39 protein-coding genes, 8 tRNA genes and 1 other RNA gene (1 of these 48 only partly in view) are annotated in these 46,083 nt (G+C 72.8%); 20 read left to right on the top strand and 28 right to left on the bottom strand.

Translation table 11 applies throughout. The annotated features are described in order from the left end of the window. From ACZ514_RS12760 to ACZ514_RS12745, 4 genes are all read right to left on the bottom strand, one after another. Window positions 1-1,798, bottom strand: a 1,798-nt coding sequence (locus ACZ514_RS12760; protein WP_469124679.1) for a DEAD/DEAH box helicase, incomplete at its 3' end; no start/stop codon positions are given. A 1,050-nt stretch (window positions 1,799-2,848) separates the two neighbouring features. Beyond that, window positions 2,849-3,223 carry a fluoride efflux transporter CrcB gene (gene crcB, locus ACZ514_RS12755; RefSeq protein WP_469124678.1) on the bottom strand — a complete coding sequence of 125 codons (375 nt, stop codon included), beginning with the start codon at window positions 3,221-3,223 and terminating at the stop codon, window positions 2,849-2,851. Next, entirely contained in the window at window positions 3,220-3,696 is a 477-nt protein-coding gene (locus ACZ514_RS12750; RefSeq protein ID WP_468164312.1) for a FluC/FEX family fluoride channel, read from the bottom strand. Before ACZ514_RS12750 ends, crcB begins: the two co-directional genes overlap by 4 nt. Further along, window positions 3,693-4,043 carry a metallopeptidase family protein gene (locus tag ACZ514_RS12745; protein ID WP_469124677.1) on the bottom strand — a complete coding sequence of 117 codons (351 nt, stop codon included), beginning with the start codon at window positions 4,041-4,043 and terminating at the stop codon, window positions 3,693-3,695. The genes ACZ514_RS12750 and ACZ514_RS12745 overlap by 4 nt, the downstream gene beginning before the upstream one ends. Before the next feature lie 125 nt (window positions 4,044-4,168). On the opposite strand from ACZ514_RS12745, the gene ACZ514_RS12740 reads away from it, so the two are divergent. The 3 genes from ACZ514_RS12740 to ACZ514_RS12730 all read left to right on the top strand — a co-directional run bounded on the left by ACZ514_RS12740 (window position 4,169) and on the right by ACZ514_RS12730 (window position 4,449). Then, window positions 4,169-4,241 (top strand) — tRNA-Glu (locus ACZ514_RS12740). 38 nt (window positions 4,242-4,279) lie between these two features. Then, window positions 4,280-4,353: transfer RNA gene (locus ACZ514_RS12735), tRNA-Asp, on the top strand. Window positions 4,354-4,375: 22 nt separating this feature from the next. Further along, window positions 4,376-4,449 (top strand) — tRNA-Phe (locus ACZ514_RS12730). 42 nt (window positions 4,450-4,491) lie between these two features. On the opposite strand, the gene ACZ514_RS12725 is transcribed toward ACZ514_RS12730, so the two are convergent. From ACZ514_RS12725 to ACZ514_RS12715, 3 genes are read right to left on the bottom strand one after another with little or no spacing between them, the layout of a single operon-like run. Beyond that, complete coding sequence (locus ACZ514_RS12725; RefSeq protein WP_469124676.1) at window positions 4,492-5,328, bottom strand: cytochrome c biogenesis CcdA family protein; 837 nt, start codon at window positions 5,326-5,328, stop codon at window positions 4,492-4,494. Beyond that, on the bottom strand, window positions 5,325-6,032 hold the full coding sequence (locus tag ACZ514_RS12720; RefSeq protein WP_469124675.1) for a DsbA family protein: 708 nt from the start codon (window positions 6,030-6,032) through the stop codon (window positions 5,325-5,327). The genes ACZ514_RS12725 and ACZ514_RS12720 overlap by 4 nt, the downstream gene beginning before the upstream one ends. 52 nt (window positions 6,033-6,084) lie before the next feature. Next, a complete protein-coding gene (locus ACZ514_RS12715; protein ID WP_469124674.1) occupies window positions 6,085-6,561 on the bottom strand; it encodes a hypothetical protein in 477 nt (158 codons plus the stop codon). 111 nt (window positions 6,562-6,672) lie between these two features. On the opposite strand from ACZ514_RS12715, the gene hrpA reads away from it, so the two are divergent. Both hrpA and ACZ514_RS12705 read left to right on the top strand, forming a co-directional pair. Then, a complete protein-coding gene (gene hrpA / locus ACZ514_RS12710; RefSeq protein ID WP_469124673.1) occupies window positions 6,673-10,596 on the top strand; it encodes an ATP-dependent RNA helicase HrpA in 3,924 nt (1,307 codons plus the stop codon). Between the two features lie 71 nt (window positions 10,597-10,667). Beyond that, a tRNA-Asp gene (locus ACZ514_RS12705) sits at window positions 10,668-10,741 on the top strand. A 634-nt stretch (window positions 10,742-11,375) separates the two neighbouring features. Here the strand turns inward: ACZ514_RS12705 and bldC are convergent. Both bldC and ACZ514_RS12695 read right to left on the bottom strand, forming a co-directional pair. Then, window positions 11,376-11,582 carry a developmental transcriptional regulator BldC gene (gene bldC / locus ACZ514_RS12700; protein ID WP_003949541.1) on the bottom strand — a complete coding sequence of 69 codons (207 nt, stop codon included), beginning with the start codon at window positions 11,580-11,582 and terminating at the stop codon, window positions 11,376-11,378. 620 nt (window positions 11,583-12,202) lie between these two features. Then, window positions 12,203-13,042 (bottom strand): DUF8083 family protein, encoded by an 840-nt coding sequence (locus ACZ514_RS12695; protein WP_469124672.1) that lies wholly within the window; start codon window positions 13,040-13,042, stop codon window positions 12,203-12,205. A gap of 184 nt (window positions 13,043-13,226) precedes the next feature. Between ACZ514_RS12695 and ACZ514_RS12690 the strand changes: the two genes are divergently transcribed. Beyond that, window positions 13,227-14,336 (top strand): Leu/Phe/Val dehydrogenase, encoded by a 1,110-nt coding sequence (locus ACZ514_RS12690; RefSeq protein ID WP_468164300.1) that lies wholly within the window; start codon window positions 13,227-13,229, stop codon window positions 14,334-14,336. A 277-nt stretch (window positions 14,337-14,613) separates the two neighbouring features. After that, window positions 14,614-14,874 (top strand): DUF3073 domain-containing protein, encoded by a 261-nt coding sequence (locus ACZ514_RS12685; RefSeq protein WP_125602468.1) that lies wholly within the window; start codon window positions 14,614-14,616, stop codon window positions 14,872-14,874. A 117-nt stretch (window positions 14,875-14,991) separates the two neighbouring features. Here the strand turns inward: ACZ514_RS12685 and purM are convergent, their stop codons facing one another. The 7 genes from purM to purS all read right to left on the bottom strand — a co-directional run bounded on the left by purM (window position 14,992) and on the right by purS (window position 22,769). Then, window positions 14,992-16,062 carry a phosphoribosylformylglycinamidine cyclo-ligase gene (gene purM / locus ACZ514_RS12680; protein WP_468164298.1) on the bottom strand — a complete coding sequence of 357 codons (1,071 nt, stop codon included), beginning with the start codon at window positions 16,060-16,062 and terminating at the stop codon, window positions 14,992-14,994. Window positions 16,063-16,171: 109 nt separating this feature from the next. Next, window positions 16,172-17,689, bottom strand: a complete 1,518-nt coding sequence (gene purF, locus ACZ514_RS12675) for an amidophosphoribosyltransferase (protein WP_362582099.1) — start codon at window positions 17,687-17,689, stop codon at window positions 16,172-16,174. 409 nt (window positions 17,690-18,098) lie between these two features. Beyond that, the gene (locus ACZ514_RS12670) at window positions 18,099-18,593 is read right to left on the bottom strand and encodes an META domain-containing protein (RefSeq protein ID WP_469124671.1); all 495 of its coding nucleotides are present in this window, start codon (window positions 18,591-18,593) and stop codon (window positions 18,099-18,101) included. A 38-nt stretch (window positions 18,594-18,631) separates the two neighbouring features. After that, window positions 18,632-19,423, bottom strand: a complete 792-nt coding sequence (locus tag ACZ514_RS12665; protein ID WP_468164293.1) for a maleylpyruvate isomerase family mycothiol-dependent enzyme — start codon at window positions 19,421-19,423, stop codon at window positions 18,632-18,634. Window positions 19,424-19,594: 171 nt separating this feature from the next. Then, window positions 19,595-21,844: a phosphoribosylformylglycinamidine synthase subunit PurL gene (gene purL / locus ACZ514_RS12660; protein WP_468164291.1), complete on the bottom strand. Its 2,250-nt coding sequence runs from the start codon at window positions 21,842-21,844 to the stop codon at window positions 19,595-19,597. After that, window positions 21,841-22,521: a phosphoribosylformylglycinamidine synthase subunit PurQ gene (gene purQ, locus ACZ514_RS12655; protein WP_468164289.1), complete on the bottom strand. Its 681-nt coding sequence runs from the start codon at window positions 22,519-22,521 to the stop codon at window positions 21,841-21,843. The genes purL and purQ overlap by 4 nt, the downstream gene beginning before the upstream one ends. A gap of 2 nt (window positions 22,522-22,523) precedes the next feature. Then, window positions 22,524-22,769: a phosphoribosylformylglycinamidine synthase subunit PurS gene (gene purS / locus ACZ514_RS12650; protein ID WP_042801325.1), complete on the bottom strand. Its 246-nt coding sequence runs from the start codon at window positions 22,767-22,769 to the stop codon at window positions 22,524-22,526. Window positions 22,770-23,119: 350 nt separating this feature from the next. Here purS and ACZ514_RS12645 point away from each other — a divergent pair, with 350 nt between their 5' ends. The 6 genes from ACZ514_RS12645 (at window position 23,120) to ACZ514_RS12620 (ending at window position 26,078) form a co-directional block, all read left to right on the top strand. Further along, window positions 23,120-23,437, top strand: a complete 318-nt coding sequence (locus tag ACZ514_RS12645; RefSeq protein ID WP_468164287.1) for a histone-like nucleoid-structuring protein Lsr2 — start codon at window positions 23,120-23,122, stop codon at window positions 23,435-23,437. 156 nt (window positions 23,438-23,593) lie between these two features. Then, window positions 23,594-23,665 (top strand) — tRNA-Gly (locus ACZ514_RS12640). A 77-nt stretch (window positions 23,666-23,742) separates the two neighbouring features. Continuing rightward, a tRNA-Gly gene (locus tag ACZ514_RS12635) sits at window positions 23,743-23,815 on the top strand. Between the two features lie 317 nt (window positions 23,816-24,132). Next, window positions 24,133-25,374 (top strand): sensor histidine kinase, encoded by a 1,242-nt coding sequence (locus ACZ514_RS12630; protein ID WP_468700685.1) that lies wholly within the window; start codon window positions 24,133-24,135, stop codon window positions 25,372-25,374. Then, on the top strand, window positions 25,371-25,982 hold the full coding sequence (locus ACZ514_RS12625) for a response regulator (protein ID WP_468164283.1): 612 nt from the start codon (window positions 25,371-25,373) through the stop codon (window positions 25,980-25,982). The genes ACZ514_RS12630 and ACZ514_RS12625 overlap by 4 nt, the downstream gene beginning before the upstream one ends. Before the next feature lie 23 nt (window positions 25,983-26,005). Then, window positions 26,006-26,078, top strand: a tRNA-Gly gene (locus ACZ514_RS12620). Between the two features lie 45 nt (window positions 26,079-26,123). On the opposite strand, the gene ACZ514_RS12615 is transcribed toward ACZ514_RS12620, so the two are convergent. The 6 genes from ACZ514_RS12615 to ffs all read right to left on the bottom strand — a co-directional run bounded on the left by ACZ514_RS12615 (window position 26,124) and on the right by ffs (window position 34,760). Further along, complete coding sequence (locus ACZ514_RS12615) at window positions 26,124-27,041, bottom strand: phosphoribosylaminoimidazolesuccinocarboxamide synthase (protein WP_468164281.1); 918 nt, start codon at window positions 27,039-27,041, stop codon at window positions 26,124-26,126. Window positions 27,042-27,117: 76 nt separating this feature from the next. Continuing rightward, the gene (locus ACZ514_RS12610; RefSeq protein WP_468164279.1) at window positions 27,118-28,587 is read right to left on the bottom strand and encodes a N,N-dimethylformamidase beta subunit family domain-containing protein; all 1,470 of its coding nucleotides are present in this window, start codon (window positions 28,585-28,587) and stop codon (window positions 27,118-27,120) included. Between the two features lie 336 nt (window positions 28,588-28,923). Then, complete coding sequence (locus tag ACZ514_RS12605) at window positions 28,924-30,726, bottom strand: hypothetical protein (RefSeq protein WP_468164277.1); 1,803 nt, start codon at window positions 30,724-30,726, stop codon at window positions 28,924-28,926. Between the two features lie 288 nt (window positions 30,727-31,014). Continuing rightward, window positions 31,015-32,268, bottom strand: a complete 1,254-nt coding sequence (gene purD, locus ACZ514_RS12600; RefSeq protein WP_468700679.1) for a phosphoribosylamine--glycine ligase — start codon at window positions 32,266-32,268, stop codon at window positions 31,015-31,017. A 61-nt stretch (window positions 32,269-32,329) separates the two neighbouring features. After that, on the bottom strand, window positions 32,330-34,594 hold the full coding sequence (locus tag ACZ514_RS12595; RefSeq protein WP_469124670.1) for a DNA polymerase III subunit gamma and tau: 2,265 nt from the start codon (window positions 34,592-34,594) through the stop codon (window positions 32,330-32,332). Between the two features lie 67 nt (window positions 34,595-34,661). Continuing rightward, window positions 34,662-34,760, bottom strand: an RNA gene (gene ffs, locus ACZ514_RS12590) — signal recognition particle sRNA small type. Window positions 34,761-34,879: 119 nt separating this feature from the next. On the opposite strand from ffs, the gene ACZ514_RS12585 reads away from it, so the two are divergent. Next, window positions 34,880-34,964, top strand: a tRNA-Ser gene (locus ACZ514_RS12585). A 497-nt stretch (window positions 34,965-35,461) separates the two neighbouring features. Here the strand turns inward: ACZ514_RS12585 and ACZ514_RS12580 are convergent. From ACZ514_RS12580 to ACZ514_RS12570, 3 genes are all read right to left on the bottom strand, one after another. After that, window positions 35,462-35,890, bottom strand: a complete 429-nt coding sequence (locus ACZ514_RS12580) for a PIN domain-containing protein (RefSeq protein WP_469124669.1) — start codon at window positions 35,888-35,890, stop codon at window positions 35,462-35,464. Next, the gene (locus tag ACZ514_RS12575) at window positions 35,887-36,162 is read right to left on the bottom strand and encodes a hypothetical protein (RefSeq protein ID WP_468164269.1); all 276 of its coding nucleotides are present in this window, start codon (window positions 36,160-36,162) and stop codon (window positions 35,887-35,889) included. The genes ACZ514_RS12580 and ACZ514_RS12575 overlap by 4 nt, the downstream gene beginning before the upstream one ends. 458 nt (window positions 36,163-36,620) lie before the next feature. Continuing rightward, complete coding sequence (locus tag ACZ514_RS12570; protein WP_469124668.1) at window positions 36,621-39,209, bottom strand: AAA family ATPase; 2,589 nt, start codon at window positions 39,207-39,209, stop codon at window positions 36,621-36,623. Between the two features lie 243 nt (window positions 39,210-39,452). Between ACZ514_RS12570 and ACZ514_RS12565 the strand changes: the two genes are divergently transcribed. Then, complete coding sequence (locus ACZ514_RS12565) at window positions 39,453-40,004, top strand: NAD(P)H-dependent oxidoreductase (RefSeq protein WP_468164263.1); 552 nt, start codon at window positions 39,453-39,455, stop codon at window positions 40,002-40,004. A gap of 78 nt (window positions 40,005-40,082) precedes the next feature. Beyond that, window positions 40,083-40,526 (top strand): luciferase domain-containing protein, encoded by a 444-nt coding sequence (locus ACZ514_RS12560; RefSeq protein WP_468164261.1) that lies wholly within the window; start codon window positions 40,083-40,085, stop codon window positions 40,524-40,526. A 166-nt stretch (window positions 40,527-40,692) separates the two neighbouring features. Here ACZ514_RS12560 and ACZ514_RS12555 read toward each other — a convergent pair whose 3' ends face one another. Then, window positions 40,693-41,172: a MarR family winged helix-turn-helix transcriptional regulator gene (locus ACZ514_RS12555; RefSeq protein WP_468164259.1), complete on the bottom strand. Its 480-nt coding sequence runs from the start codon at window positions 41,170-41,172 to the stop codon at window positions 40,693-40,695. 146 nt (window positions 41,173-41,318) lie between these two features. On the opposite strand from ACZ514_RS12555, the gene ACZ514_RS12550 reads away from it, so the two are divergent. The 3 genes from ACZ514_RS12550 (at window position 41,319) to ACZ514_RS12540 (ending at window position 43,928) form a co-directional block, all read left to right on the top strand. Further along, window positions 41,319-42,161: an NAD(P)H-binding protein gene (locus tag ACZ514_RS12550; RefSeq protein ID WP_468700658.1), complete on the top strand. Its 843-nt coding sequence runs from the start codon at window positions 41,319-41,321 to the stop codon at window positions 42,159-42,161. Between the two features lie 109 nt (window positions 42,162-42,270). Next, the gene (locus tag ACZ514_RS12545; protein ID WP_468164255.1) at window positions 42,271-42,570 is read left to right on the top strand and encodes a hypothetical protein; all 300 of its coding nucleotides are present in this window, start codon (window positions 42,271-42,273) and stop codon (window positions 42,568-42,570) included. Window positions 42,571-42,950: 380 nt separating this feature from the next. After that, complete coding sequence (locus ACZ514_RS12540) at window positions 42,951-43,928, top strand: helix-turn-helix domain-containing protein (protein WP_469124667.1); 978 nt, start codon at window positions 42,951-42,953, stop codon at window positions 43,926-43,928. 32 nt (window positions 43,929-43,960) lie between these two features. Here the strand turns inward: ACZ514_RS12540 and ACZ514_RS12535 are convergent, their stop codons facing one another. Continuing rightward, the gene (locus ACZ514_RS12535; RefSeq protein WP_468164251.1) at window positions 43,961-44,773 is read right to left on the bottom strand and encodes a VOC family protein; all 813 of its coding nucleotides are present in this window, start codon (window positions 44,771-44,773) and stop codon (window positions 43,961-43,963) included. Window positions 44,774-44,913: 140 nt separating this feature from the next. On the opposite strand from ACZ514_RS12535, the gene ACZ514_RS12530 reads away from it, so the two are divergent. Further along, window positions 44,914-45,498 (top strand): HhH-GPD-type base excision DNA repair protein, encoded by a 585-nt coding sequence (locus tag ACZ514_RS12530; protein WP_468164249.1) that lies wholly within the window; start codon window positions 44,914-44,916, stop codon window positions 45,496-45,498. A gap of 109 nt (window positions 45,499-45,607) precedes the next feature. Here the strand turns inward: ACZ514_RS12530 and opcA are convergent, their stop codons facing one another. After that, window positions 45,608-46,083, bottom strand: partial view of a glucose-6-phosphate dehydrogenase assembly protein OpcA gene (gene opcA, locus ACZ514_RS12525; RefSeq protein WP_468164247.1) — the 3' portion only. Its footprint extends 457 nt past the window's final position; 476 of the gene's 933 nt are visible here — the last part of the coding sequence; its start codon lies off the right edge, out of view; the stop codon is at window positions 45,608-45,610.

Genomic DNA, 46,083 nt, shown 5'->3' with positions numbered 1-46,083 from the left:
CATCGCGACGGAAACCACCACGGTCACCGCCACCACGGTTGTCATCACGACGGTCGTCCCGGCGGAAGCCACCCGACGGACGGTCATCGCGACGGAAACCACCGCGGTCGCCACCACGGTCGCCACCACGGTTGTCGCGGCGCTCGTAGTTGCCCCGCTCGTCACGGCGCTCGAAGGTGCGCTCCTGGACGACGGGCTCGGCGACGGCGGCCACGGCAGCGGCTACCTCGGCCTCGGCGGCTTCGACGACCTCGGCGACGGCGGCCTCCGGGTCCTCACCGCGCTCGCGGGCGGAGCGGGCGACGAGGCGGTCGGCCTCCTCGCGCAGCTCGGCGGCGCGACGGGTCGCGCGCTCCAGCTGCTTCGTCAGGTCGGCGACCTCGCGCTCGGCCTGCTTGGCGGCGTTGTTCGCGGAGTCGGCCTGGACCTCGGTGAGCGAGCGCGCACCGGTGATCTCGGCGACCTCCGGGTCGAAGGCGCCGGCGCCCTGGACGATGTGGCGCGAGGCGTCGACGCCCGCGTCCTCCATCAGGCGGAAGATCTGGCGGCGCTGGTGCGGCAGGGCCAGGGAGACGACGACACCGGACTTGCCGGCACGGGCGGTGCGGCCCGAGCGGTGCAGGTAGTCCTTGTGGTCACCGGCCGGGTCCACGTTCAGGACCAGGTCGATGCCGTCGACGTGGATGCCGCGGGCGGCGACGTCGGTGGCGACGAGCGCGTTGACGTAGCCGTCCTTGAAGTCGGCGAGGACGCGGGTACGGGCGCCCTGCGTCATGCCGCCGTGCAGCGCGTCGGCCTTCACGCCGGCCTCGATGAGCTGCTCGGCGATGCGGTCGGCGCCCAGCTGGGTGCGGACGAAGATGATGGTGCGGCCCTTGCGGGCGGCGATGGCGGCCGTGACCGGCGCCTTGTCCTTCGGCTTCACGACGAGGACGTGGTGCGTCATGGTCGTGACGTTGCCCTGGGCACTGTCGACCTCGTGCGTGACGGGGTTGGTCAGGTAGCGCTTGACCAGGGTGCCGATCTCGTTCTCCATGGTGGCGGAGAAGAGCATGCGCTGGCCGCCGCCGGGGATCTGGTCGAGCAGCTCGGTGACCTCGGGCAGGAAGCCCAGGTCGGCCATCTGGTCGGCCTCGTCGAGGACGGCGACCTCGACGTTCTCCAGGGAGCAGGCGCCGCGGTTGATGATGTCGCGCAGGCGGCCCGGGGTGGCGACGAGGACGTCGACACCGCGCTCTAGGGCGTAGATCTGGTTGCCCATGGAGGTACCGCCGCAGACGACCTTCATCTTCAGGCCGAGGACGTCGCCGTAGGGCTGGAGGGCGTCCGCGACCTGCATCGCGAGCTCACGCGTCGGCGTGAGGATGATCGCGCGGGGCTTCTTCTTCTCGGTGTGGCCGCCGGCGAGGCGGGCCAGGGTCGGCAGACCGAAGGAGAGGGTCTTGCCGGAGCCGGTGCGGCCACGGCCGAGGATGTCCTTGCCGGCCAGGGCGTCCGGGATGGTCGCGGCCTGGATCGGGAACGGAGAGGTGACGCCGTTCTGGGCGAGCTTGCGCACGACGCCCTCGGGCAGACCGAGGTCCGCGAAGGTGGTGGTGGGCTCGGCGTCGTCGGCGTCGGCCGCGTCCGCCTCGGCGGTCACGTCGGCGACGTCCGCCACGTCGGCCTCGAGGGCCTCGATGATCTCGTCGCGCTCGATGGCGTCCATGGCCTCGGTGACCGCGAGGGTCTCGGCGTCGACGATCTCGGTGGAGTCGTTCTCGGGCATGACGGAACGGTCAGAACTGGAAATGGACATGCGAAATGCGAAACCTTCCGGAGTCTCGGCACGCGCCCAAACTCCGTGAATCGCAAATCGACCGCCTCAATGCGGTCAGCCACGGCTAGGGAGAGTACGCGCCACACGGCGCTCTTCGGATTCGGCGCCGGGCAATGGGATCAAACGATCTATAACCATACGCACCCTCCCGGGGGTCTGGCAAGTCGCCCCCGGGACATCGCCCCTGACCTGCGACGATGCTTCCGGTGCGCGCTACGCGGACCCCGGGAGGGCCACACAGAACCCCGCGGAACGGGGCAGAGCGCCCCTACGCGACGCTCGACCCGGGGCCCGGATCGGACGGCGGCGTGGGTGTGGGTTCCGTCACAGTCGGCGAGGGCTCCGCGGTCGGACCGGTTCCGCCACTGGCTCCTCCGGACCCGCCGGACCCACCCGACCCGGAGCCGCCGGAGCCGGACCCGGACCCGGATCCGGAACCGGACCCCGAGCCTCCCGCCCCCGAACCGGATCCCGAGCCCCCGGCGGCCGACCCCGCGCCGCCGGCCCCCGAACCCGACCCGGAGCCGCCCGCCGCGGACCCCGAGCCGCCGCCGCTCGTCCCGCCCCCGGACGGCACCTGGCCGCCCTGACCGCCCGCGCCGCCGCCCGGCCCGGCCGTCGGCGCGGGCTGCCCGGGCTTCGCGGGAGCCCCCGGGCTGGGCGAGGCCCCGGCCGCGCCGGCGGCCTTCCCGGGCTCGCCCGGCCTGGCCGCCTGGTTCCCCGTACCGTCCTTCACGCCGTGTCCGTTGCCGTGGACCCCGGAACCGTGGCCGCCGCCGGCCGCCCCGGCCGGTCCGCCCGTGTCCTTGCCGCCGACCGAAGCCGCGGGCCCGGGCTTGGCGGCGTCCTCGCCGACGCTCATGCAGCCGGCCGTCGCCGCCACCGCGAGGGCGGAGACGGCGAGTCTGAGGGACGCGGACAGGGAAGCGGTCAAAGGGCGCACGGGGGCACCTCCGGAGCACTGCGGCGGGGTCCGCGATGAGCGGGTCAATGAGCCCAACTCCCTTTACCCCGTAAGAGACACGCCCCTTACGCGAACAGCTGTCGCGCCACCCGGGAGCCGAGCGTCACCGCGCCCAGCCCCACCAGCACCGACGCGGCGACGTTCGCGGCGGCGAGGAACCGCCGGCCGCGCTCGGCCAGCCGCAGGGTCTCGTACGAGAAGGTCGAATAGGTGCTCAGCGCCCCGCACAGCCCCGTACCGAGCAGCAGCCGCACCCGCGGGGAGCCCGCCCCGGCCAGCGCCGCCCCGGCCACCACCCCGAGCAGCAGACACGCGGCGGCGTTGACGACGAGGGTCCCCCACGGGAAGACGGAATCGTGCCGCGCCTGCACCGCCCGGTCGGTCAGGTACCGCAGCGGCGCCCCGACGACCGCGCCCGCCACCACCAGCAGCCAGTTCACCGGCGCCGCCGCGCGAGCACCAGCCGCGTCACCGACGCCGCCGCCCACACCGCCCCCAGGGCCGCCGCCACCGTCAGCCCGGCGTACGCCAGCGCGGTCCCGGCCTCGCCCTCGTCCAGCAGCCCGGAGAAGTCCGCGGCGTAGGCGGAGAAGGTCGTGAACCCGCCGAGCACGCCCACCCCGGCGAACGGCCGCAGCAGCGGATGCCGCGCGCTCCGCCCGCCCTCGCCGATCAGCACCATGAGTACGCCGATCAGCGCGCATCCCGTGGCGTTGGTCCAGAAGGTCGCCCACGGGAAGGCCCCGGGCCCGGCCGGCCACAGCAGGGCCACCCCGTACCGCGCCGAGGCGCCCACGGCGCCGCCCGCCGCGACGGCCGCGAGCACCCGGCCCTGCGGTTCGGCGCGCTGGGCGGGCACGTGGAGGTCGACGTCGGGGTCGATCGCCTCCGCGCCGGGGACGGGCCGGGTCACCCGTAACCCAGGGCGTGCAGCCGCTCGTCGTCGATCCCGAAGTGGTGGGCGATCTCGTGCACGACCGTCACCTCCGTCTCGGCGACCACGCTCTCCCGGTCCTCGCACATCCGCAACGTGGGGTTCCGGTAGAGGGTGATGCGGTCGGGGAGCACTCCGGCGTACCACTCGCCGCGCTCGGTGAGCGGTGTCCCCTCGTACAGGCCGAGCAGCTCGGGGTCGTCGGCCGGGGGCTCGTCCTCGACGAACACCGCGACGTTGTCCATCAGCCGCGTCAGCTCCGGCGGAATGCGGTCCAGGGCCTCTGCGACGAGCTCCTCGAACTCCTCGCGCGTCATCTCCAGCACCCGGCCATTGTCGCTCCGGCGAGGGCCTGCGCCGCCCCCGGGGGAAACCGTTTTGGCGATACCTCCTCCGATCCCATATGCTTCTCACGTCCCCGACGCGCTGAAAAGTGCCCGGCGGGCCTTTAGCCCTCATCGTCTAGTGGCCCAGGACGCCGCCCTTTCAAGGCGGTAGCACGGGTTCGAATCCCGTTGGGGGTACGCAACACCATGTGCGAGACTTGCTCTTGCACAAACCAGGTCCTGTGGAGCAGTTGGTTAGCTCGCCACCCTGTCAAGGTGGAGGTCGCGGGTTCAAGTCCCGTCAGGATCGCTGAGGCTGGAAACAGTCTCGTGGCTGGGTAGCTCAGTTGGTACGAGCGATCGCCTGAAAAGCGATAGGTCGCCGGTTCGACCCCGGCCCCAGCCACAGAAGGAAGGCCCCGTCCCCCGGACGGGGCCTTCCGCGTTCCTACCCCTCCCGTTCCTCCGCGCGGGCCGCCCGCCGCCACCGGACCAGCCCGAGGGCGAGCGCCCCCGCGCCGACCAGGGCGAGCAGCGCCCAGTCCGGTACGGCGTCCGCGAGGGCGCCCACCCGGCGCTCGACGGCGTACGAGTCGTCCACGTCCAGCAGCCCGGGCAGGGCGCTCGTCCCGTCGTAGGCCAGGAACAGCGTGCCCAGGGTGATGAAGAACAGCCCGGACAGCAGCGAGGTCGTGTGCAGTTCGAGGCGGCCCAGCCGGACCGCCCGGCCGCGCAGCCAGCGCCGCCGGCCCAGGTCGAAGCGCTCCCACAGCAGGGCCAGCACGAACAGCGGTACGGCCATGCCCAGCGCGTACACGGCCAGCAGGAGACCGCCGTAGACCGGGCTGCCGCTGACAGCGGCCACGGTCAGGACGCTGCCGAGGATCGGGCCCGCACAGAAGCCGGCCAGCCCGTAGACCGCGCCGAGGGCGTACACCGACAGGGCGGTGGTGGGGCGGATCCGGCCGGACAGCTCCGAGATCCGCCGCGGGGCGAAGCCCAGGCCCAGGATCTGGGCGAGGCCCAGCGCGACGATCAGCCAGCCGCCCGCGAGGACGAGCAGGTCGCGGTTGCCGTGGAAGAAGCGGCCCGCGTAGGAGCCCGCCGCGCCCATCGGTACGAGGGTGCTCGCGAGGCCCGCGTAGAAGATCCCGGTGCGGGCCAGGAGCCGTGAGCGGGAGTCGATCGAGTACGCGAAGAAGGCGGGCAGCAGCAGGGCGCTGCAGGGGCTGAGCAGGGCGAGGAGGCCGCCCAGCAGGGCGGCCAGGTATCCGATGCCGGTCACCGCGCGGCCGCTGCCCGCTCGGCCTCGGTGATGGCGGCCGCGAAGACGTCCAGGGGCTGGGCGCCGGCCAGGGGCCGGCCGTTGACCAGGAAGGAGGGGGTGGAGCGGACGCCGATGCGGTAGCCCTCCTCCTGGTCCCTGCGCAGGGCGGCGGCGGCCTCCTCGCCCGCCATGTCCCGCTTGAAGCGCTCCAGGTCGGGGACTCCGGCCTCGCGGGCCAGCTCGGTCAGGCGCTCCTCGCCGAAGCCCTTGGCCTTGGCGTCCTCGGCGTACGCGGCGGCGTGGAAGGCCTTGAAGCGGTCCTGCCGGCCGGCGGCCCAGGCGGCCTTGGCGGCGGCCTCGGACTCGGCGCCGAAGATCGGGAAGTTGCGCCACTCGATGCGCAGGGTGCCGTCCTCGACGTACTTCTTCACCAGTTCGGGCTCGGTGTCGCGGGCGAACTTGCCGCAGTAGCCGCACTTGAAGTCGGAGTACTCGATCAGGACGACGGGGGCGTCGGCGCGGCCCATCGCGAGCTTGTCGCCGGCGTCGCGGCGGGCCAGGGCCCTGAGCTCGGCGGCCGGGTCGGTGCGGGGCGCGGAGGCGGCGGTGTCGCGGGGCCGCTCCTCGGGGGCGGTGGCCTGCCAGGAGACCAGCCCGAGGGTGACGGTGGCGAGCGCGACCCCGGCGGAGATCAGCAGGGGCTTGCGGGACGAGCGGGACATAGGGGTGCTCCAGAGCTGCGGGTGCGGAAGGGGACCGGTGGCGCGGCTCCTCCTAGACCCGCATCACGGACAGCTCCACCGGCGAGGGCGCGGGCCGGCCGGGCCCGCGTACGGGGACCCGTACGCACTCCCCCCGGTCCGGCCGCTCCCCCTCGGGCGCGGGGCGCGCCGGGGGCATCGGGGCGTGGTCCTGCCCCGCGCGGGGCGGAACGGCGGGGGCGGGGTCGTGGCCGGGGGAGCCGGGGCCGCAGGCGGGCCCCCGGCCCGGGAGCCGCTCGGCCGCCGTCTCCGGCACCGGTCCGGCCGGGTGCGCCGCCGTCTCCCGCACCGGTCCGGCCGCGGCGCCGGCCGGGTGCGCCACCGCGACCGCCGCGCCCGTCTCCTGCCGCACCGCGGCCTCGGCGTCGGCCGCGGACGGCGGCGCGGCCGGGCCGGCGGTCCGCGCGGGGCCCGTGAGGGCGACCGCGAGGAGGCCCAGGACCAGCGCGAACAGGGCGGCGGCCGCAGCGCGGGGAGGACGGCGGGGCAACGGTGGGCTGCCTCTCACTCGCACGGCTGGGGGACTCGTCCCGAAATGGTACGGGGAGGGGCACAAATGCGTTCGCCACCCGCCCGGCCCAGGTGAGATCCTCGATCAGGTATGTCTACTTCCTTCGCCGCCCTGCAGACGCTTCTCGGAGAGATCTCCCTCCGGGACGCGCACCGCCTCGGCCGCCGCCTCGAGGGCGCCCGCCGTATCCGCAAGCCCGAGGCCAGGCAGGCCGTGCTCGACGAGATCGCCGCGGAGGCCGAGAAGGCCGCCGCGCGACTGGCCGGCCGCGCCTCGCGCATGCCGGAGGTCACCTATCCCGAGAACCTGCCCGTCAGCCAGAAGAAGGACGAGATCGCCGAGGCGATACGCGACCACCAGGTCGTGATCGTCGCGGGCGAGACCGGCTCCGGCAAGACCACCCAGATCCCCAAGATCTGCATGGAGCTGGGGCGCGGCGTCCGGGGCATGATCGGGCACACCCAGCCCCGGCGGATCGCGGCCCGTACGGTCGCGGAGCGCATCGCGGAGGAGCTGAAGTCGGAGATCGGCCGGACGGTCGGCTGGAAGGTCCGCTTCACCGACCAGGTGGACCCGGACGCGACCTTCGTGAAGCTGATGACGGACGGCATCCTGCTCGCGGAGATCCAGACGGACAGGGAGCTGCGCGCCTACGACACGATCATCATCGACGAGGCGCACGAGCGGTCCCTGAACATCGACTTCCTGCTGGGCTACCTGGCCACCCTGCTGCCCAAGCGTCCCGACCTCAAGGTGGTCATCACCTCGGCGACCATCGACCCGGAGCGGTTCTCCCGGCACTTCGGGGACGCGCCGATCGTCGAGGTCAGCGGCCGTACCTACCCCGTGGAGGTGCGGTACCGCCCGCTGCTGGAGGAGGACAGCGAGGAGAGCGACCGGGACCAGATCACGGCGATCTGCGACGCGGTGGACGAGCTCCAGGGCGAGGGGCCGGGCGACATCCTGGTCTTCCTCTCCGGTGAGCGGGAGATCCGCGACACCGCCGACGCGCTGGTCAAGAAGCAGCTGCGCTTCACCGAGGTGCTGCCGCTGTACGCCCGGCTCTCGCACGCCGAGCAGCACCGGGTCTTCCAGCCGCACACCGGCCGGCGGATCGTGCTGGCCACGAACGTCGCCGAGACCTCGCTGACCGTCCCGGGCATCAAGTACGTGATCGACCCGGGCACGGCCCGCATCTCCCGCTACAGCCACCGCACGAAGGTCCAGCGGCTGCCGATCGAGCGGATCAGCCAGGCCAGCGCCAACCAGCGCAAGGGCCGCTGCGGCCGTACCAGCGACGGCATCTGCATCCGGCTGTACTCCGAGGACGACTTCAACGCCCGTCCGGAGTTCACGGACGCCGAGATCCTGCGGACGAACCTGGCGTCCGTCATCCTGCAGATGACGGCGGCCGGGCTCGGGGAGATCGAGAAGTTCCCCTTCATCGACCCGCCGGACCACCGCAACATCCGCGACGGCGTGCAGCTGCTCCAGGAGCTCGGCGCGCTGGACCCGGCGCAGAAGGACGTGAAGAAGCGGCTCACCCCGCTGGGCCGCCAGCTCTCCCAGCTGCCCGTGGACCCGCGTCTGGCCCGCATGGTCGTGGAGGCGGACAAGAACAACTGCGTGCGCGAGGTCATGGTCATCGCGGCGGCCCTGTCCATCCAGGACCCGCGCGAGCGGCCCTCGGACAAGCAGACGCAGGCGGACCAGAACCACGCCCGGTTCAAGGACGAGACGAGCGACTTCCTCTCCTACCTGAACATGTGGCGCTACGTCCGCGAGCAGCAGAAGGAACGCGGTTCCTCCGCCTTCCGCCGGATGTGCAAGCAGGAGTACCTGAACTTCCTGCGGATCCGGGAGTGGCAGGACATCTACGCGCAGCTGCGCACGGTCGCCAAGACCATGGGGATCCACGTCAACGAGGCCGACGCCCCCGAGACGAGCATCCACATCTCGCTGCTGGCCGGTCTGCTCTCGCACATCGGGCTCAAGGACACCGACAAGAACGAGTACCTGGGGGCCCGGTCCGCCAAGTTCGCGATCTTCCCGGGGTCGGCGCTGTTCAAGAAGCAGCCGAAGTTCCTGATGTCGGCGGAGCTGGTGGAGACCTCGCGGCTGTGGGCGCGGGTGAACGCCAAGGTGGAGCCCGAGTGGGTGGAGCCGCTGGCGCAGCACCTGATCAAGCGCACGTACAGCGAGCCGCACTGGGAGAAGGACCAGGCGGCCGTGATGGCGTACGAGAAGGTCACGCTGTACGGCGTGCCGATCGTGGCGCAGCGGAAGATCAACTACGGCCGGATCGACCCGGAGGTGTCGCGGGAGCTGTTCATCCGCAACGCGCTGGTCGAGGGCGACTGGCGCACGCACCACAAGTTCTACGCGGACAACCGCAAGCTGCTGACCGAGGTCGAGGAGCTGGAGAACCGGGCGCGGCGCCGGGACATCGTCGTGGACGACGAGACCCTGTTCGACTTCTACGACCAGCGCATCCCGGAGCACGTGGTGTCGGGGGCGCACTTCGACTCCTGGTGGAAGCACAAGAAGCGCGAGGAGCCCGAACTCCTCGACTTCGAGCGGGAGATGCTGCTGACGGAGAAGGCGGCCGGGGTCACCAAGGCCGACTATCCCGACACCTGGCGGCAGGGGCAGCTGAAGTTCCGGGTGACGTACCAGTTCGAGCCGGGCGCGGACGCGGACGGCGTGACCGTGCACATTCCGCTCCAGGTGCTGAACCAGGTCACCGACGAGGGCTTCGACTGGCAGATCCCGGGCCTGCGGGAGGAGGTCGTCACGGAGCTGATCCGCTCGCTGCCGAAGCCGGTCCGCCGGCACTACGTACCGGCGCCGAACTTCGCGACGCGTTTCCTGCGGACGGCGCATCCGATGCAGGAGCCGCTGCCGGTGACGCTGGCGCGCGAGCTGCACCGCATGGTGGGGGTGCCGGTGTCGCCGGAGGACTTCGACCTCGGCCGGATCCCCGACCACCTGAAGATCACTTTCCGGATCGTCGACGAGCGGCGCCGCAACCTGGCCGAGGACAAGGACCTCGAGGCCCTGCGGCTGAAGCTGAAGCCGAAGGCACGCCAGGCCCTCTCCAAGGCCGCGGCCGCCACCGCCGAGCGGGCGGGCGGGGAGTCGCTGGAGCGCACCGGGCTGACCGACTGGACGATCGGCACCCTGGTGCGGGTCTTCGAGACCCGCCGGGCCGGCCAGCCGGTGAAGGCGTACCCGGCGCTGGTGGACGAGGGGACGAGCGTCTCGGTACGGCTCTTCGACACGGAGGCGGAGCAGCAGCAGGCGATGTGGCTCGGCACCCGGCGGCTGATCCTGCTGAACATCCCGGTGAACCCGGCGAAGTTCGCCTCGGACAAGCTGACCAACCAGCAGAAGCTGGCGCTGTCGCGCAATCCGCACGGCTCCATCCAGGCGCTGTTCGACGACTGCGCGACGGCGGCGGCCGACAAGCTCATCGCCGACCACGGCGGCCCCGCCTGGGACGAGGCGGGCTTCCGCCGGCTCCACGACGCGGTCCGGGCCGACCTGGTGGACACGACGGTGCGGACCGTGGCCCAGGTGCAGCAGGTGCTGGCCGCCTGGCAGGCCTGCGAGCGGCGGCTGAAGGCCACCGGCAGCCTGGCCCTGATGGCGAACGTCGCGGACGTGAAGGCGCAGTTGGCGGCCTTGATGCCGGCCGGTTTCGTCACGCTGACCGGGCTGAAGCGGCTGCCGGACCTGATGCGCTACCTGGTGGCGGCCGACCGGCGGCTCCAGCAGATGCCGACGGGCGTCCAGCGCGACACCACGCGCATGGAGAAGGTCCACGAGATGCGGGACGAGTACCTGTGGCTGCTGGAGCAGTTGCCGAAGGGCCGGCCGGTCCCGGAGGCGGTCACGGAGATCCGCTGGATGATCGAGGAGCTGCGGGTCAGTTACTTCGCGCACGCGCTCGGGACGGCGTACCCGATCTCCGACAAGCGGATCGTGAAGGCGGTGGACGCGGCGGCGCCGTGATCCGGTTCGACCGGACCCCCTGAGCTGCTGTACAGTCTGTTTCGCAGCCACGCCAGTCGGCCGCGAATCAAGGTCCTGTGGAGCAGTTGGTTAGCTCGCCACCCTGTCAAGGTGGAGGTCGCGGGTTCAAGTCCCGTCAGGATCGCAGAAACGTCAGGGCCCGTACCCCCTCGGGGGTGCGGGCCCTGACGCGTGTCCGGGTGCGGTCCGCCGCGTACGGCACCCGCTCCGCCGCCCGTTCCGCCGGCGGCGCCGTCGGCGGCTCCCCGTCGCGTGATCATCCGAAACCCGCCGCACCCCTGAGCGCCCCCCTGAGGGCTCTGGCACCCCCACGCACGGTCCGGGACCCCGGAGGGCGGTCCTGGCCCTTCCAGCGGCCCCCCAGGGGGACCGGCGCCCCATGCGCCCGAGCGGGAAAAATCCCCCGTACGTGTGAGGGCTCTGTACCGGACCTTCCCTTTACGAGGTGCATTGCCGGATGTACAAGAGTTATCAGCTGTGACGGGAGTCACCACATGAGTTTTCGAGACCCGCACGTTTATCGGACCCCTACGCGCACTCAATTTAATATGTGCAATGGCACCCACCGGCCGGCACCGCCGGGCGACGGGACCCCGCACCGGTCCGGAGCACAAAAAAGACCGCGCTGGACCCGGCGGAGTCCAGCGCGGTCAAACGGCATGGAGCCTGTTGGGGCAGGCCCGGCCGATGAAGCCATTGGGTTTCATCGGATTGGGGGATCCGACACGTACCCGTTAATGCGGTGGTGCTGCGGGACCTCAGGCCTCGCTGCGCTGCTGCGGAATTCCCGCGAGCAGTGCGCGGACCTCAGCCTCGCGGTAACGGCGGTGTCCACCCAGGGTGCGGATGGACGTGAGCTTGCCAGCCTTGGCCCAGCGGGTGACCGTCTTCGGGTCCACGCGGAACATCGTGGCAACCTCAGCCGGGGTCAGCAGCGGCTCGGCATCAGGGGTGCGAGCGGTCATGAGCGGCCTCCTCGGGAGAACCGAACCATCTCGGTTCTTTCCTCTAAATTCTGCACCTTGGCCCGCGTTGCCCGAAATGGACATACGCAGGCCGAGTCGGTTATAGGACGAACGGCTTGTCCTCGGCACTACAACTACACCATCCGTCCAGCCTCGACGGCCAAACCGATGGAATTGCCCTCCGAGGTGTTCATCAGCGGCGGAAGCCGATGGACCGTCCCATAACGGACAGTCACCCCACTGTGACGATCAGTCACAGAGCGATCAGGAGCCGTCAGACCCCCCCATAGAGTGCAATACCGAGCATTCCGCCCAAAGTTGGGCGGAAGGAACCCTCCCCGGACTCCTTGTCCTATTTTGGCACGAGGGTAGGGGAAGGGCGCAAGGGTGTGGATAGTGCGTTCCGTCACGCTTGAGCCAATGGCCCGTATCGGGACGTAGGTCCTGGGACTAAGACCTTAATGCGGTGATCGAACCCCTGATCTGCGCATTGCGGCCGATCGGCCGATGACAACCGGTACGGGCGATACGAGGGGGGTCCGAACGGGTCCGAACGGGTGCCGAACGGGATTCGTACATGATCCCCACCGTCCCCCGGTTCCGAAAGGCCCCGGGCCCACCTAGTTCGCGAAGAGCCTCTCCCGGACCGCCCGCCACCGCAGCGACAGCTCCCCGTACACCTGTGCGGCACCCTCGTGGTCCCCCGCCCGCAGGGCCGCGATCCCCTCCGCCAGATCACGGGCCGACCGGTCCCCGGCCAGGCCGTCAGCCGGCAGCGCGTGCAGCAGCCCCCCGTAGTCCAGTTCGACCATCGAGCGCGGATGGAACTCCTCCAGCCAGCCCCCGACCTCCACCAGCCCGTCCGCCAGCGGCCCGTACCCCCGGCCCTCCGCCGCCCGCAGGATCCGCAGCGTCCGCGCCAGGCGCCTGCGGGCCTGCACCATCGGCGTCCGGTAGCGCAGCCGCTCGCCCGGCAGGTACTCCCGCTCCTCGTCCGCCACCAGCACGAACCAGCGCAGGGGCACCTGCCACACCCCGGTACGGATCCACGGGCGCGCGTCCGGGTTCCGCTCGCGCCAGGCCTCGTACGCCTCCGCCGCCCGGCGCCGCTGCGCCGGCGGCAGCGCCGCGTCCAGCACCGGGCGCGGGAAGTCGGCGACCAGCTCCCGGAGCGCCAGCCAGCCGCGCAACCGGGTCCGCCAGGGGCAGACCAGCAGCACCCCGTCCAGCTCCGCCGTGAAGGCGTCCCCGCTCTCGTGCACCGGGACCCCCACCACGGGGACCCGTACCAGATCCGCGAGCGAGCGCCGCAGTTCGTCCTGGGCCGTCGGCGCGTCCGCGCGCCGGGCGTACGCCGCCCAGTGCGTGCGCTCGGGCTCGGCGAACGCCGTCAGGGGCTCGTACACGCGCAGGTAGGAGGCGTACGGGACGGCCGGCCCGGGCCGTGGGGATTCGCTCACGCACCCGTCCTGCCCCTTCCGGCGGTCCGGCTCACCTCCGGGGCGGCGGTAACCCGGGAGTGTTCCGATCCCCGGACAGGGGGTACCGCCGCACGCCGCAGGTCTTACTCTGCTCCCAGTGCGCCCTCCCCCACCCGCAGGGCGGGCGACTTTCCGCCGCATCTCTTCCATGGGAGTCACCACCGTGACCGAAATGACCGACGGCGTCCTGCACACCCTGTTCCGTTCGGAGCAGGGCGGCCACGAGCAAGTCGTGCTGTGCCAGGACCGTGCCACGGGCCTCAAGGCCGTCATCGCCATCCACTCCACCGCCCTGGGCCCCGCCCTCGGCGGCACGCGCTTCCACGCGTACGCCTCGGACGAGGAAGCCGTCCGCGACGCGCTGAACCTCTCGCGCGGCATGTCGTACAAGAACGCCCTCGCCGGCCTCGACCTCGGCGGCGGCAAGGCCGTGATCATCGGCGACCCGGCCGTCCTCAAGACGGAGGAACTCCTGCTGGCCTACGGCCGGTTCGTGGAGTCGCTCGGCGGCCGCTACGTCACCGCCTGCGACGTCGGCACCTACGTCGCGGACATGGACGTCGTCGCGCGCGAGACCCGCTGGGCCACCGGCCGCTCCCCCGAGAACGGCGGCGCCGGCGACTCCTCGGTGCTCACCGCCTACGGCGTCTTCCAGGGCATGCGCGCCAGCGCCCAGCACCTGTGGGGCGACCCGACCCTGCGCGGCCGCAAGGTCGGCGTCGCCGGCGTCGGCAAGGTCGGCCGCCACCTGGTGGAGCACCTGCTGGAGGACGGCGCCGAGGTCGTGATCACGGACGTCCGCGAGGAGTCGGTCCTCGAGATCCTCGCCAAGCACCCCGGCGGCAGGGTCAGCGCCGTGGCCGACACCGAGGCCCTGATCCGCACGGAGGGCCTGGACATCTACGCCCCCTGCGCGCTCGGCGGCGCCCTGAACGACCACTCCGTCCCCGTCCTGACCGCCACGGTCGTGTGCGGCGCGGCGAACAACCAGCTCGCCCACCCGGGCGTGGAGAAGGACCTCGCGGACCGCGGGATCCTCTACGCCCCGGACTACGTGGTCAACGCGGGCGGTGTCATCCAGGTCGCCGACGAGCTGCACGGCTTCGACTTCGACCGGTGCAAGGCGAAGGCCTCCAAGATCTTCGACACCACCCTGGCCATATTCGCACGTGCGAAGGCCGATGGGATCCCGCCGGCGGCCGCCGCCGACCGGATCGCCGAGCAGCGCATGGCCGAGGCCCTGGCCCTGCGCGCCGCAGCCCGCAAGGCGTAGCCCCTTCGGGGACCCGCCGGGGCGCGGCGAGACGGAACTCACTGCGCTTCGGCGGGTCGGCGGCCAGGAAAGGGTTAAAATCGCAGCTGACCAGCGAGTACGGGGTGTCCCGCTGGTTCTGTGGAGAGGCGCGTCATGCGGGCGGCGTACCGTATGGCCGCGGAAGCAGGTACCGTTAAACCCCTACGGACGGTCTCTCCACGGAGAGCCCGCTCCGAACCATGAACGCGTGTCAGACTCTGGGGCCGTCGAGCCCCGTCACCGAGGGGGTCGAGCCATGGGGCGCGGCCGGGCCAAGGCCAAGCAGACAAAGGTCGCCCGCCAGCTGAAGTACAACAGCGGCGGGACTGACCTCTCGCGTCTGGCCAATGAGCTGGGCGCATCGCAGACAGAGCCGCTGCCTATCAGCGCGCCGGTCGAAGTCGATGACGATCTGGACGACGACGACCCGTACGCCAAGTACGCGGATCTGTACAACGATGACGACGAGGACGAGGACGAACAGTCCGGTCCTTCGGCGCACCGTCGCGGGGCTTGACGCAACGATCCTCTGCACACCGCGTGCGTACCAGCGGGCTGGGTCAGCCGCTGAACTCGTTCCATACGTGCCGAAACCCGGTCCAGGGCATTGCCCCGGACCGGGTTTCAGTGCTGCTCAGACCGCGTAGCTGCCGGTCAGGGCCGCGCCCTCGGCGTGGTCGCCCCGGTCGAGGATCTCGCCGGCGACCCAGGCCTCGACGCCGCGGTCGGCGAGGGCGGTCAGGGCCACGTCCACCGACTCCTGCGGGACCACGGCCATCATGCCGACGCCCATGTTCAGGGTCTTCTCCAGCTCCAGCCGCTCGACGCTGCCGGCCTTGCCGACCAGGTCGAAGACGGCACCCGGGGTCCAGGTGCCGCGGTCGACCGTGGCGTGCAGGTGGTCGGGGATGACCCGGGCGAGGTTGGCCGCGAGGCCGCCGCCCGTGATGTGCGAGTAGGCGTGCACCTCGGCCGTACGGGTGAGGGCCAGGCAGTCCAGCGAGTAGATCTTGGTCGGCTCCAGCAGCTCCTCGCCGAGGGTGCGGCCGAGCTCGTCGACGTGCTGGTCCAGGGACATCCCGGCCCGGTCGAAGAGGACGTGCCGGACCAGCGAGTACCCGTTCGAGTGAAGGCCGGACGAAGCCATCGCGATGACGGCGTCCCCCGTACGGATGCGATCCGCGCCGAGCAGGGCGTCGTGCTCGACGACACCGGTGCCCGCGCCCGCCACGTCGAAGTCGTCCGGGCCGAGCAGCCCCGGGTGCTCGGCCGTCTCGCCGCCGACGAGGGCGCAGCCGGCGAGGACGCAGCCCTCGGCGATGCCCTTGACGATGGCGGCGACACGCTCGGGGTGCACCTTGCCGACGCAGATGTAGTCCGTCATGAAGAGCGGCTCGGCGCCGCAGACGACGATGTCGTCCATGACCATGGCGACCAGGTCGTGGCCGATGGTGTCGTACACGCCCATCTGCCGGGCGATGTCCACCTTGGTGCCGACCCCGTCGGTGGCCGAGGCCAGCAGGGGGCGCTCGTAACGCTTGAGGGCGGAGGCGTCGAAGAGGCCGGCGAACCCGCCGAGGCCGCCGAGGACCTCGGGGCGCTGCGTCTTCTTCACCCACTCCTTCATCAGCTCGACGGCGCGGTCGCCCGCTTCGATGTCCACGCCTGCGGCTGCGTAGCTGGCACCGGTGGTCTTCTCTGTCATGACAGGAGAGAGCTTTCGTGTCGTTACTGCGGTTGGTGCGGGGCCCTGGGAACGTGCGCCTTCCGGGACCGGGAGGACCGGACCCGGCGCAGGTGGTGCCTCAGCGGTCCTACGGGCGGCGGAGCGCGTCGGCGGCGTCGGTACCGCCCGCGAGCTCGGTCTCCAGCAGCTGCTTGCCCAGCAGCTGCGGGTCGGGCAGCTCCATGGGGTACTCGCCGTCGAAGCAGGCACGGCAGAGGTTGGGCTTCTGGATGGTGGTCGCCTCGATCATCGCGTCCAGCGAGATGTACGAGAGCGAGTCCGCGCCCAGCGACGTGGCGATCTCGTCGACCGTCATGCCGTTGGCGATCAGCTCCGCGCGGGTGGCGAAGTCGATGCCGAAGAAGCACGGCCACTTCACCGGTGGGGAGGAGATCCGGATGTGGACCTCGGCCGCGCCGGCCTCGCGGAGCATCTTCACCAGGGCGCGCTGGGTGTTGCCGCGGACGATCGAGTCGTCCACGACGACGAGGCGCTTGCCCCGGATGACTTCCTTGAGGGGGTTGAGCTTGAGGCGGATGCCGAGCTGGCGGATCGTCTGCGAGGGCTGGATGAAGGTCCGGCCGACGTAGGCGTTCTTGACCAGGCCGGAGCCGTAGGGGATCCCGCTGGCTTCGGCGTATCCGACGGCGGCGGGCGTGCCGGATTCCGGCGTCGCTATCACCAGGTCGGCCTCGACCGGGGCCTCCTTGGCGAGGCGCCGGCCCATCTCGACGCGGGAGAGGTAGACGTTCCGGCCGGCGATGTCGGTGTCCGGGCGCGCCAGGTAGACGTACTCGAAGACACAGCCCTTGGGCTTCGCTTCCGCGAAGCGCGAGGTGCGCAGGCCGTTCTCGTCGATCGCGATGAGTTCGCCCGGCTCGACCTCGCGGACGAAGCTGGCTCCGCAGATGTCGAGGGCGGCGGTCTCGCTCGCGACCACCCAGCCGCGCTCCAGGCGGCCGAGGACCAGCGGGCGGATGCCCTGCGGGTCACGGGCGGTGTAGAGGGTCCCCTCGTCCATGAAGACCAGGGAGAAGGCGCCCTTGACCTGGGGGAGGACCTTGGCGGCCGACTCCTCGATGGTCAGGGGCCTGCCCTCGTCGTCGGTCTGGCCGGCGAGCAGGGCGGTGACCAGGTCGGTGTCGTTCGTGGCGGCCACCTGGGTGGCGCGGCCGTCCTGACGGGGGAGGTCGGCGACCATCTCGGCGAGTTCGGCGGTGTTCACCAGGTTGCCGTTGTGACCCAGGGCGATCGAGCCGTGGGCGGTCGCCCTGAAGGTGGGCTGAGCGTTCTCCCAGACGGAGGCACCGGTGGTCGAGTAGCGGGCGTGACCGACCGCGATATGACCCTGGAGCGAGCCGAGAGAGGTTTCGTCGAAGACCTGGGAAACGAGGCCCATGTCCTTGAAGACGAGGATCTGGGAACCGTTGCTCACAGCGATTCCCGCGGACTCTTGTCCGCGGTGCTGTAGTGCATACAGTCCGAAGTAGGTGAGCTTGGCGACCTCTTCACCCGGAGCCCAGACACCGAAGACGCCGCAAGCGTCCTGGGGGCCCTTCTCACCGGGGAGCAGGTCGTGGTTGAGTCGTCCATCACCACGAGGCACGCCACCGAGTGTAGGCGAGATCGACCACTGGTCCGAATTGGGGACGGCCGGGAAATGTCACAGCACACAGGGTGACGGGACGGCCCCGGCTGGTGTTCCGATCGGGTTGTGCGTACCTACGAATAGGGCGTGCGGCCGGGGCGGATTTCCGGGCCGAGAGTGACCGTACGGTCACCCCTCGCGGCATTGCGGGCGCTGCGACGGGTCGAGGCGCGGACGCCTTCGGCCGTCGGCGCTTCCGGTCACAACTCATTCCGCCCCTTCGTGATTTCGCTCTCCCGGCCGGTGGTCCCCCGTGCGGCGCGTCCGGCCGGGACCGCCCCGGTTCGGCGCGGCCGGAAGGCGACGCCGAACCCTTGTGTGTTCGTACGAGCGCCGGCCCTTCCGGGGCGCCGTCCGGGTGGCCGGATCACTCCGCCGCCGAGGCCGCCTCCGCGGTCAGGGAGCCGCCGTCCGCGGCCTTGAGACTGAGGTTCCGGCCCTCGATCCGCCAGCTCAGGGGACCGCTGCCGAAGAGGGCGGTCAGGGCCCGTTCCAGCTCGCCCGCCGGGCCCTCGCAGGCCATCCGGGTCGTGGTCAGCGGGCCCAGGGTCAGGGTGGTGCCGTCGACGGCCGCCGGGGCGCTGAAGCGGTTGCAGCCGAGGGTGCCGCTCGCCCGCCCCTCGGGGGTGAGGGTGAACCGGGCCGCCCTGCCCTCGGGGGCCTCGGTCCCCGCGACGGAGCCCACGACCCAGACGGTCGCGGTGAGCGGGGCGTCCGGGAGCGGCGGCGCCGTCGACGCCGGCCCGGTCGGCGCGGCGTCGCCCCGGCCGCGCCCGTCCGGCCCGCACGCGGCCAGAGCCGGTACGGCCAGGGCCAGTACGACGGCCAGGGCGGCGTTCGTGAGGTGCCTGAAGGTACGCATGCCCCTGGGACGGACCCGGTCCCGGGCCGGTTCCGTCCTCAGCCCATCAGCGGCAGCAGCGCGGACAGGTCGGCCCGCTCGCCGCTGGCGCTGACGCGCGCCGCGTCCAGCTCCGCGGTCCAGCCGGTACGGCCCGTCGCGAGCCGTACCCAGGTCAGCGGGTCGGTCTCCACCACGTTCGGCGGGGTGCCGCGGGTGTGGCGGGGGCCTTCGACGCACTGGACCACCGCGAAGGGCGGGATCCGCACCTCGACGGAACCGCCGGGCGCCTTGAGCGCGAGGGCGTCGGCGAGCAGCCGCGTGCAGGCGGCCAGGGCCTGCCGCTCGACCGGGACGTCCAGTCCCGCGGCGCGGTTCAGGTCGTCGGTGTGGACCACCAGCTCCACCGTCCGGGTGACGAGGAAATCGGCCAGGGTCATGTCCCCGATCCACAGGTCCAGCACCCGGCTGCCCCGGTTCGCGTCCAGGGCCTCGGCCATCCGCGCCGCCGCCCGTTCGTACAGCCGGGGCAGCGGCTCCCCGGCGAGGGTCTCCCGGGCCGCCTCGGAGATCTTCCCGGCGAGGGAGGCGGTGGCGAACGGCCACTCGACGGCGGCCAGCTCGGCGACGGCGGCGGGCGGCCGGGCCAGGCCGGACGCCAGCGAGTCCGCGACCCAGGCGATGTGCGCGGCGAGTTCGGCCACGGACCACTCCCCGAGCCCGCTGGGCCGCGCCAGCTGCTCCGGGGTCAACTCCCCCACGGCGGCGGCGACGTGCCCGAACTGCGCGGTGACCGCGGTGCGGATCTTCGCCTGGTCGTACGTACGCGGCTTCTTCCTGACGGGCGGCATGCCCCGACCCTACTCGGGCCCCGGCGGCGGGCGCGGGCCCCGCGCACCTCGTCGGGGCGGGCCCGCGGCGGCCGCGCGTGCTCCCGGCGTGCCGTCGGGGCGGCTCCGCCAACGCCGCGGGCCCCCGGCCGGAGGGGATCCGGCCGGGGGCCCGCGGGAAGAACGGCGGGATCAGGCCAGCAGGGCCGGGATCGTCGCCTCGTGGGCCTCGCGGAGCTCGGCCAGGGGGAGGGTGAACTCGCCCTGGACCTCGATCGCGTCGCCGTCCACCACACCGATGCGGGTGGCGGGCAGGCCGCGCGCGCCGCACATGTCGGTGAAGCGGAGTTCCTCGCTGCGCGGGACGGCCACGACGGCCCGGCCCGCGGACTCGGAGAACAGGAAGGTGAACGCGTCCAGGCCCTCCGGGACCACGATCCGCGCACCGTTGCCGCCCTTGAGGCAGGACTCGGTGAGCGCCTGGACGAGGCCGCCGTCCGACAGGTCGTGCGCCGCGTCGATCATGCCGTCGCGGGAGGACGAGATCAGGATCTCGGCGAGCAGCTTCTCGCGCGCCAGGTCCACCTTCGGCGGCAGGCCGCCGAGGTGGTCGTGGACGACCTGGGACCAGGCCGAGCCGCCGAACTCCTCGGCCGTGTCGCCCAGCAGGTACAGCAGCTGGCCGGCCTCCGCGAACGCCATCGGCGTACGGCGGTTGACGTCGTCGATGACGCCGAGGACCGCCACGACCGGGGTCGGGTGGATCGCGACCTCGCCCGTCTGGTTGTAGAGGGAGACGTTGCCGCCGGTCACCGGGGTGCCCAGTTCGAGGCAGCCGTCGGCGAGGCCGCGGGTGGCCTCGGCGAACTGCCACATGACGTCCGGGTCCTCGGGGGAGCCGAAGTTCAGGCAGTCCGAGATCGCGAGCGGCTTCGCGCCGGTCGCGGCGACGTTGCGGTACGCCTCCGCCAGCGCGAGCTGCGCACCCGCGTACGGGTCGAGCTTGGCGTAGCGGCCGTTGCCGTCGGTGGCCATCGCGACGCCGAGGTTGGACTCCTCGTCGATGCGGACCATGCCCGCGTCCTCGGGCTGCGCCAGGACGGTGTTGCCCTGCACGAAGCGGTCGTACTGGTCGGTGACCCAGGACTTCGAGGCCTGGTTCGGGGAGGAGACCAGGGCCAGGACCTGCGCGCGCAGCTCCTCGGAGGTCTGCGGACGGGGCAGGGCGCCCGCGTCGTCGGCCTGGAGGGCGTCCTGCCACGTGGGGCGGGCGTAGGGGCGGTGGTAGACCGGGCCCTCGTGGGCGACGGTGCCCGGGGGCACGTCCACGATCTGCTCGCCGTGCCAGAAGATCTCCAGGCGCTCGCCGTCGGTCACCTCACCGATGACGGTGGCGATGACGTCCCACTTCTCGCAGATCTCCATGAAGCGGTCGACGTGCTGCGGCTCGACGATCGCGCACATGCGCTCCTGCGACTCGCTCATGAGGATCTCCTCGGGCGAGAGCGTCGCGTCGCGCAGCGGGACCGTGTCGAGCTCGACGCGCATGCCGCCGGAACCGGCGGAGGCCAGCTCGCTCGTGGCGCAGGACAGGCCGGCGCCGCCGAGGTCCTGGATGCCCGCGACCAGCTTCTCCTTGAAGATCTCCAGGGTGCACTCGATGAGGAGCTTCTCCTGGAAGGGGTCGCCGACCTGGACGGCGGGGCGCTTGGTCGGCTTCGTGTCGTCGAAGGTCTCGGACGCGAGGACCGAGACGCCGCCGATGCCGTCGCCGCCGGTGCGGGCGCCGTAGAGGATGACCTTGTTGCCGGGGCCGGAGGCCTTGGCGAGGTGGATGTCCTCGTGCTTCATCACGCCGATGCAGCCGGCGTTGACCAGCGGGTTGCCCTGGTAGCAGGCGTCGAAGACGACCTCGCCGCCGATGTTCGGCAGGCCCAGGCAGTTGCCGTAGCCGCCGATGCCCGCGACGACGCCCGGCAGGACGCGCTTGGTGTCGGGGTGGTCGGCCGCGCCGAAGCGCAGCGGGTCGACGACGGCGACGGGGCGGGCGCCCATGGCGAGGATGTCGCGGACGATGCCGCCGATGCCGGTGGCCGCGCCCTGGTAGGGCTCGATGTACGAGGGGTGGTTGTGCGACTCCACCTTGAAGGTGACCGCGTAGCCCTGGCCGACGTCGACGACGCCGGCGTTCTCCCCGATGCCGACGAGCATGGCGTCGTTCTCGGGGGCCTTCTCGCCGAACTGCTTCAGGTGGACCTTGCTGCTCTTGTACGAGCAGTGCTCGGACCACATGACGGAGTACATGGCGAGTTCGGCGCCGGTGGGGCGGCGGCCGAGGATCTCGCGGATCCGGGCGTACTCGTCCTCCTTGAGGCCGAGCTCCCTCCACGGCTGGGAGGCGTCCGGCGTCTCGGTGGCGTTCTTTACGGTGTCGAGGCTCATGCGCTGACCAGCTTCTTCAGGACCGACGTGAAGAACGGGAGGCCGTCGGTGCGGCCGGTCCCGATCAGCGGCTCGACCGCGTGCTCGGGGTGCGGCATGAGGCCGACGACGTTCCCCGCGGCGTTGGTGATGCCGGCGATGTCGCGCAGCGAGCCGTTCGGGTTCACGTCGACGTACCGGAAGGCCACTCGGCCTTCGGCCTCCAGTTCGTCGAGCGTGCGCTCGTCGGCGACGTACCGGCCGTCCATGTTCTTGAGCGGTACGGAGATCTCCTGGCCGGCGGTGTAGTCGCCGGTCCACGCGCTCTCCGCGTTCTCCACCCGCAGCTTCTGGTCGCGGCAGATGAAGTGCAGGTGGTTGTTGCGGAGCATCGCCCCCGGCAGCAGGTGGGCCTCGGTGAGGACCTGGAAGCCGTTGCAGATGCCGAGGACGGGCATGCCGGCCTTGGCCTGCTCGATGATGGTCTCCATCACCGGCGAGAACCGGGAGATGGCTCCGGCGCGCAGGTAGTCCCCGTAGGAGAAGCCGCCCGCGAGGACGACCGCGTCGACCTGGTGGAGGTCCTTGTCGCGGTGCCACAGCGAGACCGGCTCGGCCCCCGCGAGGCGGACGGCGCGCAGCGAGTCACGGTCGTCGAGCGTTCCGGGGAACGTGACGACTCCGATGCGAGTGGTCACCGTCAGGCCTCGACCTTCACGGTGAAGTCTTCGATGACGGTGTTGGCGAGGAACGTTTCGGCCATCTTGTGGATGCGGTCGAGGGCGGCCTGGTCGACCGGTCCCTCCACCTCCAGTTCGAAACGCTTCCCCTGGCGGACGTCGGCGATCCCATCGAAGCCCAGGCGCGGCAGTGCACGCTGCACCGCCTGGCCCTGGGGGTCGAGGATCTCCGGCTTGAGCATGACGTCGACTACGACGCGTGCCACTGGCACTCCCGATGAGGTGGTTGGTGCGAAGGCGGTTCCCTCAGCGTACCCGCCCGAAATTTCTACGCGGGTAGATATGCTGCCGGTCCGATCCGCGGGCCGTTTCGGCTTCACCAACGCTTCGCAAAATCCACCGGAAAACCACGCGCCCGGGATTGCGGCGGGACACGCGGGGAGAATTAACTGGGCTTCGCAATTCAATGAGAATCGCGGTACAAAGGAATCAGTCGAGACCGTGACATTTGCCGCTCCGCGGCGCGTGCGGTTTGACGCATTCCACCGAAACATCCACACAGGCGACATCACCGCACGTCAGCGCGCGGCGACGGCGCACGAAGGGACCGATATCCGTGGCGCAGCGCGTAGTAGTCACGATCTCCGACGACCTCGATGGCGGAGAAGCGGCGGAAACGGTCACGTTCGCACTCGACGGTAAGTCGTACGAGATCGACCTCAATGCGGCCAACGCAAAGAAACTGCGGAAGACCCTGGCCCCCTTCGTGGCCGCGGGCCGCCGCCAGTCCCGCTCGGGGAAGACTTTCAAGATGACGTCGATCGCCCCGGACCCGGCGGTCGTACGGGCCTGGGCCCGTTCCCACGGCCACGACGTGCCGCCCCGCGGCCGCATCCCCAAGGCCGTCTACACGGCGTACGAGGAAGCCCACTGACCCCCCGCGCGGAGCGCCGGGCGGGCGGCCGCGGGCTGCCCGCCCGGCGGGCCTCCGGTGGTCCGGCGACCCGGATTTGCCATGCACCCCCTCTGATCGGCTAATGTGTGGATCACGCCGAGGGGCGAGGCCGAAAGGCCGGAACCCCGAAGTCGTGCGGGTGTAGTTCAGTAGCAGAACACCCCCCTTCCAGGGGGGAGGCGCAGTGTGCAATCCCTGTCACCCGCTCTGCACGCTTCACCGACCACGGTTGTGGATCAGGTAGAGTAGTGCTCGCATCGCGACGGCCCCGGTCGTAGCGAGATGCGGACGTAGCTCAGTTGGTAGAGCACCACCTTGCCAAGGTGGATGTCGCGCGTTCGAGTCGCGTCGTCCGCTCAGAGAGCGAAGGGCCCCGATCGGAATCCGATCGGGGCCCTTCGTCATTTCCCCGCCCCGCGCTCTTCGTGGCGCACGTCACATTCGATGACAAATGTCATCGCGGCCGGTGACAGCGCGCACTGCCGCGTCCCGCGCGCCGCCGCGAGGCTGGTTCCACGGTGAGGCACCACGGGGCCCCGCCGGCCCGCGGGACGGTGCGGCGGCCACCACGCTGGCCTGGATGATCGTCACAGTGTTTGCTGTCCAGCGGCGGTCCCGCCAGGCGGCGCGGCGCCAGTCACGCACGTCAGAGGAAGAGCCGGGGGGACGGGACCGTGTCGAAGCTGACCGGGTGGTGGAAGAACCGCAGCAGTGCGGGGAAGGTCGAGCTGTACACCCGCTGGTCCTTCCACTTCTTCGTACTCGTGGAAATCGTGTCGTTCGGGCTCGTCGCCCTCACCGGCCGGGAGAACGACACGCCCCGGCCGCTCGCGGTCACCGTCTTCCTGGTGGTCTGCGCCCACTCCGTCCTCGTCGGCTTCCTCTCCTCCAGGGCCCTGGACTTCGTGTCCGGCCGCCGCGAACCGCCCGTGCGGCTCGCGGTGGTGACCTCGGCCCTCACCGCGGCGGCCGTCCTGCTCTTCCTCTTCCTGCGCCGCTTCGGCGCCCTCGACGAGTCCGCGGCGCCCGGCCTGGTGGTGGGGGTGAGCTGCTTCGGCTGCGGATCCCTCGTACTGACCCTGGAGAAGGTCCGGCACAGGAGGTACGTGCCGCTGGCCGCGGCCGTCGGCACCGCGGCGGTCGTCGCCGCGCTGGGCCTGGACCTGGACGAGATCGTCGGCTACTTCGTCGTCGTCCTGGTTTCCGGTGCCTTCCTCTCCTTCACCTGCGGGTTCTCCGGATGGCTGCTGCGCACCGTCTGTGAACTCGACCACGCCCGGGAGATCCAGGCGCAGCTGGCGGTCGCCGAGGAACGGCTGCGGTTCGGCAGGGACCTGCACGACGTGATGGGCCGCAACCTGGCGGTGATCGCCCTCAAGAGCGAACTGGCGGTACAGCTGGCACGGCGCGAACGCCCCGAGGCCGTGGACCAGATGATCGAGGTCCAGCGGATCGCGCGCGAGTCGCAGCGGGAGGTGCGCGACGTGGTGCGCGGGTACCGGGAGGCGGACCTCGCGGTGGAACTCGAAGGCGCGCGCGGGGTGCTGAGCGCGGCCGGGATGGACTGCCGGGTGGAGTTCCGTACGACGGCGGTGCGTTCGCTGCCCGGCGAGGTGCAGTCGGCGCTGGGCTGGGTGGTGCGGGAGGCCACCACGAACGTGCTGCGGCACGGCGACGCGCGCAGCTGCCTCATCCGGCTGACGGCGGCGGAACCCGGGGGCTCGGTGACGCTGCTGGTGGAGAACGACGGGGCGCCCGGCGCACCCGCCGGAATGCCCGGGTCCGGGCTGGCGGGGCTGCGTGAACGGCTCGCGGCGGTCGACGGGACCCTGGTGGCGGGGCCGGCCGAGGGCGGCCGGTTCCGGCTGCGGGCCGAGGTCCCCCTGGACACACGACGAGTGGAGGTGCGGGCGTGACCCCCGTACGGGTACTGCTGGCCGACGACGAACACCTGATCCGGGGCGCGCTGGCCGCGCTGCTGGGCCTGGAGGACGACCTCGTGGTCGTAGCCGAGGCGGCCTCCGGGCCGGAGGCACTGGCGATGGCGCGGGCGCACCGCCCGGACGTGGCGGTACTGGACCTCCAGATGCCGGGCGCGGACGGTGTGAGCGTGGCCACATCGCTGCGGGCCGAACTGCCCGACTGCAAAACCATGATCGTGACCAGCCACGGCCGTCCCGGGCACCTGAAGCGGGCGCTCGCGGCGGGGGTCCGGGCCTTCGCGCCGAAGACGGTCTCGGCGCAACGGCTGGCCGAGCTGATCCGCACCGTGCACGCCGGAGGGCGTTATGTGGACCCGGAGTTGGCGGCCGACGCGATCAGCGCCGGCGACTCGCCGTTGACGGCCCGGGAAGCCGAGGTGCTCGAACTCGCGGCGGACGGGGCACCGATCGCGGAGATCGCGGAGCGGGCCTCGCTGTCGCAGGGGACCGTGCGGAACTACCTGTCGTCGGCGGCGACGAAGCTCGGCGCGGAGAACCGGCACACGGCGGTGCGTTTGGCACGGCAGCGGGGTTGGGTATAGTAGTTCTCGCGTTACGGCGCAGTGCGGACATAGCTCAGTTGGTAGAGCACCACCTTGCCAAGGTGGATGTCGCGCGTTCGAGTCGCGTTGTCCGCTCAGAGTGCGAAGGCCCCGATCACCGATCGGGGCCTTCGTCGTTCCTCAGGCGCCGGTGACCGACGCCCAGGACTGGCCGGTGAGGCGCTCGTAGGCCTCGACGTACTTGGCGGACGTCCGCTCGGCGACCTCCTGCGGGAGGGCCGGCGGGGGGAGTTCGCCGTGGCGGTCCCAGCCGGAGGCCGGGGAGGTCAGCCAGTCGCGGACGAACTGCTTGTCGAAGGACGGCTGCGCGCGGCCCGGCTCCCACAGGTCGGCGGGCCAGAAGCGGGAGGAGTCCGGGGTGAGGACCTCGTCGGCGGCGACCAGACGCCCGTCCTCGTCGAAGCCGAACTCGAACTTGGTGTCCGCCAGGATGATCCCGCGTTCGCGGGCGATCTCGCGCGCCCGGGAGTACACGGCGAGGGTGGTCTGGCGCAGCATCGCGGCCGTCTCGGCGCCGGTGGTGCGCGCGACCTCTTCGTAGGAGACGTTCTCGTCGTGCTCGCCGACCTCGGCCTTGGCGGCCGGGGTGAAGATCGGGGCGGGCAGCTCGGAGCCGTCGACGAGGCCCTCGGGGAGCGCCAGTCCGCAGACCGTGCGGGTCTGCCGGTACTCGGCGAGGCCGGAACCGGTGAGGTAGCCGCGGGCCACGCACTCGACGGGGACCATGTCGAGGTTCCGGCAGATCAGGGTGCGGCCGGCCCAGTCGGCGGGGGCGCCGGCGGGCGGCTCGGTGCCGAGGACGTGGTGGGGGACCAGGTCCGCGAGCTGGTCGAACCACCACAGCGAGAGCTGGGTCAGGACGCGGCCCTTGTCCGGGATCTCGGTGGGCAGCACCCAGTCGAAGGCGGAGATGCGGTCGCTGGCGACCATGACGAGCCGGCCGTCCTCGTCCCGGTAGAGGTCGCGGACCTTGCCGGTGTGGAGGTGGACGAGGCCGGGCACCTGCACCGGCTCGGGCTTTTCGACGAATCCGGACACGGGGTCTCCCTGTGGTTCTGTACGAGCGCGTCCCCATTCTCCCGTACGGGCCCCCGTGCACCGGTCAGGGGGTCGCTCAGTCCCGCTTGCAGATCCGGTCGAGGAGGTTCGCGGTGGCCCGCTGGACCCGCTCGTCGACGTGCCCGGGGCGGTCGAGCGCCGGGGACCAGGCGAAGGTGCCGGACGCGAAGACCAGCGCCCCGCTCGGGGCCCGGTACAGGGAGGTCTCCTGGTGCCGCTTGGCCCCCTCGCCGTCGAGGTAGGGGGAGTGCGCGAGCAGGATCCGGTCCTGGTGCTCGGGGAGCTGGACGCGCGGGAAGTAGCGGTCGGCCTCGCCGGCCACCAGCCCGTCCAGCTCGTCGTTCTCGGCGGCTCCGGTGGCGTCCCAGAGCCAGTGGGAGGCGTTGCGGACGACCAGCGGCGCGGGCTCGGGGACCCGGCCCGCGTACTGGATGCCGAGCAGCTGCTGTTCCGGGCGGTCGACCTCGCGCCACAGGCTGGGGCGGCCGGGGCCGCGGCGTTTTCGGCAGGTGAGGAGCCGGTCCTCGACGCCGGAGGGCGAGGGGGACAGCTCGACCTGCCAGTACATGGTGTTGGCGGAGAGGAAGACGAGGGAGGTGCCGTGGTCGCGGGCGCGCTCGACGGTGCGGCGCATCGGGACCGACCAGTACTCGTCGTGGCCGGGGAAGACCAGGCCCCGGTAGCGGGTCGGGTCGATGCGGCCGGCGTGCAGGTCGCGGGTGTCGGCGTAGGCGAGGTCGTAGCCGTAGCGCTCGGCCCAGCGGATGAAGTCGTAGGCGTGGCCGACGTGCAGGGGCAGGCCGGCGCCCGCGTAGGGGCGGTCGAAGGAGACGGTGGTGGCGGCGTCGCGCTCGCCGAGGAGCCGGCCCTGCTCGTCCCAGGCGTGGTAGAGGCTGGCGCCGGTGCGGCCGTCCTCCGGATAGAGGTTGTACGCCTGCCAGGTGATGTCAGGCAGCAGGAGCAGGAGGTCGGCGGGGTGGTCGTCGCGGACCGTGAAGGGGATGTGGGAGCGGTAGCCGTCGGCGGTGGTGAGGACGGCCACGTAGGCGCCGATGCTCCAGTACGAGGGGACCTGGAGCCGCCAGGAGAGCCACCAGTGGTGGCAGGACACGGTGCGGTCGGCGGTGAGCGGCGGCGGCTGGACGATGCCGGACAGCCGGGGACTGGTGGTGATCTTGGAGGCGCCGTCCCCGCCGTAGTGGCCGATCCGGTAGACGTCCACGGAGAACTGCTGGGGCGGGTCGACCGTGATGTGGAAGTCGATGGCCTCGCCGGGGGCCACCGCTCCGGTGGAGGCGAAGCCCTTGATCTGCCGGTGGACGTCGTCGGCGGTACGGGGGCCGCCGCGGGGATTCTGGCCGGAGGCGGCGAGCGCCGGGTCCACGTACCAGGGCACGACCTGCCCCGTGTCGTCGAAGTACACCTCGCTGCCCCGGAACCAGGGCAGGGGCCCCTGGCCGAAGGGATCGTTCACCGCGTGAGCGAGCGCACCCGACTCCCAGCGGCGGATCTGTTCCCCACCCATACCGTTCCCCTCCCTCACTCCCCCGAACGCGTGCTCCCGTCGATGCGCGGCGGGTTTTCGGACACCCATCCGCGACCGGTCCCCAGCACATCACATAACGCACTCACTCCGTCACCGTTCGTCGTGAATTGACGTGACCGGAACGTAGCGCGCCGCTCGGGGCGCGCCGGGGCGCCGTGCACGCCGGGGCGCCGTGCGGGCGGGGTGGCGCGCGGGGGCGGGTGGCGCCGGGGCCGGGTGGCGCGGCCGGGTGACGCGCGGGGCCGGGTGGCGCGGCCGGGTGACGTCGGGGCGTGGCCTTGCGGGCCCCGGCGGGGTGGTGGTGCCGGCGACAGGTCAGAGGAGGCGGACGGGCTTCTCGGGGGGCACGCCGAGTTCGTCGAGCCAGTCGCGCAGGGGCTCCGGGTCCCCGTCCTCCACGAGGGACAGCACCCGGGGGGCGAGGTCCGCGCGGCGCTCGCCGCCGACGAGCAGCACGGGCCCGTCCAGCCAGTCCAGGCCCGGGCCCGCGCCGGCCGAGTCCACGGCGGCGCAGCACACCAGGGCGGTGACGTGGTCCGCCAGCAGGTCCCGGCCGCTGCGCGGCGGCTGGAGGGGGAACAGCGGCAGCGTGTCCGCGGCGCCGCGCGGCCGGGGCCTCCCGGCTCCGGCGGTACGTTCCTCCCGGGCCAGGTCGCCGCTGAGCCGCCCGGCGAGGGCGTCCCCGGCGGCGCCGTCCCCCGAGGGGTCGGTGAGGTAGCCGAGGATCCGCTCCAGCGTCGGGCCGCCCGGGGACGCCGGTCCGCCGAGGGGCGGCCGGTCCGCGGGCCGCGCGGCGGCCGTGGCGGAGGGGTGACCGGGGTTCGCCGGGCCGGTGCTCGCGGCTCCCGGGACTCCGGCCCGGGCAGGGGCGCCCGTGGTCACCGGGACCGGGTCCCCCGGCGGCCGGGAGAGGTCCGGGCGGGCCGGTGCCGCCGCGGGCGGGGCCGGGCCCGCCGGGACGGACAGGGCGTCGAGGGCGGCGTGCAGGCGGGCCGCCTCGGTACGCCACTTCCGGTCCACGACCTCCTGCGGGTAGGCCGCCCACTCCACCGGCGCCCAGTCGGGCCCCGCCTGGGCCGGGCCGCCGTGGAACAGCCGGGCCGCCAGCAGGGAGGCGGCCTCGTCGACCACTCCGGGCTGCTCCAGCAGGTCGCAGGCGGGGCGCTCGCCGAGCCGCGAGGTGAACCCCTCGGCCAGCCGGTCCCGCCGGGACAGCTCGGTCAGGGCGGAGACCACCCCGGCGTCCAGGTGCGCCGGCCAGCGGCCCATCCGCCAGGCGGGCAGCGCGACCCGGGTCAGCAGCCGGTCCCAGCCCGCGTAGGCCAGGCCGACCTGCTCCTGGGCGACGATGCGCAGCGCGTAGTCCACGTCCTGTGCGCGGTCCGAGGCGGCCGCGGCCACCCCGCGCTCCATCTCGGCGGCGTCCGTCCGGCACAGCCTCAGCAGCAGCCGGGCCGGGCGGGCGATCCAGCCCAGGCCGCGCCTGCCGCCCACGTCCACCGCCGCGTCGAGCCCCCGTACGAAGCCGCGCGCGTCGGCTATGTCCGGGTGCGCGGAGGGACCCGTGCCGGCGACGACGGGCGCGAGGACGGCCCGTAGCTCGGCGACGCGCATCCACCACAGGAACGGCGAGCCGATCACCAGCACGGGGGCCGCGCCGGGCCGGGACTCCGGGCCGGCGCCTATGCCCGACCGGCGGTGGGCCGCGTGGGTGCGGTCCTCCAGCCAGCTGTCGCAGTCCGGGGTCAGCGCTATGGCGGAGGGCGCGGGGACGTCCATCCGGTCGGCGAGGTCCCGCACGAGCCGGTAGAGATCGGGGGCGGCGGCCTCGGGCAGCGGCACCGTCGGGGTCACGGCGGGACCCGCGCGCAGCACCACCGCGCCGAATATCCCGCCCGCCAGCAGCACCAGCGCGGCCACCGCGCAGACGGCCACGGTCACCGCCGGCCAGGGATCCCCGGCCAGCCGGCCCGTCATACGGGCGGCGAGGAGCACCACCGCGACGGCGGCGGGCAGCAGCACGACGGCCATGGCCCTGCTGCGGACCCGCAGCACGGCGAGGGCCCGCGCCCGCGCGGACGGCGCGCCCACTTCTGCGTTCGAACCGGTTCCGGACACGACCGGACCTCACCCCCTCTGCCCTGCGGCGGCTTTGCTCACTCCCCCACTGTGACACCCGCCACTGACATCGCAATGCCGGTGGGCCATGTGCCGGAATGCTTGCGCCGCACCCTAGTTGGGGCCGGCGCGGCCGTCAGGCACTCCGGGGGACGATCACCCGATGGAATGGCTTTGGGTAAAGGTGGGTGCGTTCGAAGGCGGCCGGATGCAGTCGCACGCGCACACACGCGCGGGCCCGGTGCGCGTCTCCGCGCCCCCGGGCCCGCCTCGTGACGGCCGTGCTGGTCAGCGGCCCTCGGCCGCCTTGGCGGCGATGTCCGTGCGGTGCTGCGAGCCGTCCAGCCTGATCCGCCCGACCGCCTTATACGCCTTCTCGCGCGCCTGCGCCAGATCGGAACCGGTCGCCGTCACCGACAGCACGCGGCCGCCCGCGCTGACCACCGCGTCGCCCTCGCGCCGGGTCCCGGCGTGCAGCACGTACGCGTCGGGCGCGTCCTGCGCGGCCACCTCGTCGAGGCCCTCGATCGGGTCACCGGTGCGCGGGGTGTCCGGGTAGTTGTGCGAGGCGATGACCACGGTCACGGCCGCGTCGTCGCTCCAGTTCAGCGGCGGGAGGGCGTCCAGGGTGCCGTTCGCGGCGTTCAGCAGCACGCCCGCCAGCGGGGTGCGCAGCCGGGCCAGGACCACCTGGGTCTCGGGGTCGCCGAAGCGGGCGTTGAACTCGATGACGCGGGTGCCGCGGCTGGTGATGGCCAGGCCTGCGTAGAGCAGCCCGGAGAAGGGGGTGCCGCGGTGGCGGAGCTCGTCCACGGTCGGCTGGAGGACCAGCTCCATGACCTCGTCGACCAGCTTCGGGTCGGCCCACGGCAGCGGCGAGTACGCGCCCATGCCGCCGGTGTTGGGGCCCTCGTCGCCGTCGAGCGCGCGCTTGAAGTCCTGCGCGGGCTGGAGGGGCAGCACGGTGACGCCGTCGGTGATGGCGAAGAGGGAGACCTCGGGGCCGTCGAGGTACTCCTCGATGACGACCCGCTCGCAGGCCAGCGCGTGGGCACGGGCGGCCGCCCGGTCCTCGGTCACCACGACGCCCTTGCCGGCGGCGAGGCCGTCGTCCTTGACCACGTACGGGGCACCGAAGGCGTCGAGGGCCGCGTCGACCTCCTCGGCGGTGGTGCAGACGTAGCTGCGCGCGGTCGGGACCCCGGCCGCGGCCATCACGTCCTTGGCGAAGGCCTTGGAACCCTCCAGCCGCGCGGCCTCCGCGGACGGGCCGAAGACCGGGATGCCGGCCGCGCGGACGGCGTCCGCGACACCGGCGACCAGGGGCGCCTCCGGTCCGACGACGACCAGGCCGGCGCCGAGTTCGGTGGCGAGGGCGGCGACCGCGGCGCCGTCGAGGGCGTCGACCGGACGCAGCTCCGCCACCTCGGCGATCCCGGCGTTACCGGGGGCGCAGTACAGCGCGGAGACGTCGGGGTCGAGGGACAGAGAGCGGCACAGGGCGTGTTCGCGGGCGCCGCCGCCGATGACGAGGACCTTCACGCCGCCCAGGGTAGCCCGGACGGCGCGGCCGGTTTCGTGCGGCCACCCCAATCAGCGCGGGCTACTCGTTCGTGTATTCCTCCACAACGGTCGCTCCGAGCTCGCGCACGATCAGCTCGTGTCCGGTCAGGGCGCTGTCGACGAGGTCCGGGTCGTCCTCCTCCGGTACGTCGTCCTCGGGGGCGACCGGCGGGGGCGCCTGCTGGACGGGCGGCCGCGGCGCGGAGGCCTGCTGCGGGGGCGGCGTCTGGTGGGCGGGGACCTGCGGCTGCGCCTGCTGGGGCGGTGCCTGGGCCGGCCGGTCCGGGGAGGCCGGGGGCGGGCTGTGGGCGGGGGCGGCCGGGGCGGAGTAGGAGGAGTACGACGAGGGCGCGGCCGGGGCCGGGCCGCCCCCGCCCACCACCGCCTCGATCTTCCAGTTGACCTGGAACTGCTCGGCCAGGACCGCCTTGAGCACGTCCTCGCTGCCGCTGCTCGCAAAGTTGTCGCGGGCTCCGGCGTTGGGGAAGCCGAGCTGGAGGGTGGTCCCGTCGAAGCCGGTGACCTGGGCGTTCTGGCTGAGCAGGATCCAGGTGAAGCGCCGGCGGTTCTTGACGGCCTCCAGGACGCCGGGCCACATCGCCTGGACCTGCCCGGCCCCGGCGGCCATGCCGGCGGAGGGGGCGGCGGCCGACGCGGGCGTGGAGGCGGGCGTGGCGGGGGTCGCCGAGGGGGCGGGGGCGGCCGGCGCCGGGGTGCCGCTGCCGGGCACGGCGGCGCTGGGCCACGCCCCGGCGGCGGGAGCCGCGGGCGCGGCGGGGGCGGCGGCGGCCGGAGCCGGCGCGGCCGGGGCGGCGGCTCCCGGCCACGCACCGCGCGCGGGCGCGCCGCTGCCGGGCTGCGCGGCTCCGGGCCAGGCGCCGGGTGCCTGCGCGGGCGCGGCGGCGGGGGGCTGCGCGGCGGCCGGGGCGTGGGTGGCGGCCGGGGCCGGGGCGGGGGCCTGGACGGGCGCGGCCTCCGCCGCGGCATCCGGCACGGGACCCCGTACGGCGGCACGCGCGGCGGCGACCCCGCCGGCGGGCCCGGCCGGGGCCATGGCGTGTGCCTCGGGCCCGGGCACGTACCCCAGGGCGGGCGCCGCGGCGGGCGCGACGGCGGCCACGGGCGGGGCGGCGAAGGCGGCGGGGGGCCGGCTGCGCTCCAGCCGGTCGAGCCGCGCCTGGAACGAGCGTTCGTCGTCGAAGGCGGCGGGCAGCAGCACCCGGGCGCAGATCAGCTCCAGCTGCAGCCGGGGCGAGGTGGCCCCCCGCATCTCGGTGAGCCCGGCGTTGACGAGGTCGGCGGCACGGCTCAGCTCGGCGGCCCCGAACACCGACGCCTGGGCCTGCATCCGCTCCACGACATCGGCGGGGGCGTCGATCAGCCCCTTCTCCCCGGCGTCGGGCACGGCGGCCAGGATCACCAGGTCGCGCAGCCGCTCCAGCAGGTCGGCGACGAACCGGCGCGGGTCGTTCCCGCCCTCCACCACCCGGTCCACGACCTCGAACGCGGCGGCCCCGTCCCCGGCGGCGAAGGCGTCCACGACGGAATCGAGCAGCGAGCCCTCCGTGTACCCGAGCAGCGAGGTGGCCATGGCGTACGTCACACCCTCCTCGCCGGCACCGGCGAGGAGCTGGTCCATCACGGACATGGAGTCACGCACCGACCCGGCCCCGGCGCGCACGACGAGCGGCAGCACCCCGTCCTCGACCCGCGCCCCCTCGCGCCCGCAGACCTCGCCGAGGTACTCGCGCAGCGTCCCCGGCGGCACGAGCCGGAAGGGGTAGTGGTGCGTCCTGGACCGGATCGTCCCGATGACCTTCTCGGGCTCGGTGGTCGCGAAGATGAACTTGAGGTGCTCCGGCGGCTCCTCGACCACCTTCAGCAGGGCGTTGAAGCCCGCCGAGGTGACCATGTGGGCCTCGTCGATGATGTAGATCTTGTACCGGCTCGACGCGGGCCCGAAGAAGGCCTTCTCGCGCAGGTCACGGGCGTCGTCCACACCACCGTGCGAGGCGGCGTCGATCTCGATCACGTCGATGGACCCCGGCCCGTTGCGGGCCAGGTCACGGCAGGACTGGCACTCCCCGCAGGGATCGGGCGTCGGACCCTGCTCGCAGTTCAGGCACCGGGCGAGGATGCGGGCGCTGGTCGTCTTCCCGCAGCCGCGCGGGCCGCTGAACAGGTACGCGTGGTTGACCCGGTTGTTCCGCAGGGCCTGCATCAGCGGGGCAGTGACATGCTCCTGCCCGATGACCTCGGAGAACGACTCGGGGCGATAGCGGCGGTACAGCGCGAGGGACGACACGTCTACGAGGTTATCCGGGCCCACCGACAACAGCGGCCCGCCGACGCCCCCCGGCCCCCGCCCCGGAACGCAAAGCGCCCCCCACGCACCCGCCAGAGCCCACTTACCCTTGCTGCCTTCCGGCCCTGGGGGAGTTGGGTGAGATAGCGCCACGTGAGGGGCTGCCCCCCACCCTAGCGGATACGACCCCCCGGAATCGAGCCGGTCCCCCCGCCGATCCGGATGCGGACCACTGATCCGGATCGTGTTCGCGAGCACCCCTCAACGTCTTGTATTGTTTGCGGCGGAGGATTCGCCTAGAGGCCTAGGGCGCACGCTTGGAAAGCGTGTTGGGGGCAACCCCTCACGAGTTCGAATCTCGTATCCTCCGCACTCGCCCGCCAGGGCAACGAAGGGTCCGACCGCTCAGCGGTCGGACCCTTCGTCGTTCGGTGGCTGCCGCTGCCACCCAGCCTTCACGTCTGCCTCCCGAAGATCGTTCGGGTGAGACGCGACGACGACGTTTCGATTCCGGCGCCATCGGTCCGTCCAGACCAGTGGAGGGGATTCCTTGAGCCTGGCCCGTACGACGGCTCGGTGAGCCAGATCAAGTTCTCTGGGGTCGTCGTCCGTGACGTGGCCACCGATACGCAGGAACCATCCCTCCGGCGTTCTGTCCGACAGGCAGCAGCACGTACGTAGGCGGCACAGGTCACGGGTGCGCTCCGAGCAGAGTCGCCGTGGATCGAGGCAGGCCCGGAAGCCGCGCTGCCCGACTGGGTGCCACGTTGGCCGAGATCGGCGAACGGTGTGCGGAGGGCCGGGTGGGCCGGCGCTCGGAGCTGATGCCCGGCACGTGACCTTCTCGCTGGCGAAGGCCTCGATGGCTCACCCCTCGTACTCCCAGGGATTCAGTAGGAGTGCTCCCGATCTCGCCAGATGCTTGACGTTGCGGCTCACCAACGTCCAGCCGTTCGCCAGCGCGGTGGCGGCGATCAGTGCGTCGGGTGGATCGATGCCGGTCCCGCTACTTTTGAGCCTCCGGTGAAGAGCGAGGTAAGCGAGTGCTTCCCGCTCTCCGACCGTGGCGATCCGGTCTCGGTACTGATCACGGATGTCGACGAGGGCCCGCTCGAAGGCGGAACGCCGCACCAGATCCGGCGTCCCCTGGATGCCCGCCTCGATCTCCGCGATCGTGATGACGCTCAGATAAAGGGCAGGAGCTGGAACAGAACGAGCCCAGGCGACGACGGCCGGGACAGGCTTGGTCCGGGTGGTGATCTCGGCGACGACGTTGGTGTCGAGCAGGTAGATCACTCGCCGCCCGCCGCATCGTCGTAGGAGCGCTGCCCGAACTCCAGACCCTCGAACGGGGCCGCCGTGAGCCGCTCAACGAACCCGTCGTTGCCCAGGGTCGCCCAGCGGTGAAGCATGTCGGGCAAGGCATCGATATCGGTGTCGGCCAGTTCGGCATCGAAATGCCCAAGCTGGTGCTCGGGCAGGTGCTCCCGGATCTCCCGGATCGTCCGTAGCGGATGAGGCTCCTCGGGTCTGCGCGGCGGCAGCGGCAGATTCGGGGCAGTGCTCATGATCGGCTCCTCCACGCTGTGACCCACGGGTCCATGCCTGAAGACCACCCTAGGCCGGGTGGCTCTGGAGAGGGCCCAAAGCGACCGGAATCCGGGCTTCGACGGGGTCCATTCACCGAGTCGCCATCGCTGGCGTGCGGCCGCCGACCGCCCAGGCGGTGATCGCGCACCTGGTACTCGCTGAACCTCATGGCCCTGTACGCCGCGGCAGTACGGGTCGTTGGATTGTCGCCGCCTTCACCACAGCGCAGGTGGTGGCACCGCCCGGCACCAACGGGCCGGCGTCGTATCCCTTGATCAGCACCCCTCGGTCCTGTCACCGGCCACGGACACCTCCGGTCAGGGTCGGCATGAGGGTGGCGTCCGGTTACGGGACAGCCTTCGGCCTGCCGCTGCCCAGTGGGAAGTTGCGGCGGACGAGCCAGGGCGGTCCCTGACGTAGGTGATCGTGAAGGCCGTCAGTCCAGGTCCAGGCGGGCCAGTTCCGTGCGGGAGCGGATGCCCAGTTTGGGGTAGGCCTTGTAGAGGTGGTGTTCCACCGTGCGCGGGCTCAGGAAGAGGAGGGCGGCCACCTCGCGGCTGCTGCGGCCCTCCGCCGCCAGGCGGACCACCTGGAGTTCCTGCGGGGTGAGGCGGTCGGCGAGGGCGCGGGCCGTGGGGACGGCCGGGGCGGCCGACTCGCCGGCGGCGCGGAGTTCGGCGCGGGTGCGGTCGGCCCAGGGGGTGGCCTGGAGGCGCTCGAAGACCTCGAGGGCTTCGTGCAGGCGGGCCCGGGCCTCGGCCTGGCGGCGGGCGCGGCGCAGCCATTCGCCGTGGACCAGCAGGGTGCGGGCGGCCTCGAAGGGGCGTCCGCTCCTCGCGTGGAGCGCTTCGGCCTCCGCGTACGCGTCCTCCCGGCCCGTCAGCTGCGCCTCGCAGCGCAGCGCGATGGCCCGGGCCCAGGGCTGGCCCCCGGCCTCCGCCCAGGACACCAGCCGCTGCCACGGGAGCCGGGCGCGTTCGGGGGCGCCGAGTCGTACGGCGGCCTCGACCAGGTCGCCGGTCGCGGCCACCAGGGCCGTCATGTAGTGGGCCGGGCGGGTCCACGCCGATTCCAGGCGGACCAGGGCGTCCTCGTAGCGGCCCAGGCCCAGGTCGAGCAGGCCGAGCAGGCAGGCGACCGCGATGCCGCCGTCGACCGGCCCCCCGGCCACCGGGCGGCAGCGCTCGGCATCTCCCTCGATCGCCGCGATCCGGGCGAGGGCCACGTCCAGGCGGCCGATGCGCTGCGGCATGCCGCAGTCCTCGGCGACGGCCCGGGCCTCGGCCACCGAGGCCTCCGCGTCGCGGTGCCGGCCCTGGATCACCTGGAGCCGGGCCAGCATCTGGAGGGCCTCGGGGAGTCCGCCGACCAGGCCGGCGCGGCGCCTGCGGGCCACTTCGGCGACGACCAGTTCCTCGGTCCGGCCGTCATCGCCGAGCAGGGCCGCGGCGTAGACGGGACGCATGCCCGGTCCGCCCTCGGCGACGGCCGCGGCGAGGGCCGCGAGACCGGCCCGGTGGTCGCCGTCCACGAGCCCGGCCATGCCCTGGACGGTGTGGTCGCCGGGGAGGAGCCCGGCGCAGGCGCGCACGGAGTCGGCGTCGCCGGAGAACCACGCGTACGTCGCCGCGGTGCGCAGCATCGACGCCGCCGGCCCGGGGTCGGCCTCCGGGGCGCCGGCGACGAGGATGCGCGCCGCCGCGGCCTGGTCGCCGCGCTCGAACTCCACGGCGGCGCGGACCTCGGCGAGGGCCGCCCGGTCCGCTGCGGTGCCGGCGAGCGGACCGGCCTGTTCGGCCAGGACTCCGGCCAGGCGCAGGTCCCCGGCGCCCACCGCCGCGGCGGCCGCGCGGCGCAGCAGGCGGCCGCGGTCCGGCAGGGAGGTGGTGAGGGCCGCGGCACGCTGGTAGAGGTCGCAGGCGATGGCGGGGGCGGCCCGGTCCCGGGCGCGGTCCGCCGCCCGGGCGACTTCCGCGGCGACCGAGGCGTCCGGACCGAGGGCGGCGAGCGCCAGGTGGCGGGCGCGGGCGTCGGAGTCGGCGGCGAGGCCGGCCAGCTCGCGGTGGACGCGGGCCCGCTGGACGGAGGCGGCGCTCTGGTAGGCGGCGGCGCGGACCAGCGGGTGCCGGAAGGCCGGCTGGACGCCGTCGACGCGGAGCAGCCCCGACCGTTCCGCCGCTTCCAGCGCCTTCGGCCCGTTGCCGCCCAGGGCGTCGACGGCGGCCAGTACGCAGGCCAGGTCGCGGCTGCTGTCGGCGGCGGCGGTGAGCAGCAGCAGCCGGACGTCGGCGGGCAGTTCGGCGATCGTGTCGCGGAACGAGGCGAGCACGCGGTCGGTGACGTGCCGGCCGGCGGTGGGCCCGGAGGTGCGGTCGCTCCGGCCGAACTCCAGGAGGGCGAGAGGGTTCCCGTCCGCGTCCTCGAGGACCTGCTCGCGTCGCGGGGCGGGCAGCCGGTACCGGTCGAGCACCTGCGCGGCGGCCTGCCGGTCGAGACGGGGGAGGAAGAGTTCCGGGAGACCGCGCGCGTCGAACCCCTCCTCCCGCGCGGCGAAGACGAGCGCCACCGGCTCGGCGTCGAGCCGGCGGGCCGCGAACAGCAGGGCGTCCGCGCTGCTCTGGTCCAGCCACTGGGCGTCGTCGACCACGCAGAGCACCGGGCCGGACTCGGCGAGGTGAGCGAGCAGGGTGAGCAGCGCGAGTCCGGTGGTGTACCGGTCCGCGGGTACGGCCGACCCGCCCAGCACGGTCCGCAGCGCCTCCGCCTGCGGGCCGGACAGCCGTGCCACCTCGTCCTGCAGGGGCCACAGCAGTTGGAGCATGGCGGCGCCGACGAGGTCGCGTTCCGCCTCGCAGCCGGTCACCCGCAGCACCGTGTGCTCCGGCGCCGCCGCGACGCGGTCCAGCAGGGCGGACTTGCCGATGCCGGCCTCTCCGCGCAGGACGAGCGCGCCCCCGCGCCCCTCGCGCGCCGCGTCGAGCAGTGCGTCCAGCGCCGCTTCCTCGGTCCGCCGTCCGTAGAGCATGTGCCGCTTCCCCCCTCGCCGCTCGCGCCGCTCCTGGCGGGCTCGCGTGACCGCCGGCCCACCCGACCGCCGGCTCGGGTGGCCGCCGGCTCGCGTGGCCGCCGACTACGTGGTCCCCGGCTTACGTAGTCGCTGCCAGAAACCTTACTGATCCGGCCGGTAGCCGCCCGTGCCTACTGTCGGGAGCAGCTTCGCGGTACCCGCCGCGGCCTCCCCCTCAGGTCTCTCAGCAAGGAGTCCGACATGACCGTGCGTGTCCTCGCCCTCGTCGGCAGCCTCCGGGCCGGCTCGCACAACCGGCAGCTGGCCGAGGCGGCCGTCAGGCACGCGCCCGAGCACGTCTCCGTAGAGATCCACAGCGGTCTGGCGGAGATCCCCTTCTACAACGAGGACATCGACGTCGCGGGCGCCGTCCCGGGCCCTGCGGCGGCCCTGCGGGAGGCGGTGTCGGGGGCGGACGCGCTGCTGTTCGTCTCGCCCGAGTACAACGGCACCATCCCCGCCGTGCTGAAGAACGCGATCGACTGGCTGTCCCGTCCGTACGGTACGGGCGCGATCACCGGCAAGCCGGTCGCCGTCATCGGTACCGCCCTCGGCAGTTACGGAGGGGTCTGGGCGCAGGACGAGACCCGCAAGTCCGCCGGTATCGCCGGCGCGACCGTGCTCGAACAGGCGCGGCTCGCCCTCCCCCGCTCCCTCACCCGCTTCGCCGACACCCACCCCGGCGACGACGGCGAAGTCGTCACCGGACTCCTCCAGGTCCTCGACCAGCTCGCCGCCAAGGCGACCGTCTGAAACGTCCGGGCTGACGTACCGCAGCTCCGTCGGGCATTCACGCTGCGGCCGGGTCACCGGCCGGAAAGGAACACCGCCATGCTCATCCTGACTCCCCGTGAAGGTGCCGCGCCGAGGGTCTTCGGACCGGCTCCGCACGGCCAGGGCTCCCAGATCTCCCCGATCATGCTGCAGGAGGAGCTGTGGGGGCGGATGCGCGCGCTGCCGTACGTCTACATGGCCCCCACCCTGGTCTCTGTGCCGCACGCCCGTTCGCTCTTCATCCCCGAAGGCATCGGGACGGGCCCGGTGGAGGCCTTCCAGCGCGGCCGTGAGTGGGCGCACATCCACCCCCACCACGACGGCTCGCTGCACCTGACGCTGCCGCGGGACGCCGAGGCCGACGTCATCGCCGCGGGCTGGGGCGTGCACCACCCGGCGCAGCCGGTGACGCTGATCTACGGGCCCCGGACCGCGGAGGAGCTGGAGACCGTCTGGAAGATCGTCCACTTCTCCTACCGGTACGCGGTCGGCGCGAAGTGAAGGACCCCGGCCCGGCCGGCCGCCCGTAGCCGGCGGGGCCGCCCGGCGGCGGAGCGGGGCGGAAGGTGCCGACGGCCGCACAGCGGCCGGCGCGGCCGGCGCCCGCCGGTGGACGCGGCCCGTGACACGGGCCGCGTCCCCGTGGCCGTACGGGCGCTCCCGTGGCTCAGCGCTCGCGCCGGCGCAGGGCCTCCTGGGAGGCGACGTACTTCAGCATCAGGCGGGCGAAGTCCAGCCGTTCGCGCTCGCTCCAGTCGGCGGTGACGTACTCGAAGGCCGAGCGCTGGTGGCGGCGGAAGCGGGTCATCAGGTCGTGCCCCTCGGGGCTGAGGTGGAGGACCGTACGGCGGCCGTCCTGCTGGGAGGCGGCGCGGACCAGGTAGCCGGCGGTGATGCAGTCGGAGACCATCCGGCTGGCCACCGAGGGGTCGGTCCCCAGGTGAGCGGCCACGGCGCCGACGGTGGCCTCTCGGGCGCCGTCCTGCGCGATCTCCAGGACCACGTTGAGGACCAGGGTCCGGCTCAGGTCCTTCTGGGAGATCGGGTTCTCAACCTCCAGGAGTGAGGAGCGCCGCAGTTTCCCGAACGCCGGACCGACGGCGTCCAGCAGCTCGTCGTCGCCCGTGCCGGGCCCCCGCTTCGTCATGCCGCCCATCCTACCTTCGTGCCGTACCGCAAACATGTGTTGACCTGAAAACGTGTGCATGCCAGCATGCATATGTCGAGAGACAAGGAATTCCGTCGGAGCGGGCCGCCCCCTCACGACCGGCGGCCGACGAACCGGAGCACTCCATGACCACCCTCATCACCGGCGCCCGCGGCAAGGTCGGCCGGGCCGTCCTCGGCCGTCTGCACTCCGCCGGCCTCACCGTCCGCGCGGCCAGCGCCTGTCCCGCCGAACTGACCGTCCCGGCCGGAGTCGGGACCTACAAACTGGCCCTCGACCGGCCCGGGACCTTCGCCGCCGCACTGGACGGCGTGCGGCAGGTCTTCCTCTACCCCGAGCCCGCCGGCATCCAGGAGCTGGTCGCGGCCGCCGAGGACGCGGGCGTCGAACACGTCGTCCTGCTGTCCTCGTCCTCGGTACTCGGCCCGGGCGCCGAGAACGACCCGCTCGCCGGCCACAGCCTCACGGTCGAGCGCGCCCTCACCGCCTCCACCCTGACCTGCACCTTCCTGCGCCCGGACGCCTTCGCCAGCAACTCCTTCGGCTGGGCGTACTCCATCGGCCGGTCGCTGCCGGTCCAACTCGCCTACCCGGACGCCCACATCGCGCCCATCCACCCCGAGGACATCGCCGACATCGCCGTCGAGGCCCTCACGGGCGACTCCCTCACCGGCCGCCGGCTCACCCTGACCGGCGGCGAGTCGCTGACCTTCCGCCGCCAGCTGGCGATCCTCGCCGAGGCCATCGGCCGCGAGATCACCGTCGAACGGATCACCCGCGCCGAGGCCGAGCAGCGGATGGCGGCCCACATGCCCGCACCGATGGTCTCCTCACTGCTCGACCTGTGGGAGGCCGCCAACCACGGCCCCGCGCCCATCGCCGACACCACCGCGACCCTCCTCGGGCGCCCCGCCCGCACCTTCGGACAGTGGGCCCGCGAGAACGCCGCCGCCTTCACCGGCCGCTGAGCCGGGCTCCCACGCGCCCCCGATTCACCACCGCACGCCGTATGACGCAACGTAACCGCTCCTTACCGTCAGTCATGACAGCTGGTCGAGTGAGAGGAAGAGGCGGGCCATGACGATGCGAAGGACGGCGAGGCTGCTGGGGGCGTGCGCGGCGGCCGCGGTGCTGGCGCTGGCGGCTCCGGGCACGGCACAGGCGGCGGCTCAGGGGGTCCTGTACGTCGACGGCGTCCGGTACGACGACCCGGGCGGCTGCTTCCCGCTGGGGGACTTCGCCCCCTCGGAGGTCGCCAACCTCACCGACGGGGTGGCCTGGGTGTGGGACGGCCCGCACTGCGACGGCCGGGTGGTGCACGCGGTCCCCCCGGGCCGGATCGCGATCGGGCACGGCCTGAGCCTCTACATCGAGTGAACGAGGGGCCCCACCCTCCCCCGAGCCCGGGGCCGGTCCGCCCCGCGACAGGGACCCGCCCCTCACCCTCAGGACGTACACCGGGCGCCGCGCGGTGGACGGGCTTCCGGCCCGGGCACCGACTCGCGGTTTTCCGGGGGTCGGTGGGGCCGTACGTTTCTTTTGCTACGCAGTAACGAGGGAAAGCACCTTGCCCAACCCACCCAGCCCTCCCCGCCGGGGCCGCCTCACTCACACGGGTGAACAAGTCCAACTCGGCTGGATTTGGGACTGGTTGCGGGGCATATGCTCGCCCCGACCACCCCAGACATGAAGCGGCCCCCGCCGGGACGGCAATCCCGGACGAGGGCCTGACCAAGTAGGAAGTAAACGGCTTCCCGATGGCTCTCAAGCACACTAGCGTGCGCATGCGCGCGGCGTACGGCGTTCATCACTCCAACGTCCGTCACACGTCCCGGTACACCGTCATCGGGAACCACCTGCTCCAGCACCCGACCCTCTCGCTGACCGCCCGGGGCCTCGCCGGGTACATCCAGTCGCTGCCTCCCGGAACGCCCATCAGCATCAAAGAGCTGGTCAAGCGGGTGCCGGAGGGGGAGACCCGGATCGCGGCAGCGCTGCGAGAGCTGGAGGCGCACGGGTACCTGAAGCGGGTGCGGGAGCAGCTGCCGGACGGCCGGTTCGTCACCCGGACGGTGTCCTACAACCACCCCAGGGCCGCCGCCATGGCCCCCACCGAGCCGCCGAGCGCACCCGAGCCGGAGCCCGCACCGCAGCCGGAGCCCGAGCCGGAACCGCAGCCCGAGCCACAGCCGGAGCCCGAGCCCCTCGCGGAACCGGAACCGGAGCCCAAGCCGCTCCCGGAGCCGAAGCCGCTCCCGGAGCCGAAGCCGCAGCCCGGCGCCGACCCCGCCCCCCAGGTCCCGGCCGCCGGTCTGCCCGTGGCCGACGAGCCCTCCCCCGCCCGCCGGGCCGCCATGGCCCTGCTCGCCGAGCTGCGCCGCGTCGACCACCGCCTGCTGCTCGGCCGACGGGACATCGAGACGCTCTCCGGGAAGGTCGAAGTCTGGACGGAACGCGGGGCGAGCAAGGAGGCGGTGATCGCCGTACTGACGGCGAACATCCCCGATGCGGTCCACAACCCGGCCGGACTGATCGCCCACCGCCTCTCCGTCCAGGAACCCCCGTCCCTGGCGCCCCTGTTCCGCCAGGCCGCCTACGTCCCGCCCGACCCCTTCCAGAGCTGCGACACCTGCGACCGGGCCTTCCGCAGCCCCACCCCCGGCACCTGCGGCCCCTGTACCGACCGGACCGCGCCCGGCACGACGGCGGAGCGGAGCCCCACCCGCTGGGACTGAACCGACGGCCGGAGCCGTACGGCCGTGCCGGGTCAGCCGAACTCCGGCATCTCCCCGACCGTCGTCGACAGGTCGATCACCGCGAACGCCGCGCCCTGCGGGTCGGTGAGCGCCGCGAAGCGGCCGAAGGGGCTGTCCATCGGCCCGAAGTGCAGCTGCCCGCCGTGCTTCCTGGTCTTCTCGACCGCCTCGTCGCAGTTCGGCACCGCGAAGTACACCTGCACGTACGACGGGATCTCCGGCGGGAAGTCCTCCCCCATCCTCATGCGGCCCAGCACCGGGTTGTGCGGGCCGCCGATGCTGAAGACCTTGAAGTCCATTCCGGCCGCCTCCGGGTCGTCACCGGCCTCCATCTGCCGGGACTCGTACGGGAACACCTTCGACAGGAACGCGTCCGCCGCGTCGGGATCCCGGGTGAAGACCTCCGCCCAGGCGTACGAACCGGGCTCGCCGAGCTTCTCGAAGCCCTTGTGCTCGCCCGGCTGCCAGACGCCGAAGACCGCCCCGCTCGGCTCGCGGGCGATCGCCATCGTGCCGAAGGTGCCGACCTGCATCGTCTCCATCATCAGCGTCCCGCCCGCCGCCTTGATCTTCTCGGCGGTCGCGGCGGCGTCCCGCGAGGCGAAGTACAGGCACCACTGCGAGGGCGCGTCGCCACCGGGCATCGGCGGCACCACGGCCGCGACCGCCTTGCCGTCGGAATACGCCTGCGTGTAAGCGCCGTACTCGCTGCTGGCCTCACCGAAAGTCCAGCCGAGCACGTCGCCGTAGAACTCCTTGGCGGCCTCCACGTCGGTGAACATCGCGTCCACCCAGCACGGGGCGCCTTCCGGGAACTCAGCCATGGTCGATCGACTCCTGTGTCGTCCGTCGTCCGGTACACATGCTTGCCCTGCCGATCCCACGCTAGGCGGGGGGTCTGACAATCGCGCGGCGACCGCGTGCCGCCCGTGCCGCCGGGCCGTCCCGGGAGGAGGCTGGGGGCATGGACGACATCACCATCCGGCTCGCGCAGCAGCCCGAGGCCGACGCCCTGCTCGCGCGCAGCCCGCTGGCCGCGCTGACCGGCATGCTCCTCGACCAGCAGGTGCCGATGGAGTGGGCGTTCTCGGGGCCGTGGACCATCGCCCAACGGCTCGGCACCGACGACCTCGACGCGCACGCCATCGCCGCCCACGACCCCGAGGACTTCGCCGCGCTGCTGTCGCGGAAGCCCGCCGTGCACCGCTATCCGGGGTCGATGGCGAAGCGGATCCAGCAGCTGTGCGCGTACCTGGTGGAGCACTACGGCGGCGACGCGTCCGCCGTCTGGGCGGACGCCGCCACGGGCGCCGAACTGCTGGCCCGGCTGAAGGCGCTGCCGGGCTTCGGGGAGCAGAAGGCGCAGATCTTCCTGGCCCTGCTGGGCAAGCGGTTCGGGGTGCGCCCGGAGGGCTGGCGCGAGGCCGCCGGCGGGTACGGACCGGCGGGGGTCCACCGCTCGGCGGCCGACATCACGGGCCCGGAGTCGCTGGCGAAGGTCCGCGAGTACAAGCAGGCCCAGAAGGCCGCCAAGCGCTCCCCGTCCTGACGCGCGGGACGGGCGGGCCGCCGGGCGGGGACGGCCCCCGGCACCCGGACCCCGGGGCCCCCTGCGCCCGGGACGAACCCGACGGCAGCCCGCCCGCGTACGCCGGCCCCTACGCGGGGTGCGCCACCCGGGCCGGGCGGGCGCGCAGCACCGAGGCGTAGACCTCGTCGGCGTCGAGCCGCCGCAGCTCCTCCGCGATCAGCTCGGCGGTGCTGCGGATCTTGAGCGCGACCTTGCGGTCGGGCCAGCCGGGCAGGACCAGGGTGGCCAGCGAACCGGTGGGGCGGTCCACGACCACCTCCCCGGCGGAGGTCTCCAGCCGGACCCGGGTGATGAGCGGCCCGTCCGTCACCACCCGCGTCACCGGCACGCCCAGGCGGTCCTCCAGCCAGCGCGCCAGCAGCTCGGCGCTCGCGTTGTCGGCCTCGCTCTCCACCGTCGCGGCGGTCACCGGCAGCGGCCTCTGGTCGAACGCGCAGGCCAGCAGGGAGCGCCAGGGCGTGAGCCGGGTCCAGGCCAGGTCGGTGTCGCCGGGGGCGTACGAGGCCGCGCGCGCGTCCAGCGCGCCGACCGGGTCGGGTGCCG

This window comes from Streptomyces sp. NPDC034086 (genome assembly GCF_055575515.1).
The sequence above is the reverse complement of the archived record's forward strand: the minus strand, read 5'-3'. Positions and strand labels throughout refer to the sequence as shown.

Bases quoted from the DNA above. Each gene is read 5' to 3' on its own strand.
- ACZ514_RS12540 (WP_469124667.1), top strand. From the start codon at position 42,951: ATGGCTCTCAAGCACACTAGCGTGCGCATGCGCGCGGCGTACGGCGTT.
- bldC (WP_003949541.1), bottom strand. From the start codon at position 11,582: ATGACCGCTCGCACCCCTGATGCCGAGCCGCTGCTGACCCCGGCTGAG.
- ACZ514_RS12720 (WP_469124675.1), bottom strand. From the start codon at position 6,032: ATGTCCCGCTCGTCCCGCAAGCCCCTGCTGATCTCCGCCGGGGTCGCG.
- ACZ514_RS12575 (WP_468164269.1), bottom strand. From the start codon at position 36,162: ATGAGCACTGCCCCGAATCTGCCGCTGCCGCCGCGCAGACCCGAGGAG.
- ACZ514_RS12550 (WP_468700658.1), top strand. From the start codon at position 41,319: ATGACCACCCTCATCACCGGCGCCCGCGGCAAGGTCGGCCGGGCCGTC.
- purM (WP_468164298.1), bottom strand. From the start codon at position 16,062: ATGACAGAGAAGACCACCGGTGCCAGCTACGCAGCCGCAGGCGTGGAC.
- hrpA (WP_469124673.1), top strand. From the start codon at position 6,673: ATGTCTACTTCCTTCGCCGCCCTGCAGACGCTTCTCGGAGAGATCTCC.
- ACZ514_RS12670 (WP_469124671.1), bottom strand. From the start codon at position 18,593: ATGCGTACCTTCAGGCACCTCACGAACGCCGCCCTGGCCGTCGTACTG.
- ACZ514_RS12555 (WP_468164259.1), bottom strand. From the start codon at position 41,172: ATGACGAAGCGGGGGCCCGGCACGGGCGACGACGAGCTGCTGGACGCC.
- purL (WP_468164291.1), bottom strand. From the start codon at position 21,844: ATGAGCCTCGACACCGTAAAGAACGCCACCGAGACGCCGGACGCCTCC.
- ACZ514_RS12570 (WP_469124668.1), bottom strand. From the start codon at position 39,209: ATGCTCTACGGACGGCGGACCGAGGAAGCGGCGCTGGACGCACTGCTC.
- ACZ514_RS12610 (WP_468164279.1), bottom strand. From the start codon at position 28,587: ATGGGTGGGGAACAGATCCGCCGCTGGGAGTCGGGTGCGCTCGCTCAC.
- ACZ514_RS12685 (WP_125602468.1), top strand. From the start codon at position 14,614: ATGGGGCGCGGCCGGGCCAAGGCCAAGCAGACAAAGGTCGCCCGCCAG.
- ACZ514_RS12530 (WP_468164249.1), top strand. From the start codon at position 44,914: ATGGACGACATCACCATCCGGCTCGCGCAGCAGCCCGAGGCCGACGCC.
- ACZ514_RS12535 (WP_468164251.1), bottom strand. From the start codon at position 44,773: ATGGCTGAGTTCCCGGAAGGCGCCCCGTGCTGGGTGGACGCGATGTTC.
- ACZ514_RS12560 (WP_468164261.1), top strand. From the start codon at position 40,083: ATGCTCATCCTGACTCCCCGTGAAGGTGCCGCGCCGAGGGTCTTCGGA.
- ACZ514_RS12545 (WP_468164255.1), top strand. From the start codon at position 42,271: ATGACGATGCGAAGGACGGCGAGGCTGCTGGGGGCGTGCGCGGCGGCC.
- ACZ514_RS12565 (WP_468164263.1), top strand. From the start codon at position 39,453: ATGACCGTGCGTGTCCTCGCCCTCGTCGGCAGCCTCCGGGCCGGCTCG.
- ACZ514_RS12665 (WP_468164293.1), bottom strand. From the start codon at position 19,423: ATGCCGCCCGTCAGGAAGAAGCCGCGTACGTACGACCAGGCGAAGATC.